General features: G+C 43.3%; 50 protein-coding genes, 8 tRNA genes and 1 pseudogene (1 of these 59 running past the window's edge). 48 read left to right on the top strand and 11 right to left on the bottom strand.

Annotation, left to right across the window (positions count from 1 at the left end):
• Positions 1-92 precede the first annotated feature (92 nt).
• The 11 genes from ACFSMW_RS11245 (at position 93) to ACFSMW_RS11295 (ending at position 8,391) form a co-directional block, all read left to right on the top strand.
• Positions 93-167: transfer RNA gene (locus ACFSMW_RS11245), tRNA-Asn, on the top strand.
• An 8-nt stretch (positions 168-175) separates the two neighbouring features.
• Positions 176-248, top strand: a tRNA-Thr gene (locus ACFSMW_RS11250).
• Positions 249-344: 96 nt separating this feature from the next.
• Positions 345-1,538, top strand: a complete 1,194-nt coding sequence (locus ACFSMW_RS11255; protein WP_390355701.1) for an MFS transporter — start codon at positions 345-347, stop codon at positions 1,536-1,538.
• A gap of 728 nt (positions 1,539-2,266) precedes the next feature.
• On the top strand, positions 2,267-2,569 hold the full coding sequence (locus tag ACFSMW_RS11260) for an urease subunit gamma (protein ID WP_390355703.1): 303 nt from the start codon (positions 2,267-2,269) through the stop codon (positions 2,567-2,569).
• Positions 2,570-2,759: 190 nt separating this feature from the next.
• Positions 2,760-3,083 (top strand): urease subunit beta, encoded by a 324-nt coding sequence (locus ACFSMW_RS11265; protein WP_390355704.1) that lies wholly within the window; start codon positions 2,760-2,762, stop codon positions 3,081-3,083.
• Positions 3,080-4,798, top strand: coding sequence for an urease subunit alpha (gene ureC / locus ACFSMW_RS11270; protein ID WP_390355706.1), 1,719 nt, complete (start codon positions 3,080-3,082; stop codon positions 4,796-4,798). Before ACFSMW_RS11265 ends, ureC begins: the two co-directional genes overlap by 4 nt.
• Before the next feature lie 9 nt (positions 4,799-4,807).
• Entirely contained in the window at positions 4,808-5,266 is a 459-nt protein-coding gene (gene ureE, locus ACFSMW_RS11275) for an urease accessory protein UreE (RefSeq protein ID WP_390355708.1), read from the top strand.
• Positions 5,256-5,945: an urease accessory protein UreF gene (locus ACFSMW_RS11280; protein WP_390355710.1), complete on the top strand. Its 690-nt coding sequence runs from the start codon at positions 5,256-5,258 to the stop codon at positions 5,943-5,945. The genes ureE and ACFSMW_RS11280 overlap by 11 nt, the downstream gene beginning before the upstream one ends.
• A 131-nt stretch (positions 5,946-6,076) precedes the next feature.
• Entirely contained in the window at positions 6,077-6,697 is a 621-nt protein-coding gene (gene ureG / locus ACFSMW_RS11285; RefSeq protein WP_390355711.1) for an urease accessory protein UreG, read from the top strand.
• The gene (locus ACFSMW_RS11290) at positions 6,690-7,517 is read left to right on the top strand and encodes an urease accessory protein UreD (RefSeq protein ID WP_390355713.1); all 828 of its coding nucleotides are present in this window, start codon (positions 6,690-6,692) and stop codon (positions 7,515-7,517) included. Before ureG ends, ACFSMW_RS11290 begins: the two co-directional genes overlap by 8 nt.
• 382 nt (positions 7,518-7,899) lie before the next feature.
• Entirely contained in the window at positions 7,900-8,391 is a 492-nt protein-coding gene (locus ACFSMW_RS11295; protein ID WP_390355715.1) for a DUF5342 family protein, read from the top strand.
• Between the two features lie 84 nt (positions 8,392-8,475).
• On the opposite strand, the gene ACFSMW_RS11300 is transcribed toward ACFSMW_RS11295, so the two are convergent.
• Complete coding sequence (locus ACFSMW_RS11300; protein ID WP_390355716.1) at positions 8,476-9,138, bottom strand: GntR family transcriptional regulator; 663 nt, start codon at positions 9,136-9,138, stop codon at positions 8,476-8,478.
• Between the two features lie 221 nt (positions 9,139-9,359).
• Between ACFSMW_RS11300 and ACFSMW_RS11305 the strand changes: the two genes are divergently transcribed.
• The 7 genes from ACFSMW_RS11305 (at position 9,360) to ACFSMW_RS11335 (ending at position 15,613) form a co-directional block, all read left to right on the top strand.
• Positions 9,360-10,160, top strand: a complete 801-nt coding sequence (locus tag ACFSMW_RS11305) for a transporter substrate-binding domain-containing protein (protein ID WP_390355718.1) — start codon at positions 9,360-9,362, stop codon at positions 10,158-10,160.
• 36 nt (positions 10,161-10,196) lie between these two features.
• Positions 10,197-11,348: a saccharopine dehydrogenase family protein gene (locus tag ACFSMW_RS11310; protein ID WP_390355719.1), complete on the top strand. Its 1,152-nt coding sequence runs from the start codon at positions 10,197-10,199 to the stop codon at positions 11,346-11,348.
• Positions 11,349-11,395: 47 nt separating this feature from the next.
• Positions 11,396-12,049 carry an amino acid ABC transporter permease gene (locus ACFSMW_RS11315; protein ID WP_390355721.1) on the top strand — a complete coding sequence of 218 codons (654 nt, stop codon included), beginning with the start codon at positions 11,396-11,398 and terminating at the stop codon, positions 12,047-12,049.
• Positions 12,050-12,077: 28 nt separating this feature from the next.
• Positions 12,078-12,839 (top strand): amino acid ABC transporter ATP-binding protein, encoded by a 762-nt coding sequence (locus ACFSMW_RS11320; protein WP_390356413.1) that lies wholly within the window; start codon positions 12,078-12,080, stop codon positions 12,837-12,839.
• Between the two features lie 117 nt (positions 12,840-12,956).
• Positions 12,957-13,157: a YjfB family protein gene (locus tag ACFSMW_RS11325; protein WP_390355723.1), complete on the top strand. Its 201-nt coding sequence runs from the start codon at positions 12,957-12,959 to the stop codon at positions 13,155-13,157.
• Positions 13,158-13,400: 243 nt separating this feature from the next.
• Complete coding sequence (locus ACFSMW_RS11330) at positions 13,401-14,519, top strand: mandelate racemase/muconate lactonizing enzyme family protein (RefSeq protein WP_390355724.1); 1,119 nt, start codon at positions 13,401-13,403, stop codon at positions 14,517-14,519.
• Positions 14,516-15,613, top strand: a complete 1,098-nt coding sequence (locus ACFSMW_RS11335; RefSeq protein WP_390355726.1) for an amidohydrolase — start codon at positions 14,516-14,518, stop codon at positions 15,611-15,613. Before ACFSMW_RS11330 ends, ACFSMW_RS11335 begins: the two co-directional genes overlap by 4 nt.
• Before the next feature lie 49 nt (positions 15,614-15,662).
• Here ACFSMW_RS11335 and ACFSMW_RS11340 read toward each other — a convergent pair whose 3' ends face one another.
• Positions 15,663-16,355, bottom strand: coding sequence for a GNAT family N-acetyltransferase (locus ACFSMW_RS11340; RefSeq protein ID WP_390355728.1), 693 nt, complete (start codon positions 16,353-16,355; stop codon positions 15,663-15,665).
• 25 nt (positions 16,356-16,380) lie between these two features.
• Entirely contained in the window at positions 16,381-17,814 is a 1,434-nt protein-coding gene (gene nhaC, locus ACFSMW_RS11345) for a Na+/H+ antiporter NhaC (RefSeq protein ID WP_390355730.1), read from the bottom strand.
• A gap of 537 nt (positions 17,815-18,351) precedes the next feature.
• On the opposite strand from nhaC, the gene mmgD reads away from it, so the two are divergent.
• The 7 genes from mmgD (at position 18,352) to ACFSMW_RS11380 (ending at position 28,284) form a co-directional block, all read left to right on the top strand.
• A complete protein-coding gene (gene mmgD / locus ACFSMW_RS11350; RefSeq protein WP_390355732.1) occupies positions 18,352-19,458 on the top strand; it encodes a citrate synthase in 1,107 nt (368 codons plus the stop codon).
• A gap of 62 nt (positions 19,459-19,520) precedes the next feature.
• A complete protein-coding gene (locus ACFSMW_RS11355) occupies positions 19,521-20,954 on the top strand; it encodes a bifunctional 2-methylcitrate dehydratase/aconitate hydratase (protein WP_390355734.1) in 1,434 nt (477 codons plus the stop codon).
• A gap of 76 nt (positions 20,955-21,030) precedes the next feature.
• A complete protein-coding gene (gene prpB, locus ACFSMW_RS11360; RefSeq protein ID WP_390355736.1) occupies positions 21,031-21,942 on the top strand; it encodes a methylisocitrate lyase in 912 nt (303 codons plus the stop codon).
• Between the two features lie 157 nt (positions 21,943-22,099).
• A complete protein-coding gene (locus ACFSMW_RS11365) occupies positions 22,100-23,872 on the top strand; it encodes a sigma 54-interacting transcriptional regulator (protein ID WP_390355737.1) in 1,773 nt (590 codons plus the stop codon).
• A 191-nt stretch (positions 23,873-24,063) separates the two neighbouring features.
• Positions 24,064-25,761, top strand: a complete 1,698-nt coding sequence (locus ACFSMW_RS11370) for an acyl-CoA dehydrogenase family protein (protein WP_390355739.1) — start codon at positions 24,064-24,066, stop codon at positions 25,759-25,761.
• 166 nt (positions 25,762-25,927) lie between these two features.
• Positions 25,928-26,827 carry an NAD(P)-dependent oxidoreductase gene (locus ACFSMW_RS11375; protein ID WP_390356414.1) on the top strand — a complete coding sequence of 300 codons (900 nt, stop codon included), beginning with the start codon at positions 25,928-25,930 and terminating at the stop codon, positions 26,825-26,827.
• The gene (locus tag ACFSMW_RS11380) at positions 26,824-28,284 is read left to right on the top strand and encodes a CoA-acylating methylmalonate-semialdehyde dehydrogenase (protein WP_390355741.1); all 1,461 of its coding nucleotides are present in this window, start codon (positions 26,824-26,826) and stop codon (positions 28,282-28,284) included. Before ACFSMW_RS11375 ends, ACFSMW_RS11380 begins: the two co-directional genes overlap by 4 nt.
• A 119-nt stretch (positions 28,285-28,403) precedes the next feature.
• On the opposite strand, the gene ACFSMW_RS11385 is transcribed toward ACFSMW_RS11380, so the two are convergent.
• The 4 genes from ACFSMW_RS11385 to fabI all read right to left on the bottom strand — a co-directional run bounded on the left by ACFSMW_RS11385 (position 28,404) and on the right by fabI (position 31,590).
• The gene (locus ACFSMW_RS11385) at positions 28,404-29,450 is read right to left on the bottom strand and encodes an enoyl-CoA hydratase/isomerase family protein (protein WP_390356416.1); all 1,047 of its coding nucleotides are present in this window, start codon (positions 29,448-29,450) and stop codon (positions 28,404-28,406) included.
• A gap of 12 nt (positions 29,451-29,462) precedes the next feature.
• Positions 29,463-30,248, bottom strand: a complete 786-nt coding sequence (locus tag ACFSMW_RS11390) for an enoyl-CoA hydratase-related protein (protein ID WP_390355742.1) — start codon at positions 30,246-30,248, stop codon at positions 29,463-29,465.
• Positions 30,249-30,409: 161 nt separating this feature from the next.
• Positions 30,410-30,598 carry a hypothetical protein gene (locus tag ACFSMW_RS11395; protein ID WP_390355744.1) on the bottom strand — a complete coding sequence of 63 codons (189 nt, stop codon included), beginning with the start codon at positions 30,596-30,598 and terminating at the stop codon, positions 30,410-30,412.
• 215 nt (positions 30,599-30,813) lie between these two features.
• A complete protein-coding gene (gene fabI / locus ACFSMW_RS11400; RefSeq protein WP_390355746.1) occupies positions 30,814-31,590 on the bottom strand; it encodes an enoyl-ACP reductase FabI in 777 nt (258 codons plus the stop codon).
• Positions 31,591-31,860: 270 nt separating this feature from the next.
• Between fabI and ACFSMW_RS11405 the strand changes: the two genes are divergently transcribed.
• From ACFSMW_RS11405 to rocF, 11 genes are all read left to right on the top strand, one after another.
• Positions 31,861-31,935 (top strand) — tRNA-Glu (locus ACFSMW_RS11405).
• Positions 31,936-31,967: 32 nt separating this feature from the next.
• Positions 31,968-32,043, top strand: a tRNA-Val gene (locus ACFSMW_RS11410).
• A 147-nt stretch (positions 32,044-32,190) separates the two neighbouring features.
• Positions 32,191-32,266: transfer RNA gene (locus ACFSMW_RS11415), tRNA-Thr, on the top strand.
• A 42-nt stretch (positions 32,267-32,308) separates the two neighbouring features.
• Positions 32,309-32,393 (top strand) — tRNA-Tyr (locus tag ACFSMW_RS11420).
• A gap of 10 nt (positions 32,394-32,403) precedes the next feature.
• A tRNA-Gln gene (locus tag ACFSMW_RS11425) sits at positions 32,404-32,475 on the top strand.
• Between the two features lie 87 nt (positions 32,476-32,562).
• A tRNA-Lys gene (locus ACFSMW_RS11430) sits at positions 32,563-32,638 on the top strand.
• Between the two features lie 362 nt (positions 32,639-33,000).
• Positions 33,001-34,290, top strand: coding sequence for a hydroxymethylglutaryl-CoA reductase, degradative (locus ACFSMW_RS11435; protein ID WP_390355748.1), 1,290 nt, complete (start codon positions 33,001-33,003; stop codon positions 34,288-34,290).
• Positions 34,287-35,249: a mevalonate kinase gene (gene mvk, locus ACFSMW_RS11440; protein ID WP_390355750.1), complete on the top strand. Its 963-nt coding sequence runs from the start codon at positions 34,287-34,289 to the stop codon at positions 35,247-35,249. The genes ACFSMW_RS11435 and mvk overlap by 4 nt, the downstream gene beginning before the upstream one ends.
• A gap of 67 nt (positions 35,250-35,316) precedes the next feature.
• Complete coding sequence (gene mvaD / locus ACFSMW_RS11445) at positions 35,317-36,294, top strand: diphosphomevalonate decarboxylase (protein ID WP_390355752.1); 978 nt, start codon at positions 35,317-35,319, stop codon at positions 36,292-36,294.
• A 13-nt stretch (positions 36,295-36,307) separates the two neighbouring features.
• Complete coding sequence (locus ACFSMW_RS11450) at positions 36,308-37,408, top strand: phosphomevalonate kinase (RefSeq protein ID WP_390355754.1); 1,101 nt, start codon at positions 36,308-36,310, stop codon at positions 37,406-37,408.
• A 222-nt stretch (positions 37,409-37,630) separates the two neighbouring features.
• Entirely contained in the window at positions 37,631-38,530 is a 900-nt protein-coding gene (gene rocF, locus ACFSMW_RS11455) for an arginase (RefSeq protein ID WP_390355756.1), read from the top strand.
• A gap of 79 nt (positions 38,531-38,609) precedes the next feature.
• Here the strand turns inward: rocF and ACFSMW_RS11460 are convergent, their stop codons facing one another.
• Positions 38,610-38,774 carry a Spo0E family sporulation regulatory protein-aspartic acid phosphatase gene (locus ACFSMW_RS11460; protein ID WP_390355758.1) on the bottom strand — a complete coding sequence of 55 codons (165 nt, stop codon included), beginning with the start codon at positions 38,772-38,774 and terminating at the stop codon, positions 38,610-38,612.
• 209 nt (positions 38,775-38,983) lie between these two features.
• On the opposite strand from ACFSMW_RS11460, the pseudogene sigW reads away from it, so the two are divergent.
• Both sigW and ACFSMW_RS11470 read left to right on the top strand, forming a co-directional pair.
• A pseudogene (sigW, locus tag ACFSMW_RS11465) lies at positions 38,984-39,544 on the top strand (RNA polymerase sigma factor SigW).
• Positions 39,545-39,548: 4 nt separating this feature from the next.
• Positions 39,549-40,196 carry a zf-HC2 domain-containing protein gene (locus ACFSMW_RS11470; RefSeq protein ID WP_390356418.1) on the top strand — a complete coding sequence of 216 codons (648 nt, stop codon included), beginning with the start codon at positions 39,549-39,551 and terminating at the stop codon, positions 40,194-40,196.
• A 116-nt stretch (positions 40,197-40,312) separates the two neighbouring features.
• On the opposite strand, the gene ACFSMW_RS11475 is transcribed toward ACFSMW_RS11470, so the two are convergent.
• Entirely contained in the window at positions 40,313-41,548 is a 1,236-nt protein-coding gene (locus tag ACFSMW_RS11475) for an MFS transporter (RefSeq protein WP_390355759.1), read from the bottom strand.
• Between the two features lie 118 nt (positions 41,549-41,666).
• Positions 41,667-42,230 (bottom strand): DUF2087 domain-containing protein, encoded by a 564-nt coding sequence (locus tag ACFSMW_RS11480; RefSeq protein ID WP_390355761.1) that lies wholly within the window; start codon positions 42,228-42,230, stop codon positions 41,667-41,669.
• Positions 42,231-42,426: 196 nt separating this feature from the next.
• Here ACFSMW_RS11480 and cdaA point away from each other — a divergent pair, with 196 nt between their 5' ends.
• From cdaA to ACFSMW_RS11510, 6 genes are all read left to right on the top strand, one after another.
• Entirely contained in the window at positions 42,427-43,248 is an 822-nt protein-coding gene (cdaA, locus tag ACFSMW_RS11485; protein WP_390355763.1) for a diadenylate cyclase CdaA, read from the top strand.
• Positions 43,241-44,473 carry a CdaR family protein gene (locus ACFSMW_RS11490; RefSeq protein WP_390355765.1) on the top strand — a complete coding sequence of 411 codons (1,233 nt, stop codon included), beginning with the start codon at positions 43,241-43,243 and terminating at the stop codon, positions 44,471-44,473. The genes cdaA and ACFSMW_RS11490 overlap by 8 nt, the downstream gene beginning before the upstream one ends.
• 104 nt (positions 44,474-44,577) lie before the next feature.
• The gene (gene glmM / locus ACFSMW_RS11495) at positions 44,578-45,939 is read left to right on the top strand and encodes a phosphoglucosamine mutase (protein ID WP_390355767.1); all 1,362 of its coding nucleotides are present in this window, start codon (positions 44,578-44,580) and stop codon (positions 45,937-45,939) included.
• 273 nt (positions 45,940-46,212) lie between these two features.
• Positions 46,213-46,881 carry a response regulator transcription factor gene (locus ACFSMW_RS11500; RefSeq protein WP_390355769.1) on the top strand — a complete coding sequence of 223 codons (669 nt, stop codon included), beginning with the start codon at positions 46,213-46,215 and terminating at the stop codon, positions 46,879-46,881.
• Between the two features lie 62 nt (positions 46,882-46,943).
• The gene (locus ACFSMW_RS11505; protein WP_390355770.1) at positions 46,944-48,353 is read left to right on the top strand and encodes a sensor histidine kinase; all 1,410 of its coding nucleotides are present in this window, start codon (positions 46,944-46,946) and stop codon (positions 48,351-48,353) included.
• 223 nt (positions 48,354-48,576) lie between these two features.
• Complete coding sequence (locus ACFSMW_RS11510; protein ID WP_390356420.1) at positions 48,577-50,364, top strand: S9 family peptidase; 1,788 nt, start codon at positions 48,577-48,579, stop codon at positions 50,362-50,364.
• Between the two features lie 158 nt (positions 50,365-50,522).
• Here ACFSMW_RS11510 and ACFSMW_RS11515 read toward each other — a convergent pair whose 3' ends face one another.
• The gene (locus ACFSMW_RS11515; RefSeq protein WP_390355772.1) at positions 50,523-50,645 is read right to left on the bottom strand and encodes a YjcZ family sporulation protein; all 123 of its coding nucleotides are present in this window, start codon (positions 50,643-50,645) and stop codon (positions 50,523-50,525) included.
• A 502-nt stretch (positions 50,646-51,147) separates the two neighbouring features.
• On the opposite strand from ACFSMW_RS11515, the gene glmS reads away from it, so the two are divergent.
• From glmS to ACFSMW_RS11535, 4 genes are all read left to right on the top strand, one after another.
• Positions 51,148-52,950: a glutamine--fructose-6-phosphate transaminase (isomerizing) gene (gene glmS, locus ACFSMW_RS11520; RefSeq protein WP_390355774.1), complete on the top strand. Its 1,803-nt coding sequence runs from the start codon at positions 51,148-51,150 to the stop codon at positions 52,948-52,950.
• A 131-nt stretch (positions 52,951-53,081) separates the two neighbouring features.
• Positions 53,082-53,921: a TnsA endonuclease N-terminal domain-containing protein gene (locus tag ACFSMW_RS11525; RefSeq protein ID WP_390355776.1), complete on the top strand. Its 840-nt coding sequence runs from the start codon at positions 53,082-53,084 to the stop codon at positions 53,919-53,921.
• Positions 53,918-56,074 (top strand): Mu transposase C-terminal domain-containing protein, encoded by a 2,157-nt coding sequence (locus ACFSMW_RS11530; protein WP_063636938.1) that lies wholly within the window; start codon positions 53,918-53,920, stop codon positions 56,072-56,074. Before ACFSMW_RS11525 ends, ACFSMW_RS11530 begins: the two co-directional genes overlap by 4 nt.
• On the top strand, positions 56,049-57,671 hold the 5' portion of the coding sequence (locus ACFSMW_RS11535) for an ATP-binding protein (protein WP_390355778.1). Its footprint extends 72 nt past the window's final position; 1,623 of the gene's 1,695 nt are visible here — the first part of the coding sequence; it begins with the start codon at positions 56,049-56,051; its stop codon lies beyond the right edge, outside the window. Before ACFSMW_RS11530 ends, ACFSMW_RS11535 begins: the two co-directional genes overlap by 26 nt.

A 57,671-nucleotide genomic window follows, 5' to 3' on the forward strand; every position in this document is an offset into this window, starting at 1 on the left:
TTAAGCTCTTCAGCGCCGATGGTAGTTGGGGCTTTGCCCCTGCAAGAGTAGGACGCCGCCAGGCGACTTTTTTTATATACAGATTATATTATTCCACAGTAGCTCAGTGGTAGAGCAATCGGCTGTTAACCGATCGGTCGTAGGTTCGAATCCTACCTGTGGAGCCATATTGTTTGCTTCCATAGCTCAGCAGGTAGAGCACTTCCATGGTAAGGAAGGGGTCGCAGGTTCAAATCCTGTTGGAAGCTCTTTTTGAAAAGTTTGTCCTTAGGGATAAGCTTTTTTATTTGGGGAAAATAATATAGATGCAGTGGTCATCATAGATTGGAGTGAAATTATCTCGTATGCCAAAGAAGGACATGTTGAATAATAAGCAACGGTTTTTGGTAGTCACCTTGACGCTGCTTACTTTTATAATGGGAACAAGTGAATTTGTCATTGTTGGTCTTCTGACAGAAGTTGCTTCTGATTTGAAGATAACTTTAGCCGCGGCAGGTACGCTTGTTTCAGCATTTGCTATTTCTTATGCGGTCGGTACACCTATCTTGACCGCCCTTTTAAGCAAATTTTCGAAATATCCGCTTATGCTGGTTCTCACATTTGTATTTGTTCTAGCGAATATGGTCAGTGCACTCGCTGACACTTATATGATTTTACTTATTTCAAGAATGGTAACAGCGGTGGTGAGTGGTGTTTTGATCGCGATGTCTATGACTATCGCAAATAGCACGATGCCAGCAGCTAAAAAACCTGCCATCGTGGCATTAATTTTTGCAGGTTTTGCAGTGGCGAATGTGTTCGGTGTACCACTGGGGACGTTCATAGGTCAATTGGAAAACTGGCATTTGTCCTTTTGGCTGACCGCCCTGCTGGGAGTGGTTGTATTCATTATTGGGGTATTCGCCATCCCCAGGAACCTGGTGACAGAGAAAACTTCTTTAAAGGAACAACTTAAGCTGTTGACATATGGGAGAGTTATTCTGGCATTTTTCATTCCTGCATTTGGGGCTGCGGCGACTTTTACGATATATACCTATATCACCCCTATGATAGAAAATGGGATGTCTGTTCCAACAAGATTTGTCGGTATCATATTATTAGTGTTTGGTGTCTTCACGATTTTTAGCAATGTTTTATCTGGTAAAATAGCTGGTAAAAACGGTGTAGGCAAACTGCGTTATACATTTATCATGCAGGCTGTCATTTTAAGCTCACTATACTTTACAATGAATACTATGGTTGCAGGGCTTATCAATATTATGTTCGTGGCGCTTATGTTTTATGTGATGAATGCGCCCATACAATTATATTTCATGAATTTTGCAGAAACGTATTCTCCGGCAATGAAAGACTTCGCGTCCTCCTTGACTCCGGTAGCTATCAATGTTGGAATTGCTTTGGGTTCATTTGTAGGGAACTTCGTGGTTGAACATAGCAGTTTCATTCATCTTTCCTGGGCAGGCGGACTTGAGGCATTAGTGGCTTCTGGATTAAGTTTTATCATTTATGGTTGGAAACAAAGGAACAAAACCGATTAACGGAGTCCTAAGCCTTTGCTCTAAAGCGAGCAAAGCCATTTTTGAGTTTCCCCTCCTGCCAGCAGAAAGAATTTTCTCTATCGCAAATATCGTTGAGCAAGGTAAACATGGTAAGCCTGAGCTATTTTTCGCCGGCATAGAAATATTGATCAAAAAAATAGGCGGTAAGACTTGATTTCCACGCCACAAAATGTAAAATAGACTAGAACAGTCAAATCTTGCTTGCAATCATATAAACTATGGGTCTGTTAACCATTATAAACAGATTCATGAAATTAACCTTATTTCAAGCATCTCTATCAAACGCTGCAAGCATCTGATGTCATCCATTCATAAGCATCATCCATCCCACAGGATGTATGCGAAGTGTGTACCCAACTTCCTTTGCCGTTTCGGAGAGCCTCATCTCTGTCAACGCCCTGTTGAAATAACGGCGCTACTGAAATTTTTTTACTAAAACTAAATAAACGCAATAGCCTTATCAATCCAATTGTTTGTTAATCAATTCACAAACCATGGAAGGTAAGGTTTTATTGAATTGCAGCATATGCACATTAATTGTTAATCATTTCACAAAATGACAGTTACAGATTAGCCAGCACAACCAGCAATCAAAAATATGCCAAAAATTTTATTTTGCATGTATGGAAGGGTTTCATTTATGTACGTAATGGGGATGCTTGAAATAGGAAATCTTTTTCTCTAATTGAAGGGGGTTAGAATTAATTATGCAATTATTACCACGTGAGATTGATAAGCTTCTGATTGTAGTGGCTGCAGACGTGGCCAGACGCAGAAAGGAAAGAGGTCTGAAACTGAACCATCCGGAAGCGATGGCGTTGATCACCCATGAAATCATGGAAGGTGCCAGGGATGGCAAATCTGTTGCTGATTTGATGTCTTATGGGACCACGATACTGACACGCGATGATGTTATGGACGGAATTCCGGAAATGATTCCTGATATACAAGTTGAAGCCACTTTTCCAGATGGTACAAAACTTGTAACCGTTCATGAGCCGATTCGTTAAAAAAGCAATTTTAACAATTCCTGTAAAATAGGATGTTCAAAAAGTCAGATAGAAAAAAACTTCCCTTCGAAGGGCGATGTCGATATGGGGCGAAATCCCGTTTTGATCGGCCTTCCTTTTAGACAGTTCGTAGGGGTGTTAATAATTTATCCTCTTTTTGAACGCGGACTATAAGGAAAGGAAGATATGAATGAATCCAGGAGAATACATTTTAAAAGATGAAGAAATAGTTTGCAACGCTGATAAAGAAAGTATACAAATAACCGTCATCAACACAGGAGACAGGCCGGTGCAGATTGGTTCACACTATCATTTTTATGAAGTGAACCCTGCCATATCATTCGATAGAGAAAAGGCATATGGCAAAAGGTTGAATGTGCCAGCTGGTGCTGCGGTGCGTTTTGAACCTGGAGATAAAAAAGAAGTGGAACTGATAGATTACGCTGGTGAACGGAAAGTGTATGGTTTCCATAACGAAGTTGACGGTTCATTGGAAGGCGGGGATTCTAAATGAGTTTCAAGATGTCAAGGGAACAATATGCGCAAATGTACGGACCGACAACTGGCGATTCTGTCCGTTTGGCGGATACTGATTTGTTCATTCAAGTGGAAAAAGATTATACGAAGTACGGTGAAGAAGTGGTATTCGGCGGCGGCAAGGTTATTCGCGATGGTATGGGACAACATCCGTATATCACCAGAGAGGAAAATGAAAATGTTGCAGACACCGTCATCACAAACGCTTTAATCCTTGATTATACTGGTATCTATAAAGCGGATATCGCACTTCGAGGGGGAAAAATTTCCGGGATTGGCAAGGCAGGTAACCCACTCGTTCAAGACCAGGTTGACATTATTATCGGTGCTGGGACGGAAATCATTTCCGGCGAAGGAAAAATTATAACCGCTGGAGCTGTCGATACACATGTGCATTTTATTAACCCTGATCAGGTGAATGTGGCACTTACTGGTGGAACAACGACATTAATTGGCGGCGGAGCTGGTCCTGGTGCAGGTTCAAGAGCAACCACAGCTACACCTGGACCATGGCATATGCACACGATGCTGAAGTCGCTCGAAGGATTTCCAATTAACGTTGGTTTGACTGGAAAAGGCCATGCCGCTGCACAAAAGCCGCTTGCTGAGCAGATTCTTGCCGGAGCAATTGGTCTTAAAGTCCACGAAGACTGGGGAGCAACTCCTTCTGTTTTGGATCATGCACTCCGATGCGCGGATGAATATGATGTCCAGATTGCATTGCACGCGGATACCTTAAATGAAGGTGGATTTTTTGAAAATACAATGGCGGCGATTAAAGACCGTGTTATTCATATGTATCATACAGAGGGAGCGGGCGGCGGACACGCACCGGATTTGATTAAATCAGCTGGTATGATGAACGTGCTTCCAGCCTCGACAAACCCGACATTGCCATATACTGTGAACACTATTGATGAACATTTGGATATGGTTATGGTTGCACACAATTTGAATCCATCTGTTCCAGAGGACATTGCCTTTGCTGACTCCCGTATTCGCAGGGAGACCATTGCAGCTGAAGATATTCTGCAGGATATGGGAGTGTTCAGTATGACAAGCTCCGATGCACAGGCGATGGGACGTGTCGGTGAGGTGGTACTTAGAACGTGGCAGACAGCTGACAAGATGAAGAAGCAGCGTGGATTGCTGGAAGGCGACAGTGACTATGCGGATAATAATCGGGTAAAACGCTATATAGCGAAATATACCATTAACCCTGCTATCACGCATGGTATAAATGAGTATGTCGGCTCTGTTGAAGTTGGCAAAATGGCAGACCTTGTAATTTGGGATCCGAAGTTTTTCGGTGCGAAGCCTGAAATGATTCTGAAAAATGGCGTCGCTGTGACCAGTCTGATGGGGGACCCAAATGCAACCATCCCGACACCGCAGCCAATGATTTATCGTCCAATGTTTGCACAGCTTGGAAAAACGTTGTATGAAAGCTCTATCACGTTTGTTTCCAAGATAGCCTATGAAAATAATATTAAAGATGAGCTCGGTTTGCAGAAAATGGTATTGCCGGTTCACAGTATTCGTAAATTGACGAAGAAGGATATGAAACTGAACTCGGCAACCCCGGATATCGATGTGGATCCGCAAACATATGAAGTGAAAATTGATGGCGAAAAAATTACTTGTGACCCAGTGGATACAGTGCCTATGGGACAACGTTATTTCTTGTTTTGAGGTGAATATATGATTATAGAAAAAGTGATTACAAACATAGACCAATTATCACAGGAAGAGCTGGAGAAGCGGCATAAGGAAAGGGTTTATTTAGAAAGCGGCCATTTGGTTAAACGTATTCAGCGCGTAAAAACGGATCATGGACGCGAACTAGGTATCCGATTAAACGAAGCGAAAGACCTGCAGGCAGGGGACGTGCTTTATATGGATGACGACAATATGGTCATTGTCGATGTACTCTCAGATGATTTATTGATCATTAAGCCCCGCAGCATTCTTGAGATGGGGACCATCGCCCATCAATTGGGCAATAGGCACCTTCCAGCCCAGTTTGAAGATGATGAAATGCTCGTCCAATATGATTATCTTGTAGAGGAACTATTGAAACAAATGGATATTCCTTTTATACGCGAAGAGAGAAAAGTAAGACAGGCTTTTCGCCATATAGGGCATAGCCATGATGAGTAACCGCACATTATCCTTGTTTCAATTGTGTGATTCCAATTTTCCTACAGGGGCATTCAGTCATTCGTATGGATTGGAGACCTATATTCAGTCAGATCTTGTTCATAGTCCGGAGACTTTTTCTAATTGGTTGAAAGTGTATCTGGAAGAACAGCTTGTTTTCTCAGATGGTCTGGCGGCCAGATTAGCTTATGAGGCGTTAGATGCTGGAGATGAGGAAAGGCTATGGGAACTGGACCGGTTATTAACAGTGCAAAACTTGGCACGCGAAACCCGGGAAGGGACGCATCGCATCGGAGTGCAAATGCTAAAAATGGCTAAAAAACTTTATGGCGCACCAATACTGGATGTATACCATGCCAGAATTAAAGATAACCAAGTGTTCGGGCATCCAGCCCTTGTTTTTACAATGGCTGGCCATTACCTTGAAGTCGATAGAGACACCACAGTCTTATATTACATGTATACGTCCATCGTCAATTTGGTGCAAAATGCGGTTCGTGCAATTCCATTAGGACAAACAGCTGGCCAGCAAATCATCTATTCGCTGCAGGAGGATCTAATGGCTGCAGTTGAAAAAATAAACCAGTTGGGTGAAGACGATTTTGGTATCGTATCTCCAGGTATGGAGTTAGCGCAAATGCAGCATGAACGGTTGAATGTACGAATATTTTCATCGTAAGCGATGGACATATCATTCATCTTTATATGGATGAACCAATTGTCTCCTTACTGAGGAACTGCATTTGGTTAAAGCAGGATGACAGTAAAAGAAAATGAAACTAAAAAATTTTAAAGGATGTGTAATCGAATATGAAACCAATAAAAATAGGTGTAGGCGGACCAGTTGGCGCAGGGAAGACCGAGCTTGTTGAAAAGTTGACCAGACATATGGCGGATGATATTAGCATGGCAGTCATCACAAACGATATTTATACGAAAGAAGATGCCAAAATTTTGGTGAAAAACGGGGTATTGCCGGAAAATCGCATTATTGGTGTGGAAACTGGCGGCTGTCCGCACACAGCCATTCGTGAAGATATCTCCATGAACGCATCTGCGGTGGAGGAATTGCAGGAGCGGCATCCAGATGTGGAGCTTGTTTTTATCGAAAGTGGCGGTGATAATCTGGCAGCGACTTTCAGTCCGGAATTAGTAGATTTCTCTATTTATATTATTGATGTCGCTCAAGGAGAAAAAATCCCGCGCAAAGGTGGACAAGGTATGATCAAATCTGATTTGTTCATCATTAACAAAACAGATCTGGCCCCATTAGTGGGTGCCAATCTTGATATCATGGCATCAGATACAAGGGTATTTCGTGGTGATAAACCTTTCATTTTTACTAACCTGAAGTCCGAGGAAGGGTTAGACCAAGTCATTGATTGGATCAATCAGCATGTATTACTTAAAGGATTAGAACAAAATGGCTGACTGGACCGGAATCCTTGAACTGGATGCCAGAAAGGACCAACAGGGAAAGACGGTTACGGACCATGTGTATTTTCAAGGGGCGTTCAAAGTGCAGCGCCCCATTTATCACAATCGTTCCAATCAACCATGCTATTATTTGTTAAACCCTGGGGGCGGATATTTGGATGGTGATACGTACCGCATGAGGCTGACGGTTGGTGAGGGTGCTAAGGTCACATTAACCACACAATCAGCTACCAAGGTGTATCGTACACCGACTAAATATGCTTATCAAGAAGCAGAAACATGGATTAAAAAGGGTGGCCACTTGGAATATTTGCCCGACCCGCTGATCGCGTACCGTGACGCCAGCTATTATCAAAAGAATGTGTTCCGTATGGAAAAAGGATCCTCTTTGCTATATACGGACATTCTCACACCAGGCTGGTCCCCTGATGGGGAAAAGTTCAGCTATGAATCTCTTCGTTTGAAAAATGAAATCTATCTGGATGATGAATTGATTGTATTCGATCATATCCACCTGAACCCAGGGGAGAGGCCAATAAGCGGATTAGGCTTCATGGAAGGTTACACGCACCTTGGCTCGTTCCTGATTGTCGGCGAGCAGGCAGACGTGGATTTGCAAGAGAAATTGTATGCAGCCATTGAACAGGAGAGGGGAGATTTTAAAGCAGGAATATCCATGCTTACAAAAGGTGGACTCTCTATCCGCGTTATTGCGAATGCTACACAGCTGATTGAAAGGATTTTTACAGCTTGTCTTCATACAATTTATAAAGAGTGGTTTGACACTAAGCCGAGTTTCTTGCGGAAATATTGACTGATGCTGTTTGTTAAGATAGTGCCTGATAAAGCAATGTTATCAGGTGCTATCTTTTTAGTTTGCGATCTATTGCATAGAAAGTGAATATATTGTTTACAAGAGGGTATAAGATTTGGGGGAGAGGCAAAAGGAGAAACGATCTGTTCAGATCTGATCGGATTATTTAAAACCTGAATCGGGTATAGTGAAATGAATCAGCAGGAAGGAATGTATCGCGCCAGATCCTGTACAAATAGTGGATCTGCATCCGACGAATTGGCTGAAAAGAAATTGTAATTGTGTGATTGGCTTTAATAGCTTGCAATGCACGTATCTGTTGTTTATACTTTGGGCAGTCTAAAGGAATAGAGAAGTGATTCATTTTTAGGAGGTTTTGCCAATGGCCGATGAGCTGGACGAATTGGAAGTGGAAAAGGACTTTAAGGTGGAAACAATTTATGATAATCGCACGTATGAAAGACATCAATTCAGTTTCTCCATTGATGGCAAAGAATATAAAGGAGATTACCATGAAGGCGAGATTCACTGGCTGAATCCGCATCCGCAACAAGACCTTGATGAGAAGCAATTGGAATGGGTAGAATCAGAAGTTCACAGGCTGTTAGGAAACGGAGATGATTCTGAGAACGATGAGGAGGAAGAACTGGACGAATTTGAAGTGATGCCAATGTTCGATGATCAGGTCCACGAAGCACATCAATTCAAACTGTTGATCGACGGAGAGGAATTCAAAGGGATGCTCCGCCATGGCAGGCTTGAATGGTTCCACCCAAAACCAAGACGCAAGCTGAACAATGCTAAGGTAGCAGAAGTGGAGAAACAAGTTCATCAGAAAATGAAAGAACATCTGGATGACGAGAACGGACAATAGGTGCAGGCGAAAGATCAGCGGTGAAGGCAGAAGGGCTTTTACGCTGATCTTTTATTGTGTGCAAAACCAGATGCTCCGCAGTACTCATTGAAATATACCCTTCAGATCTTTATATTCATGCTGGATTTGTAAACTTTCCACTGCATGATCAAAGTGTCTCTCCAAGGATGATATGATTTTCTCTAGTTTTCTTTCCCTGAAGAACTCCATGATTTCCCAGTGTTCCTTATAGCCATATGGCCGCGCAGACGACTCCTTGTCGAATACCATATCAAATAGAATTAAATAAATGGCAGTCTGGTTAATCAATTTTTCGATAAAATCGATTAAAAATGGATTGCCGCATTTTTTGGTATATACCATATGGAAATCCTGATTTGCTTGTAAATACCCTTTTATATTTCTGCTGAATATAGCCTCTTTTTCCATCTGGATGCATTCCTCCATCGTGATGAAATCATTAGCATTCAAGTGTCGCACAGCCATACTTGCGGCCATTATTTCCAATCTCTTACGTAAATCATACGCTTGAACGATTTCCTCTCTTGTCGGGTTCGTCACAAAGGCGCCTTTATTGGGCTTGATATCAACGAGCCCCTCCTCCGCCAATAGGTTGATTGCTGATCTGATTGGAGTACGGCTCACCTGCAACATTGTGGAAATCTCGTTTTCAACCAACTGTTTCCCAGGCGGGAGTTGTCTGGATAAAATCGCATCCTTTAAATGATGGTATATCAAGGCTTTCAAGGATTGCTTTTTTGCTATCGCTATTACCTCCTAAACGGTCCAGTTTTTCCAGTCGCATTATTTATATTCCTATTTTCAGTTATATTGACAGAATATATTAACTTTTGTAAGCGTATATTGTACTACAATTTAGTACGACAGGTGAGTGAAGCCGATCGGCATAACGCTTTAAAAAATAAGCGCCTGTCATGAGGCGTATTGACCCGGGGGAGGGAGACAAAATGAAACGGATATACCGGCTGTTGCTCCTGTTGTTTTTTTTGTTAATTATAACAGCTTGTGGAAGTAATGATCATGCAGACAAAAAGAAGCAAGCAATAAACAGGGTAGAGGACGCAGGAGTCATACGAATTGGCTTTGAGGGGACATACCAGCCTTTTAACTTTTTGAATGATGACAATGAATATGCGGGGTTTGATGTTGACGTAGCAAATGAACTGGCAAGCAGACTTGGTGTTAAAACAAAATTTGTCGCAACAAAATGGGATAGTCTTATCGGAGGGCTAAAGGCTGATAAATTCGATGTGATCATAGCACAAATGACAGTTACAGAGGATAGGAAAAAAAGTGTCGATTTCACGGATCCTTACGTTGTGACGGGATCTGTGCTGGTAACAGCAAACGATACAAAAGGGATTTCCAAATTAGATGACATCAAAGGCAAGAAGGTAGGCGTCGGAGGTGGAACGACATTTGAAGAAGTTGCCAGAAGTGTCGATGGGGCAGATGTCACGTTGTACAAAGCTGTTACAGATTACATTCAGGATCTTGTTAATGGTAGGCTTGATGTGATTATCAATGACCAATTGCTGATGAGCTACAATATCAAAAAAGAGGGCCTGCCACTGCAGATTGCCAGCGATATTTTGAATAAAGATGAGATTGCCATGGCGGTAAAGAAAGGCAATGAAGATTTTGTAGCGAAATTAAATAAAGCGCTCTCCGACATGATGAATGACGGAACGTACGATAAGATTTACAAAAAATGGTTTGATTCAGAGCCGCTCGTTAAAGAAAAATAATATATTGTCAAGATAACAGAGAGGGGATCTTTATATATGCATGTGGTTGTATTAGGAACCGGTATGATCGGTACGACGGTAGTACGGGAAATCGCCAAAAGTGAAGACATTGATATGGTCACAGCGGTTGATGGGTTTCAAAAGCGTATTGATATGTGCTTACAAGCCGCAGATCATTCAAAGGTAGTTGGCAAGTTGGCGGAATTGCAAACGGAAGCGGATATTTACAATGTGTTGAAAGAGGCAGATGTGGCCATTGCCTGTTTGCCACACTCTTTAAGTTTTACTGCAATCCGTGCTGCGATAGCTGCTAAATGCAGTATAGTTGATCTCGTTGGGTCACAATTTGCAGAAAAGGTTGAACTGGAAAGCCAGGCGAAGAAGGCTGGCATCACTATTGTACCGGGATGTGGAGTAGCCCCGGGAATAACCAATTTCCTGGCGGCAAGGGGAATTGAAATGCTGGATGAAGCGGATGAGGCTGTCATGGTTTGCGGTGGATTACCGAAGCATCCCCTTCCTCCACTGTGGTACCAGGTTGTTTTCCGGCTGGAAAGCGTGATGGGCCTTTATACGAGGCCGGCCCTTGCAGCAGAAAATGGAGAGCTTGTGGAGTGCCCGCCTTTGTCGGGACTGGAAACCATCACTTTTCCCGATCCTGTCGGGGAATGCGAGGCTGTCATTACTGATGCACATAGCGCTGCACATACATTAAAGGATAAAGTGAAAAACATATATGAGAAGACAGTCCGCTATGCAGGGCACTGGAGCAAAATGTCTGTCCTTGCTGAGCTTGGTTTTTTGGAAAAAGATGCTATTGAAGTGGACGGCAAGCTTATCAGTCCGGTAGCATTTACGCAAAAAATATTGGAACCAAAACTTCGTGGACAATCAAAAGAGGATATTACAGTACTGCGAGTGTCCGTGAAAGGAAAAAAAGACGGCATGAAAACGAGGTACACATGGGAAATGGTAAACAACTTTGACCATGAGCGCGACATCACCTCCATGGCAAGAACTACTGCGATTCCCGCCATGCTGACGGCGCAATGGATAGCAACTGGCAGGCTGGATGAAAGAGGGGTATTACCAATGGAAAAAATCATGATTGGTAAGCGATTCAAACCATTTATGGAGGAATTGAAAGGGTACGGCATTGAAATAGAATTCCAGCAAGAACGTCGGTAAAATCCTTGGCTGAGATATGGAAGGGATATATTAATGGGGGGATAACCGTGGACTTTTCTATCATTATCGAATCATTACCTATCTTGATAAAAGCAACAATGGTAACCGTTTTATTGGCAGTAGTATCCGTTTGTTTCGCCTTACTATTAGGTTTCTTCACAGCACTGGCCAGAATTTCCAACATAAAAGTACTAAAAATGATAGGCTCAGTATATATTTCTATTTTCCGCGGGACCCCTCTGTTAGTGCAAATTTTTGTTATTTATTACGGCTTGCCGCAGATTGATATTGAACTGAGCCCGATCACATCTGGGGTCCTTGCGCTCAGCCTGAATGCTGGATCTTACCTTTCCGAATCCTTCCGTGCCGCCATTCTGGCAGTAGATAAAGGTCAGATGGAAGCGGCCGTTTCGATGGGAATGACGTATTGGCAGGCGATGAGACGTGTCATATTACCACAAAGCATTCGAATTGCTATCCCGACTTTGTCGAATACGTACATCATTTTAATAAAAGATACATCGCTCGTTTCTGTCATTACCGTCACAGAGTTGCTGCAAATGTCTACGTTGATCATCGCGAAAACTTTTGAGCCCTTGACGATTTATCTGCTGGCAGCTGCGCTTTACTGGATTGTGATCACATTTTTTACAGCCTTATTGGATCGGCTGGAAAAGCGGACATCTAAACACGTCGCGTAGTGTTACGGGGAGGGGAAGATGTGTGGAAATAGTAGAATTGAAAAACATCAAAAAGTCATTTGGTGATCATATCGTGTTGAAGGACATCAATTTTTCTGTCGGGAAAAATGAGGTTATCGTCATCATGGGGCCGAGCGGATCGGGCAAATCCACTTTACTGCGCTGCATCACATTTTTGGAAGAGCCCGACGATGGTGTCATCAGACTTGGCGAATTCGAATTGAAAGCCGGACTGCCGCAAAACAAGCAAAGAAAGAATACGATAAGAGAGCTACGCCAAAATACCGGCTTCGTTTTCCAGCAGTTTAATCTATTCCCGCACCGAACTGCACTGGAAAATGTCATGGAAGGACCGATTGTAATCAAAAAGGTGGACCGACAGCAGGCACAAGAAAAAGCCATTGCGTTGCTATCCAAAGTTGGACTGGCTGACAAGATGAATCAATATCCGGCCCAGCTGTCCGGCGGGCAACAACAGCGGGTGGCCATTGCAAGAGCCTTATCGATGGAGCCGATGGTCATGCTGTATGATGAACCCACGTCGGCGTTGGATCCTGAACTTGTCCGGGAAGTTTTACTGGTGATGAAGGAATTAGCGAAAGAAGGCATGACAATGATTGTGGTGACTCATGAAAGAGGATTTGCCAAGGATGTCGCAGATCGGGTAGTATTTATGGAAAATGGACTGGTTGTAGAAGAAGGCAGCCCGGAAAAAATGTTTGACACACCGACAGAGGAGAGGACCAAACAATTTTTACAGGTTGTGAGTGAGAAGAAGCAGTTCGGATAATAACGCACTATCCATCACATTTGAAATGTGATCGTTTTCTTCAAAATTCTATTTGCAGTCCGATAATAGAAAAGAAAGATTTACAGGTTCATGTAGGAATAACAAAGGAGGGATTGTATGGATATCGCTGCAATGTCGATGGTGATGAATCAGAGCCGTGTGCAGGAGCAGGCTTCTCTTTCAATGATGAAGATGGTAATAGGCAACGCCGAACAGCAGGGAGAAGCCGTCCAAAAGCTGTTAAGCACAGGTGGCCTCAATGCTAGCCAAGAGGCAGGACACCCTTACTTAGGAACAAATGTAGATATCAAAGGATGAGCTAAATCTTTCTTTATGTGTAACCTGGAAACAAATTGGCCACTCGATCTTGATTAGGAAGTGTAATTTGAACTGTGTAAGCAAGAGCAGCATGACTGCTCTGCTGCACAGTTCAGTTTTTTTAGCAGTCCTGCACGGCGAAGATCTCTTTTTCTGCCCCACATTTACACCCAATGACTAGCCTCCATCTATCTCTATCCCTTACAATAAATAGAAAAGCATTACAAGGGGGATACATGTGCCATGAAAATCACAAAGATCGATATCAACTATATTGAACTGCCGTTAAAGGAACCGTTCATCATTTCTTACGCATCCTATGACACCATGCCAGCTGTCATTACGAAGGTTTATACAGACGTAGGTATCATCGGTTTTGGGGAGAGCATTCCTGATGAGCATGTGACGGGGGAGTCGGTACACAGTGTGTTTGCCGCTTTGAAGCACCAGTTGATTCCGGTAATTATGGGAAAGGATCCGCGCAATATCCAAGGTATTCATGATGCCATGGATAAACAGCTGGTTCGAAACGGTGCCGCCAAGGCTGCTATCGATATTGCCTGCTATGACATTTTAGGGAAATACAGCAATTTGCCAATCTATTCGCTGCTTGGAGGCAGGAAGGAACAGCAACCGACTATCCCGAAAGTGCTGAGTATTCTTGACCCGGAAGTATTGGCTCGACAGGCCAAGGCAGCTGTGAAAGAAGGCTATGAAGAAATCAAAATGAAACTCGGAACGGATCAGTATAAGGATATTCAGCGTGTCAAAGCAGTAAGGGATGCGGTTGGGGAGCGAATCAAAATTCGTGTAGACATCAACCAAGGATGGGGGAGTGTGCAAAAGGCAACACAGATGATGCAAGCGCTGGAACCTTACGGTGTATCATGGGTCGAACAGCCGATTTCCCAGGGCAGTTTGTCTATGTTCCGTAGTTTGAAGGAAAACAGCTCTCTTCCGTTAATGGCGGATGAAAGCTTGATCACAGCTCAGGATTTGCGGACATTGGCGGAACATCGGTCCGTGGATTATATTAACATCAAATTGATGAAAAGCGGCGGTATTTTCCCATCACAGAAACTTGCCACGCAGGCAGAACTATTTGGCATCCAATGTCAAATAGGGTCAATGGTCGAATCCAGCATTGGCTCAGCGGCGGGATTTCATGTGGCGCTGTCCAGACCTAATATCGTTTCCACTGAGCTGTCTGGTCCGACGAAATTCACCAAGGATATTGGTGATTTAACGTACTCGCTGCCTTATGTCCACATTACAGACAAACCCGGGCTTGGGGTAGTGGTGAATGAAGATGTTTTGGAAGATTTGTGTGTTAAAAGAGAAACGGAAGAGGGGGTATTATGATAGAAAAAAAGCTGCAAACACTTTGGGAATATCTGCATGCCAATCCGGAAACTAGCATGCATGAAGTGGAAACGTCAGCTTATCTGATGAACCATTTTCGCGAAGCTGGTTTCCAACCGGTTCCTTTTCAATCCATTCCGGGGTTTTATGTGGAAATAGGCAGCGGCCGCCCCAAAATCGGGTTGCGGGCAGACATGGACGCGTTGTGGCAGGAAGTCGAAGGTGAATCGCGAGCGAATCATTCCTGTGGGCATGATGCTCATATGACCATCGTGACAGGTGTCATGCATCAGCTTAAAAACCAGAAGCGGCACTTACCGGGTACTGTCAGAGCAATTTTTCAGCCTGCTGAGGAAAAAGGGAACGGTGCAGTGGAGGTTGTAAAGGAAGGAATCGTTAATGATCTGGATTATCTGTTTGGCGTTCATGTACGCCCGGCTAATGAGGTGGCTTATCCAGCCTGCGCACCGGGTATACAACATGGCGCATGCCTGTTTGTCAAAGGCAAAATCAAAGGAACGGATCATCACGGAGCGAGACCGCAGGAGGGTGTCAATGCGATTGAGGTAGGTATGGGGATTGCACAACAATTGCAGCATATCCATACGCCCCCGCAAATCCCGGCGTCTATTAAGCTGACAAACTTCCGGGCCGGCACAGATAATTTGAATATCATTCCGGGCGGAGCATCGTTTGGCCTCGATGTCCGCGCGCAAACGAATGAAGTCATGAATGGCATGAAAGAAAGAATAGCTGCTATATGTAACCACTTGTCGTCAATTTATCAGGTGCCGGTTACATATGCTTTTGAGGATGATGTTCCGGCAGCTGTGATTGACAAGGATGCGGAGCAATTGATGTGTGCTGCGATAGAGAAGGTGTTGGGAAAAAATAATGTGCGACAAACGATCATGACTCCGGGCTCGGATGATTTTCATCACTACACAATCATGTGCCCCTCTCTCAAGGCGACAATGCTTGCACTTGGCTCTGATGTCAAGCCTGGTCTGCATCATCCGAAAATGACATTTGATCACCGGGCAATCAAGAACGGGGTCGATATCTTGGTCCATGCTTGTTTGGCTGTTGAATGACAGCATCATACAAAGTGGCAGTTCCACATATACGTGAGACTGCCATTCTTTATTTCTGGTAGCACACATACCATGTGCTGTTCTTCTGTATAATCGACACACCCAGATAACCGTCCAAGAGCAGCTTCTGCTGTCCTGGAATGTCAGCCATTTCTGCCAGTACTTGATCTTTTACTGTCTCCGCTTGTTCGCTGTCCGTGAGTTCTTTCAATAGGATGTAGCGTAATTTTCCGTCATATTTTTCTTTCAGTCCGACGATTTTCATGTCAAGCTTCAGCTTATCCTTGATACTTGGAATATTGAGAGGAGCAGCAGTGGCACAGACGTAATGAAACCGTTCACGGTCGACAAGACGAAATAATAATCTTCCCATAGTGGTTTGCAGATGATTCCCGCGATATTCGGGATCGATACAGGAAATTTCCGAATACATAACACGTGGAAGTTCTTCCGTAGAGATACCACAATCCAATCCGAGATGCTCCTCGTCGATTTCCGGAATCAACATGGCACGAAAGCCAATCAGCTTTTCCTCTAAGAAGACACCGGCAATCATGCCATGTTCAGATAAAATATAAGAAAACTCCGCTGTGCTGAGCGGCTGCAGATGTGCAGATATGGCCAGCGATTGGCTCACTTTTTCCTGCAATTCCAGTAGTGCTGGTACATCATTTTCGGTAATGTATCGGATTGTATAGACCTGTCCATCACGGAGGCGGCCGTCTGCTATTGTTTGCTTCATTGTTGCAATACCTTCCTTATTTATATCAGATGACTGTTTCTTCATCTGTAGATTGTTCGTGTAGTGAAATCATTTTCTGCTTTTCTTCCTGGGTAATTTTCACAATTGAAAATCCGGTGTATGCCAGAAAAATACCGATAAGCGGGACGGTGTAATTCAAGATGGCATATGGCGCATAGGAAAATGCGCTCACTCCAAGTGTAGCATAAATATACACACCACATGTATTCCAAGGGAAAAAGACAGAAGTCAATGTGCCGCCATCTTCCAGTGAACGGGAGAGATTTTTAGAATGAAGTCCTTTTTCCGTATATATTTTAGAAAACATACGTGCAGGAACGACAATGGAAATGTACTGTTCAGAACAAGACGCATTCGTCAACACACAAGAGCCGATGGTAGTGGTGATTAAAGAGCCAGTGGAACGTACCATTTTCAGCAGTTGATCCATCATTGCTTTCAGCATGCCAGAAAACTCCAGAATACCTCCGAATGTCATGGCGATGATCGTCATGGAAACAGTATCCATCATCGAATCCAATCCTCCGCGGTTGAAAAGCTCGTTCACCAGCTCATTGGCCCCGTTCAGTGCATAACCGCTCTTTAATGCTTCAAGAGCGTCTGAAATCGATCCTCCCTGAACGAAAAGCTGGGAAAGATACCCAAGGATAATACCTATTACCAATGCGGGCGCGGCCGGCACTTTCATGGCAACCAAAGCAATAACGGCAGCAGGGATGAAAAATAAAAATGGTGATATTACAAAATGCTGTTGCAGGTCTGTCAGTGTTTGCGAAATGCTGGCAGCATCGATAGATGTGTTCCCGAAACCCTTCCCAAGAAATCCGAATGCAATTAAAGCGATGGCCAGACCGGGTATAGTCGTATAACACATATGTTTAATATGGTCGAATAAGTCGGTATGTGTCAATCCCGATGCGAGATTTGTCGTATCGGACAACGGTGACATTTTATCCCCGAAATAGGACCCGGAAATGACAGCGCCGGCAATCATTGCGGCTGGAATCCCCATGCTGAGGCCAATTCCCATTGCCGCTACGCCAATCGTGCCCATGGTGGCCCATGAGCTGCCGATAGCTAATGTGACTAAGGAGCAAATTACGACAATCGTGATAAGGAAAATGGTTGGCGAAATGATTTTCAATCCATAATACACCATCGTCGCTACGATTCCTCCGCCAATCCATGCGCCGATAGTGAGCCCAACAAGCATGATGATAATAATAGCGGGAAGGGCCAGTTTGATACCTTTGTACATCATTTCTTCAATTTCGTGCCATTTATAGCCGAACTTCCAAGCTACCAGTCCTGCTGTCACTGTACCAATCATTAGCGGTATATGCGGCGCTCCGTCAAAAATGGCTACACAACAGAGCATGGAAACAATCATGCTTGTAAGCGGTACCATAGACCACCAGAAATTGATCCTCTTTCTCACGGGTTCATCTCCTTATATTCAAAAGCACTAATTTTGTTTTCAATTTTATGTGCAAATACAATTATTGTCAATTATCCTTCTATTTTGTCGCGGAGGGGATAAATAAGTAGCTATAGGCCGATGAAAGTACCGCAAAAAAGACCCCTGCCAAAAGGAGAATCCCTGATAGTGAATAAAAAAGTTGACGGGTTCACCATTCTATTCTTCTCACTGCTGATAAAATTCAATCATCACAGTTTTTTGGGAATAGTTGTAACTTTTAAAAGTGGATGCTATAATCTATTCGTATGATTTATAACACAGGCTCGGCCTGTCTTTATACACTTTGTATACCATGTTTGGGGTAATGGGAGGTGTAATGGCCAAAGAAAAGGGTTGTACATATGTCCAGCACAGCAGTGCAGTGTCTAAACATGTTGACAACTTTTAGAAATGGTGATTTCTATCTGGGAATTGTTTCGACAGTTTTCTGCATTATTTTGAAAGGGCTTACAGAATGGCGGTTTGAAGATTCAAGAGATGAAGGGGAGAATGAACATGAAAACAGAAACGACGTTCAAACCAGGACTCGAAGGTGTCATTGCTGCAGAAACAGCGATTTCACTGCTTGATACGGAACAAGAAAAAATCGTAATCAAAGGTCATGACCTGATTGAGCTTTCAAAGCATAATGATTATCTGGATATTGTACATTTACTGCTGGAAAATAAGCTGCCAAGCAAAGAGGAGAAAGCGGCGCTGGAAGAGAAATTGAAAGAGCGATACCAGGTGCCATCGGCTATCATCGAAATTCTGAGACTGCTGCCGGAGCATACACATCCAATGGACGGCATGCGTACAGGACTTTCCGCGCTTGCCGGTTATGATGAACATCTGCTGGATCGTTCCCTGGCGGTGAATAAGGATCGGGCATACGATCTGCTGGCTAAATTGCCGGCCATTACGGTGAACAGCTATCGCATTCTGAATAAACAGGAGCCTGTACTGCCGAGAAAAGATTTGTCATACAGTGCTAATTTTTTATATATGATTACAGGAGAAGTGCCGACCGCACAACGGGCGGAAATTTTTGACCGTTCCCTGCTGCTGTATAGCGAGCACGAAATGCCAAACTCGACCTTTACTGCCAGAGTGATCGCTTCGACCCAATCTGATTTGTTCGGAGCGCTTACCGGGGCAGTGGCATCTTTGAAAGGACATTTGCATGGCGGAGCTAACGAAGCTGTCATGTATATGCTGAATGAAGTAGATTCGGTGGAAGGCTTTGAAGAATTGTTGATGAAAAAACTGCATAACAAAGAAAAAATCATGGGCTTCGGCCACCGCGTATACATGAAAAAGATGGACCCACGTGCATTAATGATGAAACAATCCCTGAAAAAGCTCTGTGAAACGAAGGGTGATTTCCAACTGTTGGAAATGTGCGAAGCCGGAGAGGAAGTCATGCGAAGAGAAAAAGAGCTGTATCCGAACTTGGATTATTATGCTGCTCCTGTCTATTGGCTGCTTGGCATTCCGATCGAGTTGTATACACCAATTTTCTTCAGTGCACGAACAGTGGGTTTGTCAGCACATGTGATCGAGCAGCATCAAAATAATCGCTTGTTCCGTCCTCGCGTACATTATATCGGGGAAAAATATTAATCATGTCACACTAAAAAACTGTGAAATCCAGAATGGATAGCACTAAAGAAAGGAAGAAGGACATGCTGAAAACGAATGAAAAGCAAAAGACGGATGTTCTTTTGGAAGAGATTGCCGATTATGTGCTAGATAAAGAAATTACGAGTGAGGAAGCTTTCACGACAGCGAGATATGTCTTGCTCGATACACTTGGATGCGGAATACTGGCGTTGAACTATCCTGAATGTACCAAGCTGATGGGGCCAATTGTACCCGGAACGGTTGTTCCAAACGGCACACGTGTGCCTGGCACTCCATATGTGCTTGATCCTGTCCAGGGGGCATTCAATATCGGTGCTATGATTCGCTGGTTGGATTACAATGACACTTGGCTTGCGGCGGAATGGGGCCACCCATCAGATAATTTGGGAGGCATTTTGGCAGTTGCTGATTATATCAGCCAGATACGCATTTCCAAGGGTGAGCAGCCACTTGTTTTGAAAGATGTGCTGGAAGCAATGATTAAGGCACATGAAATCCAAGGAGTCCTTGCACTGGAAAATAGTTTGAACAGAGTCGGACTTGACCATGTATTATATGTCAAAATAGCGACGACCGCTGTTGTGACGAAAATGCTTGGCGGAACTAGAGAGGAAATTATCAATGCACTGTCCAATGCCTGGATCGATAACGCCAGTTTGCGTACGTATCGTCATGCACCAAATACCGGTTCACGCAAATCATGGGCTGCGGGAGACGCAACAAGCAGAGCAGTACGACTGGCTTTGATGGCAGTACAGGGAGAAATGGGCTATCCGACGGCATTGTCTGCACCTGGTTGGGGTTTTCAAGATGTACTGTTCAACAAGCAGGCGTTGACGCTTGCACGTCCACTGGATTCCTATGTCATGGAAAATGTCCTGTTCAAAGTAGCTTATCCGGCCGAGTTCCATGCGCAGACTGCGGCTGAAGCGGCGGTAGCATTGCATGCGCAAGTCGCTGATAGAATCGAAGAGATTGAGAAGGTCACCATCACCACACATGAATCAGCTATTCGTATCATTGATAAAACAGGACCATTGCACAACCCTGCTGACAGGGATCACTGTATCCAGTACATTACTGCTATTGGGTTATTACACGGCACTGTCACAGCGGAACATTATGAAGATGAGGCGGCAGCTGATCCACGGATCGATCTACTTCGCGATAAGATGGTTGTTACAGAGAATGAGCAATATACAAAGGATTATCTCGATCCGAGCAAGCGCTCAATCGCAAACGCTGTCCAAGTATATTTCAAAGATGGCAGTGTGACTGAGCAGGTGGAAGTAGCATATCCGCTTGGACATCGTTTCCGCAGGGAAGAAGCATTCCCGCAGATCGAACGGAAGTTCATTGCAAACATAGCAACAAAATATACAGTGAAGCAAAGCAAGAAAATGGAAGCGGTTTGTTTTGACCATGATAAAGTGGAAAAGATGCATGTCAATGCTTTCATGGACCTGTTCATTTAATAAAAGAAAGCCAAACGACAGCATTCGCTAATCTTGTAGATTATGGATTTTTAAAAGTTTTAAAGGAGGTAAAAATATGGCTTGGATCGTCGATCAACCATCGTCACAGCAAGAACTTGCAGCACAATTCAAGGCGCTAATCGATGCAAATGCTATTTTGCAAATTCCTGGAGCACATGATGCTATGGCCGCATTGGTGGCGAAAAAAGCGGGGTTTTCAGCACTGTATTTATCAGGTGGTGCCTACACAGCCAGCAAAGGACTTCCTGACCTGGGTATTGTCACATCTACTGAGGTAGCCGAAAGAGCACGAGATCTGGTTCGTGCTACCAATCTCCCGGTACTAGTAGATATCGATACTGGTTTTGGTGGTGTACTGAATGTGGCCCGTACGGCTAGAGAAATGGTGGAGGCAGGTGTAGCAGCAGTACAAATCGAGGACCAGAAATTACCGAAAAAATGCGGGCATCTGAATGGTAAACAGCTGGTCACTAAGGAAGAGATGGCACAAAAGATTCGTGCATTGAAGGAAGTAGCGCCATCGCTTGTCGTTATTGCCAGGACGGATGCGCGAGCTGTGGAAGGTGTGGACGCCGCACTGGAGAGGGCAAATGCCTATATTGAAGCAGGAGCGGATGGTATTTTTCCTGAAGCATTATACACAGAAGAAGAGTTTCGTCTGTTTGCGGAAAAACTCGATGCACCTTTGCTGGCAAATATGACTGAATTTGGGAAGACACCGTATATCCCGGCAGAGGAGTTTGAGGAGATGGGGTTTGCCATGGTCATTTATCCAGTGACTTCACTACGCGTAGCCGCAAAGGCTTATGAGCAAATTTTCAAGTTAATTAAGCGCGAAGGGACACAGAAAAATGGTCTGAATAGCATGCAAACGAGGAAAGAATTGTATGAGACCATTTCGCTGGATGACTTCGAAGCACTTGACGAGGATATTGCCAAAACGGTATTGCCAATCATAGAAGATTAAGTGCGTGTTATCAGTAATGGGCAATGAAGTTCGACATGTATATATCAATGTTGGATGTCATTGCCCGTTTTTTCAAATACATTTTATAAAAGATATGTTCGCTTAAGGAAAGTACAAATCTTATATTCAACAGCCTTTCAAAAAGGAGGTGAAGCGGATGACGGATCTACATACTGTCGGGAGCTGGATGAATAAAGCCACCGAAAGCGTCACGATATCCATGCCAATCAAGTATGCGTTGCAAGTGCTGCACAGATCCGGCAAAACAGAGCTCCCCGTAACGGAAAAAGGACATTATATTGGCACCCTGCGTGAGCGAGATTGTATCAAGCTGCTTATGGACGGCAGGTCTCCCAACGAAGCCATCGCCGGAGCAGTCGATACAGCCCATCAGGCTGTCCATCGTGATTTTTCTATGGAAGCGATCAGAGAACTGCCCGTCTATGTTGTCACAGAAAATACAAATGAACTATTGGGGGAGATCCATACGGCGCAGCTGCTTGCCTATCAGCGTTTTGTAAGGGAGGAGTTACATCAGACGAAAGAGAAAGTGAAATGGTATGAGCTTGGTTTCGATACAGCTTATGAAGGGCTGACTGTAGTCGATGAGTACGGTGTCATACAACTATTCAATGAGAATTACAGCCGCTTTGTCGGTGTTTCCAAGGAAGAAGCGATCGGCAAAAAAGCGGCGGATGTGATTGACAATACACGCTTGCCGGTCGTTTTAAAAACCGGTGTCCCTGAACGAAGCCAAGCACATCGTCTGCAGGGCCAGGATCTGGTCGTCCACCGTTTGCCCATTTGGAAAAACAATCGGATAGTCGGAGCAATTGGCGTGCTTGTGTACGAAGGTGTTTCTGAAATTTATCAGGTGATCGAACGAATGCAAAAGCTCGAGGAAAAACACATGCCAACAGACGAAAACGGGAAGCCGTCCGTTGCCGTCAAATCCAGTCAGGTGCGCTTCGAGGAAATATTAGGTGACAGCCCAGCCATATCCAAAGCGAAAAAAATCGCCAGAAAAGCTGCTAAGTCTAAAGCGACAGTGCTGATTACAGGAGAAAGCGGCGTCGGCAAAGAACAATTCGCCCGAGCCATCCATGATGCTGGTTTGACAGGCAAACACCCATTCATCAGCGTCAATTGCGCGGCTATTCCAGAGAATTTGCTTGAATCCGAGCTTTTTGGCTATGCTAAAGGGGCGTTTACGGGAGCGAATAAGGAAGGGAAGGCAGGGAAATTCGAGCTCGCGCATCGGGGAACGATATTTTTGGACGAAATCGGTGATATGCCGCTCGCCATGCAGGCAAAGATTTTGCGTGTACTGCAGGAAAAACAGGTGGAGAGAGTTGGAGGGAACGCACTGATCCCAGTTGATTTCCGCTTGATCGCCGCAACTAACAAAGACTTAAAACAGCTTGTTGACAGAGGTGAATTCCGGGAAGACCTGTACTATCGTTTGTTTGTCGTTCCGCTTGATATTCCGCCGTTAAGAGTACGCAAACAGGATATTCCAATCATTATCGCCAGCAAAATGCACCAGCTGTCCAAAATCTATGGGATGAAAGAGAAAACAATCGACCAGGAAATTTTGCGTATGATGCGCCGTTATGACTGGCCGGGGAATATCCGTGAATTGATTAATGTCCTGGAGCGTCTTTTGGTTCTTACAGATGGCAATCACATCGCCACAAGAGATTTGCCAGACTTTCTGCAAGATAAAGAGACGGAAGATTCCTTTATTTCCTCTGATACTCATTTGCAGAAATATGAAGATGTTCGGGATGTAGCACTGCAGGAGGAAAGAAGAGCCATAGAATCGACGCTGGAGCGGGTGAAAGGCAATAAAACCAAGGCGGCGCAATTATTGGGAATATCTCGCGCTACATTGTATAACAAACTGTCACGGTATGCTATCGAAACATAAACATAATTGTATAACGTCGTCTGCAGACACTTTACAACTGTCAAGACAGTTATACGGGAACAATGAAATAAGTACCCTGCTTATGGGAAGACATGGTTGGCATGAAAATTGCTATCATAAAAATAAGACACCAATTTTTTGACCGATTGATTCAAAGAATACAGAAAGATAGTTTCGAGAGGGGGCAGGAAATGGAAAAAACATCACAAGCTAGTGGTTTGCAGTCTCTTTTTCCTGATAAGTCGTCATTAAGCCATCCTGATTTCAGCCATCTTGGTGAAGAAGAAAAATTGATTGCTAAAACGATTGATATGTTTGTGAAGGATCAGGTGTTGCCAAACAATAAAAATCTGGAGGCGCATGATTACCAGACCAGCAAAGAGTTATTCGCTGCTGCTGGGGAATTGGGGTTACTCGGAGTAGAAGTGCCGGAAGCATTTGATGGGTTGGAGATGAGTAAGAAAACATCCGGGTTAGTCGCAGAGAAAATGGGGTATGGTGCTTCATTCAGTGTCGCATTCAATATTCACAGCGGTGTCGGTACATTGCCGTATGTATATTTTGGGACAGAAGTACAGAAAAAACGGTACTTGCCAAAGCTTGCCTCAGGAGAATGGGTTGGTGCCTACGCTTTGACTGAGCCCAATGCCGGATCAGATGCGCTTGCAGCAAGTACGACAGCCAAAATAGATGAAACGACGGGAAACTGGATTATCAACGGAGAAAAACAATGGATCACCAATGCGCATATTGCCAATGTCTATGTTGTTTTTGCAAAAACCGAAGCGGGTATAACAGCCTTTATTGTCGAGCGTGAATTCCCAGGCGTTTCTATCGGGGCAGAAGAGAAAAAACTTGGCATCAAAGGGTCTTCCACAGCCACACTGATCTTGGATGATGTGAAGGTAGGCCCCCAACAGGTGCTTGGCGCTGTAGGCAAGGGTCATCATATTGCGTTGAACATCTTGAATCTGGCAAGGCTGAAGCTCGCATTTGCCAATATTGGTGCATCTAAACAGGCATTGGAGACCGCTGTGAAATATGCCAAGGAACGTAAGCAGTTTAACAAGGCGCTGACAGCATTTCCGATGATCCAGGAAAAACTTGCAGATATGGCCATATCGATTTATGGAGCAGCGTGTTCTGCATATTACACGGCCAGTGTGCTTGATCAGCTTGACGGCTCTTCTACTGAGGAGCAGTTGATCGGAAGTCTGGCAAGGTATGCCATGGATTGTTCAATCAATAAGGTGTACGCCTCTGAAACATTGCATGACTGTGTTGATGAAACACTGCAAATACATGGAGGCTATGGGTATATGCAGGATTATGATGTGGAGCGACAATATCGTGACGCCAGAATCAATCGGCTTTTTGAAGGAACGAACGAAATCAACCGCCTGACCATAGCGAAATCCTTTTTAAAACGATACCACCAGACTGAGCAAGCCGTTGTCAACCCGGCAGACATACATGGGGGCCGTAAAGACCAGTTCATCCAGTTCTCGACATATTTATTACAAGTGATGATGAAAGCGCTTCCTGTCGAAAAAAAGGAAAATATGGATGAGAAGCAAATGTATTTACGTGTGCTTTCCGATGTCGTGAAAGAGATTTATATCATGAAAGCGGCGTATCTGGATGCCGAGCAAGGGGGAGGGGACACTGCTTTCAAGCAACTGAAAGCAGATGTAATTTGTGAGAATGGTTATCGGCGAGTAGAATCCGCAACAATCACAATGGTATCTGCTGCTTCCGCGGATGAAGCAGCTAAACAGGAAGTTTTGGAAGAAATCAGGATACTGGCTGTACCGCCGTATTCGGATGTGTTTGACAAGAAACGGTTGATTGCTGAACACATCATTATGCAAGAGGGATATGAAAAGTGAGAAAAGGATAATTATCAGGCGATTAAAGGAAGATGATGAACTAAGCGAGAACGATGTAAACATAGGGAAACGGCAGGTGTTGAAAGGAGAAATTAAGCAATGCCATTGCTGTATGTGAAGGGTATGTTATTTGAAAGAATACAAAATGAAGAAATGGGGGATTGGTATGAATCGAATTGGTTTTGTTGGACTTGGGAACATGGGGATGCCAATGTCAAAAGGTCTCATGAAAGACGGGTATGAAGTCATTGGATATGACTTGAATGACAAGGCGATGGTGGCATTCCATAAAGCTGGCGGGAAAATCGCAAAAAATACAATTGAGCTGGCAAAACAGAGTGAGCTAGTGTTCACGAGTCTGCCATCAACGAAAGCAGCTGAGGCAGTTTATCTTGGGGAGGATGGACTGCTGGAGCACTGTGCTGATACGACAACCCTCGTCGATACAAGTACGATAGCCCCGGAAATGAACCAAAAAATTGCCGAGGCCGCCAAGGAAAAAGGAATCCCATTTCTTGCAGCTCCCGTAAGCGGGGGTGTGGTTGGAGCTGAAAACCAAACCTTGACAGTGATGGTCGGGGGTCCCAAAGGGGTATATGAACATGTATTACCTGTTCTAAATGTCATCGGTGGGAATGTTTTCTTCGTGAACGAGCAGATTGATAGCGGTACAACAGTCAAACTGATCAACAATCTATTAATAGGTTTCTATACTGCGGGAGTCAGCGAGGCACTGCATATTGCCAATAAGAAAAACATAGATTTGGATTATCTCTTTGATATGATGAATGTCAGCTATGGGCAAAGCAGGATATATGACCGTAACTACAATACATTCATTGCTAAAAACGATTATCGTCCGGGATTCGCGATGAAGCTGCTGCTGAAGGACCTGGGATTTGCGATGGAGGTCGCAGATGCCAACGAGCTTGATTTGCCGATCAGTAAGGCATTACATGAATTGTACACAACGGTTGTCGACGAAGAAGGATATGCCGAAAAAGACATGGCTGCATTATATGAAAGAGTGAAATTACAATCAGAACAAAAGGAGGCTGCAAAATGATCACATCAGAGCTGAAGGTGATGAAAAATTTTATTGGGGACAAATGGGTGGAGTCAACAAGCAACGAAACCAATGAGGTGCCAAATCCGGCGACGGGCGAAATCATCGCACATGTACCGATTTCAAATAAGGAAGATGTTGATAAAGCCGTCCAAGCAGCTAAAAAGGCATATCCGGACTGGGCAGCAACTCCAGTACCGAATCGTGCGCGTTTGTTGTTCAAGTATCTGGAATTGCTGCGTGACCATAAACAAGAACTCGCGGAAATCATCACCATGGAAAATGGGAAGGCGATCAAGGATGCGCAAGGAGAGGTCCAGCGAGGCATCGAAGTTGTTGAGTTGGCGACTTCTGCACCAAATTTAATGATGGGTGATGCCTTGCCTGCTATCGCTACTGGTATTGATGGATCGGTCTGGCGTTATCCGCTTGGTGTTGTCGCCGGCATCACACCATTCAATTTCCCTATGATGGTGCCACTCTGGATGTATCCATTGGCGATTGCATGCGGAAATACATTTGTCCTGAAAACTTCCGAACGTACGCCGATTCTGGCAGAGAGACTCGTGGATTTATTCTATCAATCCGGCTTTCCAAAAGGCGTGTTGAATCTGGTTCACGGAGGCAAGGATGTAGTTAATCGCATGCTGGATAATCCTGATATTGAAGCAGTCTCCTTTGTTGGCTCGGAACCGGTGGCAAGGCATGTATACAAAACTGGTACAGCAAACGGAAAGCGGGTACAGGCGCTGGCAGGTGCGAAAAACCATGCTGTCGTCATGCCTGACTGCAATTTGGAAAAAACAGTCCAGGGGGTTATCGGAGCAGCATTCGGCAGCAGCGGGGAACGCTGTATGGCTTGCTCAGTTGTCGCAGTTGTAGATGACATTGCAGACGCATTCATGGATAAGCTGCTGGCTGAATCGAAAAAGCTGAAAGTCGGGGATGGCAGGGATGAAAATAATTTCGTAGGCCCGTTGATCCGTGAATCCCATAAAGAGCGAGTGCTCAGTTATATTGCAGCTGGTGAATCAGAAGGAGCAGATCTCAAGCTGGACGGCCGTGATATTCAAGAAGATACACCAGACGGGTATTATGTGGGTGCAACCATTTTTGATCATGTGACACCAGAAATGAAAATCTGGCAGGATGAAATCTTTGCACCTGTGCTGAGCGTTGTAAGGGTAAGCAGTCTGGAAGAAGGAATTGCCCTGACGAATCAATCTAAATTCGCGAATGGTGCGGTTATCTACACGACGAATGGCAAGCATGCACAACAATTCCGTGACAAAATTGATGCTGGGATGGTGGGAATCAATGTCAACGTCCCAGCACCGATGGCATTCTTCGCTTTCGCAGGCAATAAAGCTTCTTTCTTCGGTGACCTTGGTACAAATGGCAAAGATGGTGTACAGTTCTATACACGGAAAAAAGTCGTGACAGAGCGTTGGTTTTAAGAATGAAGTACAGATATACAGAACAGAAAAGCAGCGGAGATGGATATCCGCTGCTTTTCTGCTTGGAAAATGTTTAGTCGTCAATTGTTCAAGGCGGTAAGCGCATATTCTTACTCACACTAATTCGTAAAAAATGAGTCCACGAATGTCTCGGTAACATCTGCAAGCTGCCGATATTGATACGCCGGCTGCTGATCTTTATCAATCAAAACAGATCGGACACCTTCATAAAAGTCATCATGCTCCATGAAATTTTTTGCAAGGATAAGATCCGTTTTCAGACATGCTTCAAAAGATTTTTCTTCGCCCCGGATCAGCTGGGTTAATGTGACCTTCAGAGAAACCGGTGACTTGGACAGCATATTCAACTTGGTTTGCTGGGCGAATTCACTGTCGTCAGCTTCTAATGAAGAAATAATATTTTCCACTGTATCATGTTTGAAATGCCGATCGATATCGCCTTGTAAGTTTGCCAGTTTGCCAGACTCTATTTCTGGTTCTTCCGCATATTTGCTGAACAGTAAATGGAGCTTGTTATCTCTGTTTTCCTCATGCCAATTGATATGGGAAATTTCTTGCAATAAAGCAGCGAGGTTTTCATCATTCATATAATAATCGGCCCCGTTGATATGGCACACATCAGCTCCTCTCAAAACCGTGGCATTTAAGGCAAGATAGCGCCCTATACATCCTGGTGCCCGGTTAAGAAAATATGCCGCCCCGACATCCGGAAAAAAGCCGATATTCATTTCCGGCATTGCCCATTTGGTGCGCTGGGTGACTACACGATGACTGCATCCATAAGACAGCCCGACGCCACCGCCCATCACGATTCCGTCAAGACTAGCGATGATTGGTTTGGAAAACTGCTGCATGAGTAAGTCTGTCTTATATTCCACATCAAAAAAAGCAATCGCCTCTGCCATTTTTTTTTCGTTTTCTTTTGCTTCATACAATGCTTTGATATCTCCGCCGGCACATAGCCCTTTTGTGCCCGCACCTTTCAGGATGACAAGCTGCACATTTTCATCTTTTTCCCAAATTTGAAGCTTCTCACGAATGGCTGCCAGCATATCATGCGTCAATGAGTTAATTGCTTTGGGACGATTCAATGTGATTGTTGCAACGCCGTTGGACTCTGTCAAAAATAAAACCGCTTCCATTATGTGGCCCCCTTATTATTCGTGTTTGAATACCGCTTTGCGTTTTTCGACAAACGCATGGACGCCTTCCTTGGCATCATGTGTCAGAAACAGCTCTGCGAATTTTTTACTTTCACGTTCCAGGCCGTCAGTAATCGGTTCTTGGTAACCTTGCATGACACATTGGATGGCACGCTGGACACTTTCCATACTATTGCCGTCAATATACGAATGAGCCAAATAAGTGGCAGCCTGTATCAACTCGTCAGCTGGCACTGCTTGCTGAATCAAGCCAAGTGACAAAGCCTCCTTCATTTTGATTTGCCTGCCGGTCAATATGATATCCAAGGCAGTTGCTTGAGTTGTCAGCCTGCTTAAGCGCTGTGTACCGCCAAATGAAGGAATCAAACCAAGATTGAGTTCTGGCAGTCCAACAATCGCATCATCAGCTGCAATCCGAAAATGACATCCTAAGGCTAATTCAAAGCCTCCTCCGAGCGCTGGGCCATTAATAGCTGCAATGACCGGCTTCCGGCATTTTTCTACTTCATCACACAATGCCTGGCCAGCTTTGGACAGGGCAAGTCCTTGCGCATCATCACCAAGTGCCGGAACAAATTCTTTAATGTCTGCACCAGCAGCGAAGAATCTCCCTTTGCCTGTGATGATAATTGCATGTATATGTTCACTTTCATTCATTACCCTCACTGCGCTGCGCAATTCTTTGATACTTGCAGAAGATAACGTGTTTGCAGGTGGTGTATTGATGGTGATTGTTGCGATGGAATCTTTATCATCCAGTTCGATCAATTGATATGCCATTTTCTTTTCCTCCCTTTGTCGATATAGTTGCAAAAATGATGCCATGTCTCATATATAACATAATGAGGCATGGCAAGCCAACGAATATACGAACAATGTAGAAATGTCCATACAGTTTGACAATTAACTGTGCTGTCTGTTAAACGTTCCAAAAATAAGCGTTATTCCTCGTCGTCGTTCCTGCTGTGATCGTATTCATCATAGACGAGTCTCGTCACAGTGGTGGAATCACCTTCTGCAATTTCAGCATCTGTCGCATTTTCTCCATAAGAATCATCCGGATCGATTCCTGGAGCAACGCCATTATCACTAGCTTTTTGTCTGCGCTTACGCGGATTTTCATTTGGCATGAATTATCCCTCCCATCCTTGGTGTGATTAATATTTGTGAAAAGGCAAAGGGATATACAAGAAAAGCAGGGCAGTCTGTTGGTGCTGCAGTTTCTGGCTGTACAGAAGATCATATTCCTGAATCATACATTTTTTCTGATTACAAAAAAATTCTGCCGGCCTGATCAGTTTTGAACTGAACCCATCGGCTGGCAGAAGTCTTATAAGTCTTATAATTAATATCCTATGATATTATATCCGGCGTCAACGTGCAGCACTTCACCGGTGATTCCCCGGGAGAGCTCGCTCAAGAAAAACATTGTTGCGTCTCCGACCTGATCTTGATCGACATTCCTTCTTAAAGGTGCCTTTTCTTCGATAACGGAATTGATATCATTGAAACCAGAGACTCCTTTAGCGGATAATGTTCTGATTGGACCTGCGGAAATTGCGTTAACGCGAATACCGTACTTACCGACATCTTCAGCCAGGTAGCGGACACTAGCTTCAAGTGATGCCTTGGCGACACCCATGACATTATAGCTTTGTACGACTTTTTCTGATCCGAGGTACGTTTGGGTTACAATGCTTCCGCCTTCTGTCATTAACTCCTTTGCTGCTTTAGTGACTGCAACAAGAGAAAATGCACTGATTTCCTGTGCCAGTAAAAATCCCTCGCGCGAAGTATCTGCATATTCGCCCTTCAAATCTTCACGGTTGGCAAAAGCGATAGAGTGTACGACACCGTGGATGATTCCGACCTTCTCCTTGATTTCGGTGAATGCAGATGCGATACTATCATCACTTGCCACATCACAGGAAACAATCAGTGAGGGGTCAATTTCGTTTTTTTCGAGCAATTTAACGAGTTTCTTATAAGATCTCTCTTGTCTGTTCGTAAATATTAGGTTAGCCCCCGCTTTGTGAAGCGATGTTGTAATGCCCCAAGCGATGCTTCGTTCATTGGCAACGCCCATGACGACGATATTTTTACCTTCTAATAATCCTGGCATAATTGCACCTCCATGAATTTCTTCATTCATTATACATGAAGATATATTTGTAAAAAACAAATTAAGTGTAAAAGCGGAGAAAAACGGGTAAGCCGAAAATAATAAAGATACTATCGACTTGTTTATCCTTTCGCAGTGATTGTTAAATAGTACTGCTTTGAGGTCTTGAACTTTTTTTTGAAATCAACGATTTTCCTCTTTACAAAAGAATTTTATCTGTTTATAATAAAGTCTGTTGGTTTTGGCAATGCTTGGCAACACTACTGATGTGGCCCGTTGGTCAAGCGGTTAAGACACCGCCCTTTCACGGCGGTAACACGGGTTCGAATCCCGTACGGGTCACCAATTTTTTAATAAAAGCTTACATATTTGGTTTTGGAGGATTAGCTCAGCTGGGAGAGCACCTGCCTTACAAGCAGGGGGTCGCAGGTTCGAGCCCTGCATCCTCCACCATTTTTGCCGGTTTGATTTATTGGGGAATCCAGGCCGCAAAAACCCGGGTTCAGGCTTGCGAATAGTGTATGAATGAGATATATGCAAACACGATAAACAATTTAAATGTGCAATCTGTTTTATTAGCGGAGAAAATTTTTCCGGTATGCCGGCCTAGCTCAATTGGTAGAGCAACTGACTTGTAATCAGTAGGTTGGGGGTTCAAGTCCTCTGGCCGGCACCATTTTTTGTGTATAAAGCCTGAAATATAGTTCACAATATTGACGGAGGGGTAGCGAAGTGGCTAAACGCGGCGGACTGTAAATCCGCTCCCTCAGGGTTCGGCAGTTCGAATCTGCCCCCCTCCACCATCATCCATATTGGGCTATAGCCAAGCGGTAAGGCAACGGGTTTTGGTCCCGTCATTCCCAGGTTCGAATCCTGGTAGCCCAGCTTGTTTTTTTTGTATCAGGAGAAGCACAGTGACACGGCAGGTATCCTTTAATGTAACCATTCTTGCCATGAAATGATTGTATGAACGAGCCATTAGCTCAGTTGGTAGAGCATCTGACTTTTAATCAGAGGGTCACAGGTTCGAATCCTGTATGGCTCACCACTTTAAAATTGAACAGGCAGCATGCCGCAACATATAAAACAAGGCGATTCTTGAAGGATGCCTTGTTTATTTGCATTCTTCAAGATTTTTTTACATAATAGAAAGAGAAATTTGCAGGATTGTATATGAATGTTTTCAAAAATAGGCTGAGGCAAATAGTATGAAGGATTTGTGGACCGGAAAAACAAAATGCTATTTCCTTACTGCATTAAAGCGGAAAGTATATTATAATAAAAATATTGTTATGCATTTTAACTAGTATAAATTGCATCGTAGTGTATTATATTGTTTTCAGCAGCTGATTGAATACTTGACATCCATCGACATTTTTCTTGATGGATCATGCAAAGGATGAAATAATGATGGCATCTTCCAGAATCCCCAATTTTTATAAAAAAACGGTGGAAGAAAGAAGAGAACTTATAAAAAGTCGTTTGGATGCATTTGATGAATTGGATAAAGCTTTTGACGAGGCACCACTTCCAGTCGAAACGGCTGATAAAATGGTTGAGAACGCAATTGGTACGTACCCTTTGCCGCTTGGTGTCGGATTGAATTTCCTGATAAATGGGAAAGACTATATCATACCGATGGCCATTGAGGAACCATCCGTCATTGCATCTGCAAGTTATATTGCGAAGATTGTTCGAAATGCAGGCGGATTCCAAACCGTGTCTTCCGGCAGAACGATGATTGGCCAGATACAGGTGGTAGGTTGTGAAGATTTTGATGCTGCCAAGGCGGCGGTTTTAAAACAAAAAGAGGTGCTGATCGGCGCTGCCAACGCTGCTTACCCAAGTATTGTCGCGAGGGGCGGGGGTGCGGAAGATCTGGACGTCCGTGTTTTAAATGAAGATACGTCTGCATCTAAATACAGTACGATGCTTATTATACATTTATATATTGATACACGTGATGCCATGGGAGCGAATATGATCAATACCATGGTCGAATCGATTGCTCCGCTCGTGGAGGAAATCACGAAAGGCAAAGTTTATTTGCGGATTTTATCGAATTTTGCCGATAGATGTCTAGCGAAAGCAACTTGCAAAATTCCGCCAGAGCTTCTGGAAAGTGAAGGTTTTTCCGGGGAAGAGGTCCGTGACGGAGTCATTCATGCATTTGAATTCGCAGATTCGGATCCTTATCGTGCGGTCACGCATAATAAGGGTATTATGAATGGAATTGATCCAGTTGTGATTGCAACAGGAAATGACTGGAGAGCAGTGGAAGCCGGGGCGCATGCTTATGCTGCGCGGTCCGGATCCTATCGTTCGATGACTGGCTGGTCTGTAGACGCCAAAGGAAACCTTGTTGGGGAACTGGAACTGCCTATGTCGGTAGGAACTGTCGGAGGCTCCATAAGGGTTCACCCGACTTCAAAAATGGCACTCCGTTTATTGGGCGTAGATTCGGCGGAGGAATTGGCACAAATCATCGTTACCGTCGGTTTGGCCCAAAATCTTGGAGCCTTGAAAGCATTGGCTACAGACGGCATTCAAAAAGGTCATATGGCATTACATTCTCGCTCCGTTGCGATTGCGGCGGGGGCAACTGGGGAGATGATCGATATGGTCGCGCAAAAATTGGTGGAAGAAAAAGAGATCAGAATCGGAAAAGCTAAAGAATTGGTGGCAATGTATACAAGATGAGTGCAGAAAAAGCAACAACTTCAGAACAAATAGCTATTGGTGTAGCTCATAGTAAATTAATATTGATCGGCGAACATGCCGTTGTCCACGGACAGCCTGCAATCGCAATTCCTTTTCCGCTGGTTGGCGTGGAATCGATGGTAGAGTATGTACCCGGGAGCATCAAATTTGATAGTACTTTTTACCATGGTCCGATGCATCTTGCTCCACATTCGATGCAAGGCATTGTCAATAGTGTGAAAGCGACTCTGGATCATCTGCATATACCAAAGAAGGATTTGCTGATCCAAATCAAATCGTCTATTCCGCCTGGAAAAGGGCTGGGATCCAGTGCTTCTGTAGCGATTGCTGTAGTCAAATCATTATTTTCTTATGCTGAACGTTCCTTTACCAACGAAGAGCTGCTGGAGCTGGCGAATATATCAGAAACCTTCAACCATGGTGCCCCGAGTGGCATCGATACGTTAACAATCACGTCGGGATGCCCGGTTTGGTATGAGAAGGGTCACCCATCCTATTTCATCAAGCCGACTGACGATTTTCATTTCATTGTTGCGGATTCGGGGCTGATTGGAGATACTCGTTTTGCTGTTGAATCTGTTACAAAGCTGCTGCGGTCAGCTCCGAAAATCATTCAGGGAAAACTGGAACGAATCGGCGAACTTACCCATCAAGCGAAGCATGCATTGGAAAAAGCAGGCAAAAACTTTCTTGGTCAATTGCTGGACGAAGCTCAGAAAGAATTGGAATCGCTCGGTGTCAGCAACGCCACGTTGAACAAACTGATTAGTTTTGCCCGACAGGAAGGTGCGCTTGGTGCGAAATTAACTGGGGCTGGCAATGGCGGATGTATTATCGCATTAGCTCGAAACGAAGTGCATTCCAGACAGCTTGCTGATAAATTGCGTAAATTCGGTGCACATGCAGTTTGGCCGTTCGTATTAAAGGCACAAAATTAATATATATCATTAAAAAGCAGAAGAAGCTTTTCTTCTGCTTTTTATGCGGATGGAAAAGGGGATACAGATGAAGGCAACCGCAAAGGCACACACAAATATTGCATTGATTAAATATTGGGGCAAGCGCGACGACACACTGATCTTGCCGACAAATAACAGTCTATCTTTGACGCTGGACGGGTTTTATACGACAACAACCGTTTCATTTCGACAGGAATTGAAGCAAGATGTATTTTATCTGAACGATGAAGCGGTGACAGGTGCCGCTTTTGACAGGGTAACCGTTTTTCTCGATCTTGTGCGATCCATGGCGGAAAAGCCGGATTTGTTTGCTGAAATCAAATCCACGAATGAAGTGCCTACAGCTGCCGGATTTGCTTCATCGGCTTCCGGATTTGCAGCGCTTGCCGCTGCAGCTGCTAGAGCGATTGGTCTTGATTTATCCAAATCTGAACTGTCCCAGCTGACCAGACAGGGATCCGGGTCAGCGTGCCGCTCTATTTACGGTGGATTCGCCGAGTGGGAGCAAGGTGAAAATAAAGATGGGTCAGATTCTTATGCGGTTCAAGTTGCACCGCAAAATCACTGGGATATTCGTGTTGCGGCAGTGGTGTTGTCAGATAAGACAAAACGTATCTCCAGCCGCGAAGGGATGAAACGTACAGTAGATACATCGCCCTTTTTTGATGGTTGGATAGGCAGTATTCCATCCGATTTAAAACGTATCAAGGAAGGGATAGCCGCGCGTGATTTTACTGTTGTAGGTGAAATTGCGGAAGCAAATTGTCTGCGTATGCATGCGACTACACTTGGGGCTGCTCCGCCATTTATGTACTGGCTTGACGGAACGGTAACAGTGATGCAAGCTGTTCAGGCCATGCGATCGGAAGGGATTCCGGCGTATTTTACCATTGATGCTGGCCCGAATGTGAAGGTGTTGTATCTTCCTGAAAATGAAGATGTGGTCTTACAGAAACTTCGTCACATACCTGGGGTGCAAAATGTGACAAGCAGCAAACCGGGCCAGGGAATCACTTATTTATAGGAGATGAGTTATCTTGTCTAAAACATCATTGACTGTGAGAGCACCAGGAAAATTGATGATTGCCGGAGAATTTGCTGTATTGGAACCGTATAATCGATTAGCTGTGATGGCAGTGAATCGTTTTGTTTATGCCAATATCGCCCTTGCGGATACTAATTGCCTGACATTGAAGGATTTCAAACTGCGTGACATGCCATGGGAATTTGCAAACAAGCAGGTTGGCGTAGACACTGCTGACAAACGTGTACGCTTCGTCGAAAGTGCCATGTCTGTCGCCCTACTGTATTTATATGAAGAAAAAACTACCTGGCAGCCCTTTCATCTTTCGGTGAAAAGTGAATTGGATGATGAAGCAACAGGTAAAAAATACGGGCTTGGTTCAAGTGCTGCAGTCTCCGTTTCAGTCATTACGGCAATTTTGCAACAATTTTTACAGAAAAAACCCGATGCAGAACTAGTGTTCAAGCTAGCTGCTATTTCGCATGCACGTACACAGGGAAATGGCTCCGGTGCGGATGTCGCCGCTTCTGCTTATGGCGGGATCATTGCCTATTCCTCTTTCCAAGCATACTGGCTGCGAGATGCTTACCAAGAGGCTACGAACTTGAAGGCGCTGCTCTCAAGAGACTGGCCGTATTTATCGCTGCAACCAGTTCAACTTCCAGCCCATGTACATGTATGTATTGGCTGGACGGGCAGTCCGGCTTCCACTGCCAGCTTGGTAGATAAAGTACTTCAACTGAAGAAGAACGACCCCCCTGAGTTTGAACACTTCCTGGAATCTAGTGAAATGGCTGTAGAAAAGTTCATGACGGGCATAGAGCAAAACGATATAGAAAAACTGCTCGCTGGAGTCACCCTGAATAGAAAGGCTTTGAAAAAAGTAGGACAGGCTGCGGATGTTCCGATTGAAACCCCATTATTGTCCACGCTTTGCGATCTTGCTGAGAAACATGGGGGAGCAGGTAAGCCTTCCGGTGCGGGCGGCGGAGACTGCGGTATAGCCTTCATGCCGACAGAAAAAAGTGCCAGGCAGCTGAAAGTGTCTTGGGAAAAAGCTGGTATTCAAGCGTTGGATTTGCAAATTTGTCCAGTCGGAGCAGCTGCCTTGTGATGAGGTCAGGCAGCTGTCCAACTCGAAAAATATCCGATAATGTCAGATATTGCCCGGGAAATATCGACAGAATCCACTTTTGTTCGCGGGTTTGGTTGTTTCGAAGCTGGTCTTGACAATGAATGTGAGATCCTTCCGATGTGTATATCTATACAAAAATATGTCAAGTTGAGTCACCCCTCTGTTTTGATTTAAAATGATTGCAGGAGAGGGGTGTTTTTGATGAATAAAAAAGTTGCTGTTATCGGATTGCCGATGGACTTGGGGCAGAGTCGCCGCGGGGTCGATATGGGGCCCAGTGCCATTCGTTATGCAGGAGCGATAGAAAAACTGCAGGAATTGGATTATAATGTGGAGGATTTGGGGGATATACCTGTCCAGCGTGAATCACGATCTGATATGGGGAATGAACATTTAAAAAATTTGTATCAAGTGGTTGATGCAAACAAGAAACTGGCAGAATTGGTGGATAAAACGGTCGGAGAAGGCGTGTTTCCATTAGTATTCGGAGGGGATCACAGTATCGCCATTGGTACACTTGCCGGTATTTCCAAGCATTATGAGAGCCTCGGTGTCATCTGGTATGATGCACATGGTGATTTGAATACGGAAAAGACATCACCGTCAGGTAATATACATGGCATGCCGTTAGCTGCCAGTCTTGGACTCGGACACGATTTGTTGACGCAACTTTATGGATATGGACCCAAAATCAAACCGGAAAACGTTGTCATTATTGGAGCGCGGTCACTTGACCCTGGTGAGCGGGATTTGATCCGAAAGGAGGGAATCCGTGTCTATACAATGCATGAAATCGACCGTCTGGGTATGTCTGAAGTCATGAGGGATGCGATTGCTTATTTGCAAGATAAGACAGATGGGGTACACCTCAGTCTTGACCTCGATGGGCTTGATCCAACGGAAGCACCAGGTGTCGGGACACCGGTCCTTGGCGGAATGACATATCGCGAAAGTCATCTGGCCATGGAAATGCTGGAAGAGGCAAACATACTGACTTCTGCGGAATTTGTCGAAGTGAATCCTATTTTGGATGACAAAAATAAAACCGCTTCCATGGCCGTCGGATTGATGGGATCTTTGTTCGGAGAAAAGCTGAAATAAAGCAAGGTAATTAAAAAAGACATTTGATTTCACTGGCGAAAACGAATGTCTTTTCTAGTTTATGTCCGAAACTCTGAGGTCAGTTAAGTGCATTACTTTTTTTTTTCTTTTGATATTGATTCAGCAGGTCGTCCAATTTTTTGCTGCAATGAATGACGCTTTCAGAATTCAATCCGTGTTCATTTGCCAGTGCAATCATTTCCTTCCTGCAAATCTCAATTTCTTTTAATAAAACCTTCGGCACTGTATTGTCCTCCTATCCAGTATATTATACTATGGAATTATAGAAAAAATTGCAATAGAAAAATACATAATTTTTAAAAAGACAAAAAACAGGGTGTGAAAGCCCTAAACAGGTTATTCCTGAAAAAACATAAAATAAAACTAAAAAAGATGAAACCTTTTTGGTAATCATCCGTAATGTGTATTGCCTAAGTGATGTGGGGTTATTAGATGGATCAGATCAGAGAGAAAATCAAACAAGTGAAAAAAGGGGATCAGGCTGCTTTCGAAGAGATTGTGGCTTATTTTCAAAATAAAATTTATCAGCACTGTTTCCGGATGCTGGGAAATGCACATGAAGCAGAAGACATCGCACAGGAAGCGTTTATCAGGGCATATGTCAATATCCATTCCTATGATGATAAACGAAAATTTTCCACATGGCTCTTCCGCATTGCAACAAATTTGACAATCGACCGTCTGCGAAAGAGAAAACCGGATTATTACCTTGATGCACACGTGAAAGGGACAGATGGCCTTGACATGTATTCTCAACTGGCAGCTGATGACAGGTTGCCGGAAGAATAGGTACAAGATATGGAATTACAAAGCTGGATCAGCCAGGAAATTGCTAAACTGCCTGCAAAATACCGGAGTATCATCATGCTGAGATATCTGGAAGAATTTTCGCTTCAAGAAATCAGTGATATTTTGGATATACCGTTGGGAACAGTGAAAACACGGATACATAGGGGCAGGGAAGCTTTACGCAAGAAGCTTCGCCATGTGTAAAGGAGTGATCCACTTGAATTGTAATAAAGAAGCAGTTGCATTGATGCATAAATATCTGGACAAAGATTTATCAAACGAGGAACAATCACAGCTTGGCAGGCATTTGGAAAATTGTGCTGATTGCCAGAGGCATTTTCACGAGCTGAAGCGCACAGTCACATTGATTAAAAGCACCGAAAAACTCGAGGCGCCGTCGGGCTTCACGCAGCGGGTCATGGAAAAGCTTCCCACAGAGAAAAGACGTTTTAAATATATGCGTTGGTTCAAGGTGCATCCGGTAGTTACCGCTGCTGCCATTTTTTTCATCCTCATGTTCGGCGGGATTCTTTCATCGTGGCATCAGGACAATAAGCTGGTTGTCTCCAAACAGGAAAACCTTGAAATCAAGGGTGACACTGTCATTGTACCGGAGGGTGTGACTGTCGATGGTGATTTGGTTGTAAAAAACGGGAATTTGATCATCAAAGGCACTGTGGATGGTAATGTGACCTTGATTAATGGCAAATTGCTCTCAGGAGATACGGGTATAGAAGGTGACGGCCTGATGGCTTCGGTCGGGGAAGTGAATGGTGAGTTTGAAAAAGTCGACAAAGTGTTTGAGTGGGTTTGGTATAGCATCAAAGGCTTGTTTAAAGGCATATTTGCATATTAAATTGCTTGGGATGTTCTAAACGTTTTAGGAAGGAAAAATCGGAATTTTTCCTTCCTGCTATGATGAGTGGGTGACAATGGCAACCATACAACTGTCATATCATGACGAATCTGTAATCAGGTACTATTCCGCAACAGCTGCCTTTTCTCCTTTCGCCAATCTATTCTTGTAAACATGTAGCCATATATGCAAGCAAGCAACACATAAAATATACCGACGAGTAAACTAAGGGATCTCGGGTGAAAAAATTCTAAAAGCAGCCCAGCAGCCCCCATCATGATGCCCATCATTGTATTAGAAAACATTTGCATCAAGCCGAAAAACGTTCCTTGATTTGCTTGCGGAACTATTTTCATAATGAGTGTATGCTGGCAAATGTTGCTAATGCCCCCTGTCAATGTAATACCACATGCGATGACCAATGCAGCTGAAAAAGCTCGGGAGGTGCTTAGCAGCATGTGTCCGGCACCTTCTAACACGATAAACAAGCAAAGGGTGACAACAAGCTTTTTTCGAAATAAATGAGAAAAGAATGAACTGCCTACGAAACCTAACCCCAGCATACTATACATCAGACCTACACCTAAATCTCCCATCTTGAAGATATCCAATGCATATACACTGATCAACACATTATCAATCCCATTAGCCAAGGGCATAGTAATCTCAATAAATAAAAACACAAGCAGAATAGCAGATCCTGTGATCCATTTTGCGACCGGAATACGCTTTGGACTGAGAGCGTGCTTTGAGGTACTTTTGCGAAAACGAACAGTATGCTGTTTGATATTTTTTAAGAACAGAACCGAAAGAATAAAAGTCAAGCCGTCAAGCAGGAACAGCACCTCATGATGAAAATAATAAGATATGACACCGCCTGTACTGGAGCCAGCTACGAGAACAAATCCGACTAGCACTTGTTCGATCGCATTGACATATAATAAGCTTTCCTGTTTAACAATCCCCGGGACGGCTGCCATTCTTACCGGAGCGTATATAGCCTCCCCCAGAGCTAAGATAAGCGCACATGTATATAAAAGCCATAGGTGAGACACATCATGAATGAAAGCGGGAACAATTGCAAAGGGTACACGCAAGCAGTCAACAGCAATGAGGATATGTTTTTTGGAAAAGTGATCTGCAAGGATCCCCCCTATTGGCGCAACCACCAAAAAAGGAAGCATACTACGAATCATAAATAGAATCCCGATAGCAAAGCTGGAGCCGGTCAATACATACAATAATGTCAACATAGCAACCTGGTGAAATCGATTGCCGATTCCATTCCATATACCTGACCAGAATAATGGCTGGTAATTTTTTTCTTCTTTCCATACTTTCCAATTTTTCATTAAATCGACCTCTTTTCATAACCATCTAATTAAATAACTATCTAATTAGGTGGTTAAAATAAATGCCGTTTGATATATCGCAGGGGTTACAACCCCTTATCAACGGCTTTGGCAGATATTAAGTTGGCCATATTTCTTCCGGGTTTAACTGGTAAAAACCGTTTTCTCTAGTCATGAATTGATTGGCTACAAATTCCCTTCTGATGGTCGCGGTGTCATGATGGAATTGCTGGATATACGTGTTCAGTTCTTTTTCCAGGTATGTTTTGTTTTTTTCCAATCCTTTTATTAAGAATTCCAAAACGATAATACGTTTTTTGCGTTGTGCTGGAAGTTGCCGCAAACTGCCATTCTTGAAAAATTGTGCAATCGTTTTTTGTTTTTCTTGTTCCAAAATGACTGGTTGATGAGATGTTTGCCCGATATGCAAGATGCTTTCCGCGAGTAAACGAAGTTTTTTTTCATTTAAATAAAAATAAATGGTGTTTTTCTCGCGACGCTCATAGATGATGTCGATTGCTTTAAGTTTTTGGATATGGTAAGAAATTGTGGGCGGTGTAAGCCCTAATTTTCCTGCGATTGCCTGGCCGTGTAATGGACCGCTTTTTAATAAGGCTATCATCTTAATGCGTGTGTGATCTCCCATTGTTTTATGGAATTGGACAAGCCTGTCAAGCTGCACGTTTTTCCCCCCTTTGCAAAACTAATTAGATTATAATCTAATTAGATGTATATGACAATAGTAATTGTCAATTTACTCCAAAAATGAGATAATTGATTATCCTTCCATCGTCAATCCGTTGGCAAATTATGATATAATAAAGCGTATGGATGTCTGTGAATGGTAAACTTTACTAATGGAAAAAGGATGTGGAAACATGCTTGATGGGGACTTCAGCATTTTAAACCTACTCAGAATCGGCGTTGACATCGGCCTCGTCTGGTATGTTTTATATAAATTGATCATGCTGATCAGGGGTACCAAAGCGATTCAACTGCTTAAAGGGATATTAATTGTCCTTGCGGTGCGTATGGTCAGTATCTTATTCGAACTGCAGACGGTCCAGTGGTTGACTAAACAAGCCCTGGAATGGGGATTTCTTGTCATTATCATTTTGTTCCAGCCGGAGCTGCGGCGTGCATTGGAACAGCTGGGAAGAGGAAATCTTTTTACAAGAAGCTCCATCACTCAGGAAGAAAAACTGGATAAAAGAATTCAAAGCATTATTCAATCGTGCAATTATATGGCAAAACGTAGAATTGGAGCGCTGATCACTATTGAACGTGAAACGGGAATAGGCGAGTATGTAGAAACTGGGATTCCCATCAATGGCCAGCTGACACATCAGCTGCTGACCAACATTTTCACACCGAACACGCCGCTCCATGATGGAGCTGTGATTATCAAAGAAGAGGAAATCGTGGCTGCTGCCTGCTATTTACCGTTGTCGGAGAGCCCGTTCATTTCAAAAGAGCTTGGCACAAGACACCGTGCTGCAATGGGCATCAGTGAAGTCACAGATGCATTGACAATTGTTGTTTCCGAGGAAACAGGCGGTGTTTCAGCTACAAAAAACGGCGAACTCCATAGAGATATCAATGAAGAACAACTTCGTGAAATCTTGCATGAAAATTTATCTCCGAATGCAAAGTCCCCTGAAAAAAAATCTCTGAAACGGAGGGGGAACAAAAATGGATAAATGGTTCAAGAGTAAATGGGTCGTTCGTGCGATTGCCTTGATGTTTGCGGTTCTTTTATATGTTGTCGTCTACACGGAAAATGACACGACAAAAAAGGATTATAGCTTTTTTGGTTCAACAGATGAAACGCAAACCATTGATGATGTTCCTTTGAATGTTCGTATTGATCGGGAAAAATATGTTGTCAGCGGGGTGCCGGATACAGTTTCTGTCACCGTCGAAGGGTCCAATAGCAACGTGACGCGTGCAGTTAAGCAGCGTAATTTTGAAGTGTATGTGGATCTGACCAAACTCAAGGGAGGAGAGCATAACGTCGAGATAGAATCGGCTAATGTGCCAGATGGATTGTCGGTCTACATGGAGCCGAAAACCATTGATGTGGTTATGGAGGAAAGAAGCTCCAAGGAATACCATGTCAGTGCGGACTTCGTAAATCAAAGCCAGCTGCCGGCCGGGTATGAACTGGGTAATCATGAGATTAAACCGGACACGGTCACTATCACAAGTTCTAAGAGTGTCATTGACAGAATTTCGCTTGTGAAAGTCTTTGTCAATGTTGCCGGCTTGAAGGATTCTATCAATAATCGCGAGGTCCCTGTTAAAGTGTATGATTCGCAAGGAAATGAACTGAAGGTGCATATGGAACCGGAGAATGTCGTTGTCTCTGCAGAAATAAATCATCCAAGCAAGACGGTTCCTGTCAGCGTCGTGACAAAAGGGAATCCGCCGGAAGGCTACTCCCTTAAATCGATGAAAGCTGATATTGATAAAGTGAAAATATATGGGACAAGTAGTGCACTTGCCGATATTGACAGTGTCAAAACTGAACCGATCGACTTATCAAAAGTGAAAAAGTCGGGAATGATTGATACAAAACTGGATTTGCCGGATAAGGTCGCGGCAGAAAACGGGGATGAATTAAAAGTTTCCCTGGACCTGGAGCAAACCAAGACATTTGAAGGCGTAGATATCGATGTCGACAATCTCGCCGCTGACTATGATCTGTCTTTCATCAAGCCGAAAGATCCTAAAATAGATGTTACAGTCAGCGGCGATGATGAAACCATCAGCAAGTTGAAAAAAAGTGACATCCGTGCCAAAATCGATGCGGGCGGCCTTGTAGAAGGCAAGCATGATATGCCTGTGCAAATCACGGCACCGGATGGGATAAAAATAAAGGACGGACAGGAAGACGCTAAAGTCGATATCACATTGCCTGAATAAGCGATATGGAAATATGCTTCAATGGAACGTTGCTGATTGATTGATAATAAAATATACGAGCAACGCTCTCATAAGGAAAAGGGAAAAAAGGAGAGGTACTAAGCATGGGAAAATACTTTGGAACAGATGGAGTAAGGGGAGTCGCCAATAAAGAATTAACACCGGAACTGGCTTTTAAATTGGGCCGGTGCGGCGGCTATGTCCTCACAAAAGATGCCGAGAAACCAAAAGTCTTGATCGGCAGAGATACACGCGTATCCGGTTTTATGCTGGAAGGGGCGCTCATCGCAGGTCTGATGTCGATTGGAGCTGAGGTAATGCGCTTAGGTGTCATCACTACTCCAGGAGTGGCCTATTTGACAAAGGCTACCAGTTCGCAAGCAGGCGTCATGATTTCTGCATCCCATAACCCAGTTGAAGACAATGGCATCAAGTTCTTTGGTCCAGATGGATTCAAGCTGCTTGATGAACAGGAAGAAGAAATAGAGCGTCTGATGGACGCTGTAGAAGATCATTTGCCACGTCCGACTGGAGCGGATCTTGGTATTGCAAATGATTATTTTGAAGGCGGCCAGAAATATCTCTCTTTCTTGAAAGACTCAGTTGATAACGATTTTGATGGCATCCGTATCGCATTGGATTGTGCCAATGGATCAACATCAAGTCTTGCAACACATCTTTTCGCAGATCTGGAAGCGGACATTTATTCTATCGGTTCCTCGCCAGACGGTTTAAATATCAATCATGGTGTAGGTTCGACCCATCCGGAAGCATTGCAGTCATTCGTAGTAGAGAAAAGTGCGGATATTGGGCTGGCATTTGATGGAGATGGTGACCGCCTGATTGCTGTGGATGAAAAAGGAAACATCGTTGACGGCGACCAAATCATGTATATTTGCGGGAAATATATGAATGAAAAAGGCTTCCTGAAACATAATACCATTGTTTCCACTGTGATGAGCAACATTGGATTTTACAAGGCCTTGGAAGAACATGGCATGCGCAGCGATAAGACGGCAGTCGGTGATCGCTACGTCATGGAAGAAATGCGAAAAGGCGGTTATAATCTTGGTGGTGAACAGTCCGGTCATATCATCTTTTTGGATTACAGCACCACAGGTGACGGCATGCTGTCAGCCTTACAGCTCGTTAATGTTTTGAAAGAAACAGGGAAGCCATTGTCGGAGCTCGCGGCTGAAATGAAGATTTATCCGCAAGTTTTGAAAAATGTCCGGGTCATCAATAAGCAGGAGGCACTTACTAATACACGCATTTTGGAAGAAGTCAATGCTGTTGAAAAAGAACTTGGCGATCAGGGGCGTGTGCTTGTCCGTCCATCTGGTACAGAGCCGCTCGTTCGTGTCATGGTCGAAGCAGATACGAAGGAAAAATGTAAAAAATACGCTGATCAGGTTGCTGACGTGATTGAGCAACTGTATGCCTTCAAAGAAGATAATGAATCTTAAAGTTTAAAAATAACCACCAGTCAATAAGATTGGTGGTTATTTTTATGAGGGTAAGGGTGAAAGCCCCCAAAAGCGAGCCAGTTAGCACCATACTGAGAGGAAACTCCAAACGCGATCAAAGAATGGCCGGATGCGATTCGTATCCGCTGAAAATGAGCGGGGGACGTCCAGAATCCAGTGTTCCTCACCTTCTAACGCGCCATAGACGATTTTCATATTCTATTTGTGGTATGTTGAAGGTAGCCAAATTTCATACATATCGAGGTGAATATCATGATCACTATTTTAATTGTAGATGATGATGCCCATATCAGGGAACTGCTGAAATTTTATCTGCAGCGTGAAGGTTACCGTACATTGGAAGCTTCGGATGGCAAAGAGGCTGTCAACCTGCTGGAAAAAGAAAGTGTACAACTGGCATTAGTCGATATCATGATGCCTCACATGGATGGTTATCAGCTTTGTGCGGAAATTCGTCAATATTATGATTTGCCTGTGATGATGATTACGGCAAAGGGAGAATTGATCGACAAAGAAAAAGCATATGCAGCAGGCACAGACGACTATATCGTCAAACCATTTGAGCCAAAGGAAGTTCTGTTCCGGATCAAAGCACTGCTGCGGAGGTTCCAGCTGTTGAATGAGACGAAGATCAAAATCGGCAATATAACCATTAATCGTCATAATTATGAAGTGGAATCCGGAAAAAAGCGTTGGATGCTTCCGCTGAAGGAATTCGAATTGCTTGCGCAGCTGGCAAGCTATCCTGACCGGCTATTCACCCGTGAGCAATTAATCGACCTGGTATGGGGCAATGATTTTTCCGGAAACGATCGGACAGTCGATGTTCATATCAAACGGCTGCGTGAACGGTTCAATCAAGCTGAACACGGATTTTCCATACAAACAGTCCGCGGGATGGGATATAAATTGGAAGAATAACATGATACCAATTTTGTTGTAAAGCTATGTTCATCAGTCATTCATGAAAGGAGGGTATACTGTTGGCAAAACTATTAGGGAGAGTACCCTTCATGCGCACATTATATGTCAGAATGATAGCCATCATCATCACCATACTGCTTGCGAGCGCATCTATCGCGTTTGTGGGCAGTAATATATATTATCACTACTTTTTAAAACCGGAAAACGACGCAAAGATCACACATATAGCGAAGCAAACGGTAGCTATTTATGAGGAAGGCAAGAACGAAGATATTGACACTTATTTATCGACGCTGACTGCGCTGGGCTATCAGTTCTACCTTGCTGATGAAACAGGAAAGGGTCGTTTTTTTGGAGCGCGTTTTCGCAAAGAAAATATAAAGCAAGCAGATGTACACAAGGTGTTGGAGGGACGAACCTATCATGGTATCGGGAAATACCCTTGGAAGTTGTTCGTGACTGGTTTTTTCGATAATGAGCTGCGTAATACAATAGGCGTGCCTGTCCAGGTGGATGGTCAGCGAGAAGCGCTATTTGTCCGTCCTAACACGGTGGTGCAGTTCGGTGAAATGCGTATTTTTCTCGCAGTATTGCTGGCAGCAGTGCTATTGCTCAGTTTTTTGCTGGTGATTATCAGTATGTCATTCATCGTCAAACCGATCAAAAAGCTGACAGAAGCGACAAAGAAAATCGCCGAGGGCAATTATCGCTTGAAATTGAATGAAAAACGCAAGGATGAGATCGGCCGGCTGGCAAGCAATTTTACAAGGATGAGCGAAAGCCTGAAAAATACGGAAGAGAAGCGTCAGGAATTTGTTTCTAACGTTTCACATGAGATTCAATCCCCCCTTACATCCATACAAGGCTTTTCCCAAGCATTGCGCGAAGATGATTTGCCCAAAGACCTCCGTGACCAATATTTGTCGATTATTGAAAACGAAAGTAGGCGTATGTCTGAATTAAGCAGGCAATTATTGACACTGTCATTTTTAGATAATGAGATGGAAGCAGCAGAAAAGATTTTGCTTGATGTATCTGAACAACTGAGGGAAGTTGTGATGGCCACTAAATGGCAGTGGCAGCAAAAAGAACTTGCTGTTGAACTGGACACGGAACCTGCGAGAATCATGGCGGATCCAAAACTGCTCCAGCAGGTCTGGATGAATGTTTTTACGAATGCCATGCATTATACAGAAGCGGGAGGCAGTATTTTCATCCGCTGTCGCGATGAAAAGAATAAAATTGCTATTTTGATTGCAGATACAGGTGTTGGAATTGCTGTAGAAGATATAAATCATTTGTTTGAACGGTTTTATAAAGCGGATAAAGCACGAGTCCGTTCACATGAAAGCACAGGACTAGGGTTGTCTATCGTGAAAAGAATCATTGATTTGCATGGTGGCAGCATCGAAGTGGACAGTGAATTGGGGAACGGCACACGCTTTACGGTATTCCTCCCAAAAGAATAAAAAAATCCGCCATGCTGCTTTTGTCTCAGATAAATATTTCACTTCTTGATATGAGGACAGGGTAAAGTTCGGCCGACAACTACCAAAAAGAAGGAAGTTCGCCACTTTATCAAGCATAACAGAGAAAGAGAGGAATGTTCTAAAAATTCCTGCTGTTCATCATAGAATAAGTGCATTATAATGAGTGAGAGCAAAGGAATATACAAGGGGGATTCATTTCATGATGATTAATTTTCCAAAACCACAAGTGGAGCAATTTTTCAGGACTTATGTTATTACAGGTTTCTCAGTTTCTGAAGATGAAAGGAAACTCGTTTTCAGTGCAAATTTAAACGGCAAAATGAATCTGTGGGCGATGGACATGCCGGATGTGTACCCGTATTTATTCGCACATCACGATGAATCATGTGCTGATGTCAGATTTGACCCAAAAAATCGCTATGTCCTAGCCAACTATGATAAGGATGGCGATGAAAACTATCAAATCTACGCTGTTCCTGCTGACGGCGGGATGCCGCAGCCGTTGATCACTGGTGAGCTTTCGGAGAAATATTTTATCAGCCATATCAGCGAGGATGGTGAGCGAGTATATTACATGACCTCGGAAGACAATCCTTCTTTTTTGAACACCCGCGTCCGTTATTTGCAGGATGGGAGGGATGAATTAGTTCATACCGGCGAAATGGCGCCGACTGAATTGGCTGCTGTTTCATCAGATGAGACGTCTTTTGTGTATACGATGTCATTTGCGAACACATATGTAACAGGAACGGTAATAAACGGAGAAAAAGAATACCAACTTGTCCCAGATGCATCCAAAGTGCATGTGGTTTTTGATCCTGTTTTTACGAATGACCATACGATCTATTTCATTACAGATTATGAAAAGGATTACCAATATGTGGCCAAATTCGATCTAAAGACCGAATCTTTTTCGGAAGTGGTGACAATTGAAAAAGAAGGCGTTACAGCCCTGAAATGGGATAAAAATCGAGAAGTCTTTTATGTATTGACGGAAAAAGGTGTGACAGATAGGCTCTATCGCTTTGATATGGCTGGTGAAACATTGACAGAAATCCAGGCCCCGGTCGATATGCTGGATCAAATACAAATCGCGAAATCAGGTGCTGTTTATGTTCTCGGCAGAAGCGCAACCATTCCTCATAATATTTATCAGTCGCAGGATGGGGGAAAATGGCGGCAACTGACGAACAATCGCGTACTTGGCCTGAAATCCACTGATATGGTCGAGCCTGACATCGTTTCTTATCCATCATTTGATGGCATGGAAATGGAGGCATTGCTATTTCGGGCTAAACCGGAAAATGATAATGGCTACACGATCTTTTGGCCGCATGGCGGCCCGCAGGCTGCTGAACGTAAGATGTTCCGGTCGATGTTCCAATCCTTTTTAAACAGAGGATATACGATCTTCGCACCAAATTTCAGGGGCAGCACTGGCTACGGTTCAGAATTTGTAAAATTAGTCGAGCAAGACTGGGGAGAGGGGCCGCGGCTGGACTGCGTCGCTGGTATTGAATGGCTGTTTGAAAATGGCATCACTGACAGCAACAAACTGTTTCTGGTCGGCGGCAGCTATGGAGGATATATGTCCCTTTTGTTGCACGGGCGCCATTCGGAATATTTCAAAGCTGTCGTAGATATTTTTGGGCCTTCTGATTTGTTCACGTTCGTCAATTCTGTCCCGCCACACTGGAAACCGATTATGGAACGCTGGCTTGGGGATCCACAAAGAGATAGGGAGCGTTTCATCAAGGACTCCCCTGTCACCTACTTGGATGGCATGGTTAAGCCGATGCTTGTCATTCAGGGCGCAAAAGATCCGCGTGTGGTAAAGGAAGAATCTGATCAGATAGTCGCAAAGCTTAAGGAAAAAGGCCGTGATGTAACATATTTCGTCATGGAAGATGAGGGCCATGGCTTTTCTAAAAAAGAGAATGAGATTAAAGTGTATACGCTGATGCTCGATTTCTTGGAGAAACATCAATGAGAAACTAATATAAAAAAGTAAAGAACTGATTGCTTTAAGTACAAATCATGAAAATAAAACCACATGAAATCAGGTTTTATTTTCATGATTTCATGTGGTTAGATTTTTATAGGATTTTGTTACAGCTTCTTTTTGCGATGTTGCTTGATTCAGCGCTCTTAGTAAAAACCGCCACCATAACCGCCGCCAACGTAGGCAGAGCCGACAATGATCAGCAAGATGAACAAAACAACGACAAAAGCAAAGCCGCCACCGTAACCGCCGCCGTATCCTTCACTCATATGAGCACCTCCCTCTTTATCGATACTGGTATCATATGTTGGAAAAGTGACTGTGTGTAGACGAATATCACGTTTATCAGGACTGCATACCAGCTTGCAACATCCACTGAAAATAAACATATACTGAAGGAAGCAGAAAATGATTGACCAAATCAGCTTCCATGTAATACACTAATTCTTGCGTGCTTATTTTTCTTAAGTGACTTATTCAAAAATAGAAAGGAGCATAGGAATTTTTCAAGTTTAGAAAAGCGCCAGAGCTATTTTCCGAGCGTATGGAAGGTAGTTGACGAGGTGGAGGATGATCGAGTAATTCGGCGGGTACCTCCCGATTGCACATCCCAATCGACAGGCTTGTATTTTAAAACAGAGCGGTGACGCTTTGGACAGCAAATACGGCAGGATGTAATCAAACTATCACGAGAAAGAGGCAGTAAATGCCTCAAATACTGATATATTATGTTTTTGGCGTTTTCTGCCTCTTTACAAGGAGGAAAACGCTATGTGCGGAATAGTAGGTTATATTGGACAACAGGATACAAAAGAGATTTTATTAAATGGGCTTCAGAAGCTGGAATATCGCGGGTATGATTCGGCAGGGATAGCTATGTTGAATGAGAACGGAACGAGTCTGTTCAAGACAAAAGGAAGAATCGCCGAGCTCCGAAAACATGTGGATGCCGGAATCGCAGCGACCATGGGAATTGGACATACGCGTTGGGCTACACACGGCATCCCAAGCGGTAACAATGCTCATCCGCATCAAAGTGCTTCTGGAAGGTTCTTACTTGTGCATAATGGTGTGATTGAAAACTATGTGGAATTGAAGCGTGAACAGCTCGCAGGTACGACTTTCGTGAGCGAGACGGATACCGAGGTCATCGTCGCACTTGTCGAAAAGTTCTCCAACGAGGGATTGGACACGAAAACAGCGTTTCGGCGCACACTTCAACTGTTGGAAGGCTCATACGCCATCGCCATGATAGATTGTGAGGACACAGATAATCTGTATGTGGCTAAGAACAAGAGCCCGTTATTGCTCGGTATCGGGGACGGTTTCCATGTTGTTGCCAGTGATGCGATGGCAACGCTAAGGCTGACAGATACGTATATCGAGATTCATGACAAGGAAATTCTTGTAGTGAACAGGGAACATGCTGTTATTCAGGATCTTGATGGCACTCCAATCGAACGACGCCCTTTCAAGGTGACAATGGATGCATCTGAAATGGAAAAAGGCACCTATGAACACTTCATGTTAAAAGAAATAGATGAGCAGCCATTGGTGATGCGTAAAATTCTTGAAGCCTATGAAAATGAAGATAATCGGCTGGCATTGGCGCCGGAAGTATTATCGGCAACCACTGGCTGCGACCGGATCTACATCATTGCCTGTGGAACAAGTTATCATGCCGGCCTGGTCGGTAAACAGCTGATGGAAAAATTGGCAGGTGTACCTGTTGAGGTGCATGTGGCAAGTGAGTTTTCCTATAATACACCGTTGCTTTCCAATAAACCTTTATTTATTTTTATCTCTCAAAGTGGAGAGACTGCTGACAGCCGCTCTGTATTAGTGAAAATAAAAGAAATGGGATATCCGGCGTTGACATTGACCAATGTTCCCGGATCGACTCTTTCTCGTGAAGCGGATTATACACTTCATCTGCATGCAGGACCAGAAATCGCGGTTGCTTCCACGAAAGCATATACCGCACAGATAGCTGTACTGGCTATTTTAGCCGAAACGACTGCAAAAGCAAAAGGTGCATTAAATGATTTTGATCTTGTTCAGGAACTGGCCATTACAGCTAACGCTATGGAAGTACTGACATCACAAAAGGAAGCGCTGGAAGAATTGGCACATGCTTTCTTTGAAACTACCGGAAATGCATTTTTCATCGGCAGAAGCGCAGATTACTTTGTTTGCCTGGAGGGCGCCTTGAAACTAAAGGAAATCTCCTACATTCAAGCGGAAGGATTTGCTGGCGGGGAACTGAAACACGGCACAATCGCTCTGATTGAAGATGGAACACCTGTAGTCGCTCTGGATACCCAAGCAGCTGTGCACGGTGCGATTCGCGGTAATGTACAGGAGGTGGCAGCCCGCGGGGCGAATGTACTCACATTGAGTATGCAAGGTCTCGAACAGGACGACGATTCGTTTGTGCTCCCGCATGTGCATGAACTGCTTACACCGCTTGTATCTGTGGTCCCAATGCAATTACTGGCATACTATGCAGCACTGCATAGAGGCTGTGACGTTGATAAACCTAGGAATCTGGCAAAGAGTGTGACAGTGGAGTAAGTAGAATTGGTGGTTTAGTTGGATTTGTGAATTTAAAATAAAGTCGCGATGTTTAAAATAAAGTCGCGACGTTTATAAAAAAGTTGCGAAGCTTTGCCCCTTTGGATATGATTATCTAAAGGGGTGTTTTTGTGTCGAAAAGAAAAAGAACATCTAAAATTGATAAGTGGATTAAAGAGGGTCGAGGAACTGGCAGTGGGGCAGATTATCAGCCTTGGCTTAAAATTCAAGATGTTTCCTCATTAGGTCGGTCAACAAGATTAAAAGGTATAAAAACCGGCAGACAACATGAGTTTTTATCGGATTTGGAACGAAACTACTTTTATTTAACTGAATTTTCTGATGTTATTTTAGATATTCGTGAACAATTTCCTTTATTACCACAAGAAGAGACGTTTGCCATTGCTGAAGAGCTTGGGATTAAACACCCAGCTGATCCAAAAACAGGTGATCTAATTGTTATGACAACGGACTTTTTATTAACAGTTGATAAAGGACAAGGTGTATTTGAAGTCGCTCATACTATCAAAATGAAAGATAAGCTGTTAGAAGAACGTGTGTTAGAGAAGTTTGAAATTGAAAGGGAATATTGGAAGCGTAGAAGCATTAATTGGGCAACTGTAACAGAGGAAGAAATTCATAAGACAATGGCTAGAAATATTAGTTATATCCATGATTATTTTGATATTCGTAGCTATGATGTTTATCAAGAAATGGATGACCAACATATTGAGGATTTATCCATGTCTCTTATGAATCGCCTATTGAATAATTCACGAAGTATCCGTGAAATTACTAATGGGTTTGATGCAGATACACACTTGCCTTTTGGAAGTGGTGTTACACTATTTTATCACTTGCTTGCTAGAAAAATTGTAGTCATTGATATGCAAAAGCCGATTGATTTAGAGCAAACAATTGATATTAAGTGTATTGATGAAGGTAATTTAGAGAAGGTGAAATACGGATGATTTATATTAATCAAGTATTTCAATATGTAATCGATTCGAAAAGGATTCGGGTAATTTATATTAAAGAACCACATGTCTATATTGTTAATATTGACACGAGTAGTGCTATGCCGCAGAGGGAGCTATATTCCAACCTAATTACAGATATGAATCAAGGAGAGCTACTTGCGATTAGTGATCCTTATGCAAAAGTGATTTATGAAAATGATTTAACAGAAGTGCAAATTCGTAAGCGTGAAGAAGATTGGGAAACTATACAAAAATACTGTGTTCCGAATATGCAAGATTTGCTCTACAAAAGAGGAAGAGAAAATAAAATTCGCGAAATCGTTCGGGACAGCAACTTAGGCAAGACAAAGGTTAAAAAGTTACTAACTCGCTATTGGCAACGAGGTATGACCAAAAATGCCATGTTACCTGACTACTCTAATTCGGGTGGTAAAGGAAGAGCGAAGGCTCTAACAAATGCGAAAGTGGGTCGTCCTAGAAAGATAAACATAAATAATGAATATCAAACCGGTATTAACATTACTGACGAGGTAAAGGTCCAAATTGAGCACGTTATCAACAAGTACTACAGGAAAAAGAATAATTACTCTTTAAGAGATGTTTATAATTTCATGCTGCGTGACTTTTACTCTGATCGCTATAAGGAAAATGGTGAGCTAAAGTACCGTATTTGGGAGGCCACTCGAATTCCCTCGTACCATCAGTTTTACTACTGGTTTAAAAAGCTTGAAGACCCGAAAAAGGATATTCAGTTCCGTAAAAGTACAAAGGAATATGAATTGAAACATCGTCCGATTTTAAGTGATTCCAAATCAGAAACAAATGGTCCGGGTACAAGATTTCAATTTGACGCAACCATTGCAGATATTTATTTAGTTAGTTCACTTGACGTAAATAAAGTAATTGGGCGACCAGTTATTTATGCAGTACTTGATGTGTATTCACGTATTATTACAGGTCTTTATGTTGGACTAGAAGGTCCATCGTGGATCGGTGCAATGATGGCTTTAGATAATATGGTTGCTGACAAAGTAGGGTTCTGTAAGCAATATGGAATTAATATTACACCTGAGCAATGGCCAACACATCATTTGCCTGAAATTATTATCGCCGACCGGGGTGAGTTTGAAGGCTATTCTGTAGAGAATTTAATTAACAATCTTAATATTAAAATTGAGAATACTACAGCTTATCGTGGAGATTTGAAAGGGATTGTTGAAAGGAAATTCCGTACGTTTAATGGGAAGGTAAAGCAAAAAGCTCCCGGAGCAATTCAAAAGGAATATAGAGAACGTGGAGATCAGGATTATCGCTTAAATGCTACGCTGAATTTAAGGGAATTTACATCTCTAATTATTACAATGGCGCTTCATCATAACCAAAAGGTCATTGATAAATATCCTGTTGAAAAAGAAATGGTGGCTGATGGACTAGTGCCAACTCCGATTAACTTATGGAATTGGGGTATTCAAAATCGTAAAGGAAGGTTAAGAACAGTTGATCGAAATATTCTTCGTCTGAACGTGCTTCCACGTGGGAAAGCGACAATTTCAAGAGCTGGAATTAAGTTTAAAAATCTTCTTTATGGTTCTCGTCAAGCTATTGAAGAGCAATGGTATTTAAAGTTGAAAAATAGAAGTCTAGAAATCGTTTATGATCCACGACATATTGAAAAAATCTATATTCCCCACGATAACGGAATAGATTTTGAGACGTGTATTTTATTAGAGCCTAGTCAGCAATATAAAGGTGACTTCTTGGAGGAAATTGTCTTTCAGCAACATCTTCGGAATGAACTAGAAGAAATGGAACGAACAAATCAAATTCAGCTTACGGTAAATACTGATGCAGCATTGGAAGAGATTATAAAAAAAGCCGTGAAGAACAAAAAAGAATCTTTCAATCAGCCAACTAGTAAGAAAGCTAAAATAGCAGCTATTCGTGAAAATAAGGATGTTGAAAAACAGTTAAATCGTGAAGCTGAAAAGTTTGATTTATTACCTAATAAGGCTAGTGAATCAGCTGACGTAATCGACTTTGTTACAAAAGAGAAGATTGATGAAACACCACCTAAGAAACCAGGCTCACGTCTTATGGAAAAACTAAAGAAGAAGCGAGATGAGGAATTTGGGAAAGACAAATGACATGGTTGTCTTAAAAGGGGATTTTGAGAAAGCTGTCTATAAGGAGCAACTTTTAAATGAATATACCAATAATCCTTTCATCGAAGCTCTTCCACCTATATTTAATGAGGATGATGTGCTAGAGCGATTTATGGTGACTCCACGAATTAGTGAGCAAGATAAGTTAAGTGAAACGAATATTCGTTATCACGTCTTAAAACGTGTAAGGAATTTTATCCAGCCGTTACCGATTCATTTCGAGGTAGAACGTCGATTGTCTACATTGATTCGAAGAGGTTACTTGGCGCGAAATCCATTAGATAGAACATTTCTAGAGCGTGTTCGGGTGTTGCATGAATTGCGTGAAGAAGAGGAAACAGCTCACAAATATATAGATGAACGACTAAATTATATTCGTTCAACTGCCGATAGCTTATCCATTATCGGTATTTCAGGAATTGGTAAAACAACAGCAATTGAACGTCTTTTGCTTATGTATCCACAAGTGATCAAGCATGAAGAATACAAAGGACAACCGTTTAATCGAACTCAAATTGTTTGGCTTAAAATTGACTGCCCGTATGATGGAAGTTTATCTACACTTTGCAAAAGCTTTTTCAAAGCAATTGATGATTTACTAGGCACTCGATATTTAGAAAAGTACGGTTATTTGAACCGTGTGACATCGACAATGTTATTGCACATGACATCGTTAGCAAGTATGTACGGCATCGGTGTTCTAGTAATTGATGAAATCCAGCACTTACTACATTCCAAAAATGAACAGGAAGAAATGTTGAATTTTTTTGTAACACTGTCTAATACAGTTGGTATTCCTACGGTTTTAATCGGAACTTCTAAAGCACAAAAACTATTCAAAGGAAACTTCAGACAAGCAAGACGGGCAGCGAGTGATGGAGCTATTATTTGGGATCGTATGGACGAAAATAGTGAAAAGTGGGAGTTTTTCCTAGAGACACTTTGGGAATTACAGTGTTTAAAAACCCATTCTGAGCTTACAGAGGAGACAAAGAAGGCATTTTATTATGAATGCCAAGGGATTACTGCTGTTGCCGTGAACCTATTTATTCTAGCGCAAGAACGAGTATTATTTGATGAGGACAACCCGGCTGAAATCATTACACCACAAGTATTAAAAAAGACTGCTAGGGAAGATATGCAAACGATTCAACCAATGATGACAGCTATTCGGACGAACAATTTTGCCGATATGATGAAATATGAAGATATTATGATTAACTTGGATGAAGTCATGCTGAATCACAAGCGAAATACTGAAATGACAGGACGTATTCAAGAAGCATTTAAAGAGCGCCAAAATACAATCGAGTATAAACGTCAAGACATGATTGGGAACTTAAGTGTTGAAGTGGCAGCCCTTGGTATTTTTGATAGTTTGAAAGAAAACGATATTAAAAAGCTCGCACAAAAAATAGTTGAGGAAAATCCACTTGATACTGAATTTCATCAACTTAAATCAGATGTGATTCAGCAGGCGATTGCATTAAATCAACAAAAGAAAGATCAAAAAGCAAAGGCAAAAGCAAAAAATGCAGAGATTCTACCATTGCTAAAGCTAAGAAAGCAAGCGTTAGAC

Source organism: Tigheibacillus halophilus (assembly GCF_042683165.1).
Taxonomy (GTDB): domain Bacteria; phylum Bacillota; class Bacilli; order Bacillales; family Amphibacillaceae; genus Tigheibacillus; species Tigheibacillus halophilus.

Bases quoted from the DNA above. Each gene is read 5' to 3' on its own strand.
- ACFSMW_RS11255 (WP_390355701.1), top strand. From the start codon at position 345: ATGCCAAAGAAGGACATGTTGAATAATAAGCAACGGTTTTTGGTAGTC.
- ACFSMW_RS11260 (WP_390355703.1), top strand. From the start codon at position 2,267: ATGCAATTATTACCACGTGAGATTGATAAGCTTCTGATTGTAGTGGCT.
- ACFSMW_RS11265 (WP_390355704.1), top strand. From the start codon at position 2,760: ATGAATCCAGGAGAATACATTTTAAAAGATGAAGAAATAGTTTGCAAC.
- ureC (WP_390355706.1), top strand. From the start codon at position 3,080: ATGAGTTTCAAGATGTCAAGGGAACAATATGCGCAAATGTACGGACCG.
- ureE (WP_390355708.1), top strand. From the start codon at position 4,808: ATGATTATAGAAAAAGTGATTACAAACATAGACCAATTATCACAGGAA.
- ACFSMW_RS11280 (WP_390355710.1), top strand. From the start codon at position 5,256: ATGATGAGTAACCGCACATTATCCTTGTTTCAATTGTGTGATTCCAAT.
- ureG (WP_390355711.1), top strand. From the start codon at position 6,077: ATGAAACCAATAAAAATAGGTGTAGGCGGACCAGTTGGCGCAGGGAAG.
- ACFSMW_RS11290 (WP_390355713.1), top strand. From the start codon at position 6,690: ATGGCTGACTGGACCGGAATCCTTGAACTGGATGCCAGAAAGGACCAA.
- ACFSMW_RS11295 (WP_390355715.1), top strand. From the start codon at position 7,900: ATGGCCGATGAGCTGGACGAATTGGAAGTGGAAAAGGACTTTAAGGTG.
- ACFSMW_RS11305 (WP_390355718.1), top strand. From the start codon at position 9,360: ATGAAACGGATATACCGGCTGTTGCTCCTGTTGTTTTTTTTGTTAATT.
- ACFSMW_RS11310 (WP_390355719.1), top strand. From the start codon at position 10,197: ATGCATGTGGTTGTATTAGGAACCGGTATGATCGGTACGACGGTAGTA.
- ACFSMW_RS11325 (WP_390355723.1), top strand. From the start codon at position 12,957: ATGGATATCGCTGCAATGTCGATGGTGATGAATCAGAGCCGTGTGCAG.
- ACFSMW_RS11330 (WP_390355724.1), top strand. From the start codon at position 13,401: ATGAAAATCACAAAGATCGATATCAACTATATTGAACTGCCGTTAAAG.
- ACFSMW_RS11335 (WP_390355726.1), top strand. From the start codon at position 14,516: ATGATAGAAAAAAAGCTGCAAACACTTTGGGAATATCTGCATGCCAAT.
- ACFSMW_RS11340 (WP_390355728.1), bottom strand. From the start codon at position 16,355: ATGAAGCAAACAATAGCAGACGGCCGCCTCCGTGATGGACAGGTCTAT.
- mmgD (WP_390355732.1), top strand. From the start codon at position 18,352: ATGAAAACAGAAACGACGTTCAAACCAGGACTCGAAGGTGTCATTGCT.
- ACFSMW_RS11355 (WP_390355734.1), top strand. From the start codon at position 19,521: ATGCTGAAAACGAATGAAAAGCAAAAGACGGATGTTCTTTTGGAAGAG.
- prpB (WP_390355736.1), top strand. From the start codon at position 21,031: ATGGCTTGGATCGTCGATCAACCATCGTCACAGCAAGAACTTGCAGCA.
- ACFSMW_RS11365 (WP_390355737.1), top strand. From the start codon at position 22,100: ATGACGGATCTACATACTGTCGGGAGCTGGATGAATAAAGCCACCGAA.
- ACFSMW_RS11370 (WP_390355739.1), top strand. From the start codon at position 24,064: ATGGAAAAAACATCACAAGCTAGTGGTTTGCAGTCTCTTTTTCCTGAT.
- ACFSMW_RS11375 (WP_390356414.1), top strand. From the start codon at position 25,928: ATGAATCGAATTGGTTTTGTTGGACTTGGGAACATGGGGATGCCAATG.
- ACFSMW_RS11380 (WP_390355741.1), top strand. From the start codon at position 26,824: ATGATCACATCAGAGCTGAAGGTGATGAAAAATTTTATTGGGGACAAA.
- ACFSMW_RS11390 (WP_390355742.1), bottom strand. From the start codon at position 30,248: ATGGCATATCAATTGATCGAACTGGATGATAAAGATTCCATCGCAACA.
- ACFSMW_RS11395 (WP_390355744.1), bottom strand. From the start codon at position 30,598: ATGCCAAATGAAAATCCGCGTAAGCGCAGACAAAAAGCTAGTGATAAT.
- fabI (WP_390355746.1), bottom strand. From the start codon at position 31,590: ATGCCAGGATTATTAGAAGGTAAAAATATCGTCGTCATGGGCGTTGCC.
- ACFSMW_RS11435 (WP_390355748.1), top strand. From the start codon at position 33,001: ATGGCATCTTCCAGAATCCCCAATTTTTATAAAAAAACGGTGGAAGAA.
- mvk (WP_390355750.1), top strand. From the start codon at position 34,287: ATGAGTGCAGAAAAAGCAACAACTTCAGAACAAATAGCTATTGGTGTA.
- mvaD (WP_390355752.1), top strand. From the start codon at position 35,317: ATGAAGGCAACCGCAAAGGCACACACAAATATTGCATTGATTAAATAT.
- rocF (WP_390355756.1), top strand. From the start codon at position 37,631: ATGAATAAAAAAGTTGCTGTTATCGGATTGCCGATGGACTTGGGGCAG.
- ACFSMW_RS11475 (WP_390355759.1), bottom strand. From the start codon at position 41,548: ATGAAAAATTGGAAAGTATGGAAAGAAGAAAAAAATTACCAGCCATTA.
- cdaA (WP_390355763.1), top strand. From the start codon at position 42,427: ATGCTTGATGGGGACTTCAGCATTTTAAACCTACTCAGAATCGGCGTT.
- ACFSMW_RS11490 (WP_390355765.1), top strand. From the start codon at position 43,241: ATGGATAAATGGTTCAAGAGTAAATGGGTCGTTCGTGCGATTGCCTTG.
- glmM (WP_390355767.1), top strand. From the start codon at position 44,578: ATGGGAAAATACTTTGGAACAGATGGAGTAAGGGGAGTCGCCAATAAA.
- ACFSMW_RS11500 (WP_390355769.1), top strand. From the start codon at position 46,213: ATGATCACTATTTTAATTGTAGATGATGATGCCCATATCAGGGAACTG.
- ACFSMW_RS11510 (WP_390356420.1), top strand. From the start codon at position 48,577: ATGATTAATTTTCCAAAACCACAAGTGGAGCAATTTTTCAGGACTTAT.
- ACFSMW_RS11515 (WP_390355772.1), bottom strand. From the start codon at position 50,645: ATGAGTGAAGGATACGGCGGCGGTTACGGTGGCGGCTTTGCTTTTGTC.
- glmS (WP_390355774.1), top strand. From the start codon at position 51,148: ATGTGCGGAATAGTAGGTTATATTGGACAACAGGATACAAAAGAGATT.
- ACFSMW_RS11530 (WP_063636938.1), top strand. From the start codon at position 53,918: ATGATTTATATTAATCAAGTATTTCAATATGTAATCGATTCGAAAAGG.